The following is a 57353-nucleotide window of genomic DNA, read 5'->3' on the forward strand; positions in this document are numbered from 1 at the left end:
CACCGGGCAGGCGCCGAAACCGCGCAAACAGCCATAACAAGGCCAATGCCACGGCGCCGACCGCCGCTGCAGCCCAGTTCCATTGCGTCAGTTGTTCCAGTAATTGCGGCAGGAAGCCCACCAGGTTGGCCTCGGTCAAATGCACGCCGACCACACTGGCGACCTGTTTGAGAATGATGGTCAGCGCCAGGCCAAAAGCAAAACCGCGCAGCACCGGCTTGGCGATGAACGAGGTCACGCTGCCGAGCTTGAACAACCCCGCCAGCAAGAAAAACGCCCCGGTCACCAGCACCAGGCCGAAGGCCAGGGTCGAGCGAAGCCCGGGATCGCCATTGGCCAGGGTGGCGGTCGCGGCGGCCAGTACGGCGGCGGCGGATGAAGTGGCCGAGACAATCGCAAAGCGGCTGGTGCCGAACAAGCCATAACACAGCAATCCGGCGAACAAGGCGATCACCCCGGCCTGGGGCGCCAGGGCGGCGATGCTTGAATAGGCGACCGCTTCGGGCAGCAACAGGCCGGCAATCGACAAACCTGCCAACAGGTCCTGCCAGCGGTTGGGTTGCTCGGTGGGGTTAGCGTTTGGGGCGCTCGACAATCCAGTGTCTCCAGGCGAAAAAAAACCGCTGCACGTATCACGTGCAGCGGCCACTGTAGCTGTCAATCCGGCACTGCGCGAGCAGGCCGGTAGATCACGCGGTCAGCGAGTAGATCAACGCCGTGATCGCCACCAGGCCCACCGCCGTCACGAAGACGTTGGAGGCCTGACCGCGATAGCGTGCCATCGCCGGCACCTTGCGGATGGCGTACATCGGCATCAGGAACAGAATCGCCGCGATCACCGGGCCACCGAGGGTTTCGATCATGCCGAGGATGCTCGGGTTCAGCGTAGCGACGATCCAGCACACCACCAGCATGAAGGCGGCGGTCATGCGGTCCAGGGCCTTGGCGGACGGACGCTTGCCGCTCTTGACGATCAGGCCCTTGAGGCCTTCGCTGGCGCCGATGTAGTGCCCCAGGAACGACTTGGAAATGGCCACGAAGGCAATCAACGGCGCCGCGAAGGCGATGGTCGGATTGCTGAAGTGGTTGGCCAGGTACGACAGGATCGACAGGTTCTGCGCCTTGGCTTCAGCCAGTTGCGCTGGCGACAGGGTCAGCACGCAACTGAAGACGAAGAACAGCACCATCACCACCATCAGCAGGTGGGCGCGGGACAGGATCTGCGAGCTGCGCTCCTCGGCGTGCTCACCGTAGCGACGCTTCTGGTCCACGGCGAACGCCGAGATGATCGGCGAGTGGTTGAACGAGAACACCATCACCGGAATCGCCAGCCACAGGGTGTGCAGCAACGCCGACGGTGCCGGCACGCTGCTGGCGGTGGCGAGGATGCCGCCGTTCCAGTGGGGAACCAGGTAAACCGCCAGGAACAGCAGCGCGACGATGAACGGGTAGACCATCAGGCTCATGGCCTTGACGATCAATTGCTCACCGCAACGCACCACCGCCAGCAGGCCGAGGATCAGCACCAGCGACAAAACGGCGCGCGGTGGCGGCGTGATGTGCAGTTGATGCTCCATGAAGCTGCCGACCGTGTTGGTCAGGGCCACGCTGTAGATCAGCAGGATCGGAAAAATCGCAAAGAAGTACAGCAAGGTGATCAGCGCGCCGGCCTTGATGCCGAAATGCTCTTCCACCACTTCAGTGATGTCGGCGCCTTCACGACCGGACAGCACGAAACGGGTCAGCCCACGGTGTGCGTAGAACGTCATCGGGAACGCCAGCAGCGCCAGGACCAGCAACGGCCAGAAACCGCCCAGGCCTGCGTTGATCGGCAAAAACAGGGTTCCCGCACCAATCGCCGTGCCAAACAGGCCCAGCATCCAGGTGGTGTCCTGGCGATTCCAGCTCGAAAGCGTCGCGGGTGTCGCTTCTACATAGCGTTCGTTAACGCTATTGGCCTGATCATTCATCCGGTGGGATCTCCACATTCCGGTCACTTGCCACCCGGCCAGGACGCGTCGGAATACCCGACAGGCGGCGTCCGGCCGAAACAGGGGCGGCATTCTGGGGGATTAGTGAGCAGAAGCAAAGACTTAGGTGAGGAACGGTGGTACCAGTTCGCCGACAAAATCACCTGTAGGAGCTGGCTTGCCAGCGAAGGCGTCCGAAAAATCGGCGCATGGCTCAAGACCGCCTTCGCCGGCAAGCCGGCTCCTACAAGGGAATGCGGCGATGTCGGCACTTGCACTTGATCGCCTGAGTGCAATCCGCGCTTGATAAAGGTCTACCATCATGTATTTTTAATCGACCTGCATTCCTTCTGGAGTCTTCCCATGCCACTGGTTCGCGTCGACATCAAAAAACATCAGGACCCCACCCACGTCAAACGCATCGGCCAACTGATCTACGCCGCCATGCACAGCACCATCGGTGTGCCGCAGAACGATAATTTCCAGATACTCGCCGAACACGATGCGCAGCATTTCATCTTTGATTCCGGTTATCTGGGCATCAACCGTTCGGACCAGTTGGTGGTGATCCAGATCACCATGAGCGAAGGACGAACCGTCGAGCAGAAAAAACTCCTCTACAAAACCATCGCCGAAAGCCTTAATGCAGAGCTGGCGGTGCGCCTGGAGGACGTTTTCATTAATCTGGTGGAAGTGAAAAAAGAGAACTGGTCGTTCGGCAACGGGATTGCCCAATACGCCCTCTGATATTCAACCTGCAAACCGAGAATGACCCATGCCCCGAGTTTCCCGCAAACAAGCCGACCTCAACCGCGAGACCATCGTCGAAGCCGCCACCCGGCTGTTTCGCGAACGCGGCTTGCACGGGATCAGTGTGGTTGATGTGATGGCCGCCGCCGGCCTGACCCACGGCGGTTTCTACGGGCACTTCGAATCCAGGGAAGCCCTGGCGCAAGAGGCCAGCGGCCGGGCTTTCGAGCAGGCCGCACAACGCTGGCTAGGACGGGTGGCCGAGCATGACAGCAAGGACGCCGCCCGCCGCGCCGTGGTCGAAACCTACCTGTCCAACGAAAGCCGGGACAATCCAGGCGACAGCTGCCCGGTGGTGGCCTTTGCCGGGGACATGTGCCATGAGGCCGCCGAGAGCGGATTGCGCCAGACCTATCTGCTGGGCCTGAACAACCTGCTCGATTCCCTCGGCTCGCTGCTGGACGCAGAGGACGAAGCCGGCAAACGACAGCAGGCGCTGGTGCAGTATTCGCTGATGTTCGGGGCGTTGATGCTGTCCCGGGCCACCCGTGGCGACCCGCTGTCGGATGAAATTCTCGAAGCTGCCCGGGCCGCCCTCACGCCATCGAAATAAATCGCCCGCCCCCACGCAATAAAAAGATCGCAGGCTTTGCCAGCTCCTACACTCAGCGCAGTGCCCGCCATGGCGCAGGAGCTGCCACGGGCTGCGATCGCTGGTGGTTGCCAAGCCATCCTGAAATCAGCAATCTCAAGTGACGTTCGAGCCGATTTTTCGATGCCCACAGGGAGGCAAAAATGCCTGTAACCGTTCTGGTACTGGTTGAAACCATCAATGATTACCTGCCTATCCTTGAACATCAGGGTTTTCACCTGATCCTGGCCCCGACGCCCGCCGAGCGCGCCGAAGCCATCGCCCGCCACACCGGGCAGATCGACGCCGTCCTCACCCGTGGCCCGTTGGGGCTGTATGCCGATGAAATCGCCGCCCTGCCCAACCTCAAGATCATCTGCGTGATCGGCGCTGGCCATGAACACGTCGACCTGCAGGCCGCCGCGAACCGGGGCATCACCGTCACCAATGGTGCCGGGGTCAACGCCTCGTCCGTCGCCGACCATGCCATGGCGCTGCTGCTGTCGCTGGTGCGCGACATCCCCCGCTGTGATGCCGCCGTACGGCGGGGCGAGTGGCCAAAGATCATGCGCCCGTCCCTGGCCGGCAAACGCTTGGGCATCCTCGGCCTCGGCGCGGTCGGCATGGCCATCGCCAAACGCGCCAGCGCCGGTTTCGACATGGACATTTGCTACCACAGTCGCCAGCATCGTAGTGATGTGTCCTACACCTTCTGCTCGACCCCGGCCGAACTGGCGCGGGCCTCGGACTTCCTGATCGTTGCCACGCCCGGCGGCGTGGGCACCCGGCAACTGATCAATCGCCCGGTGCTCGACGCGTTGGGCCCCAACGGGTTTATCGTCAACATCGCCCGGGCCAGCGTGATTGCCACTGCCGACCTGATCAGCGCCCTGGAGCAGCGCCGGATCGCCGGTGCCGCGCTGGACGTGTTCGACGCCGAACCCAAGGTGCCGGATGCACTCAAGACCCTGAACAACGTGATCCTCACCCCCCATGTCGCCGGGTTGTCCCCGGAAGCCACCCAGGGCACCGTCGAACTGGTGGGCAAGAACCTCGTGGCGTTTTTCTCCGGTCAACCGGTGCTCACGCCGATTGCCTTGCCCGCGCCGATCACGCCCTACCCGGTCACCGATTAAAGGACGCCCAACAGCGTCCACAGGCGACGGGATTCGGCATCGGCCGAGATCAGTTCACCCAACAGTTCACTCAGCGGTTTGTTGCCCCACTCCACCCCCCTGCGAATCAAATAAGGGACGGGGCTGTGGGGTTCGGTGCGTGTCAGGTACTCGGCAATCAACAGTAATTGCCGGTAGGCCTCGTCGCGACTCGCCGGCTCGCGAAACACCTGAGGTGTGGATGGCGTCGGCGCCAGCCCGGCCGATTCTGACGCCGCCAGGGATGGCGGCTCGACCGGCGCCTCGGTCAACGGTCGTGGCTGCATGGCGATGAACTCCTGGACCAGTGTCAATAACGCTTCGATCACATCCTGCAAACCCCTGAAGCCCGGTGCCTGGGCGCCGAGGTAAGCATCACTCCAGGCTCGCAGCCGTTGCAGATGTTGCAGGCTCGCCAGCAGGTTGTCCTGGCGGCGTAGCCAGTGGGACGGAGGTGTGGACCGGATCAGCTCGGTGAGTTTTTGCTGTTCGCCCCTTGCTGTTTCCGCCGCTGTTTTTGCCGCTTTGCTGTCATTGACCAGTACCTGTTGCAACTGTAATCGCCGCCACGCGTCCAGACAGTAACCTTCGAATTCACCCTGATGCGGATCGATCAGCGCCACCCGTGTCAGCAACACTTCGCTGTAGCGCCGCACCAGCCACTCCAGGGGAATGACCCGCCATGACTGGTCACCGTCTTCGGCCCGGGGATGAAGCTGCTCGGGGTAGCGCTCGCATAAGCCCGCGACCAGCGCGAGACTGCCCGGCAAGCCGTCCAGGCCGTCCCGATGCAACCAGGCCTCACCGAGCCAGGCGCATACCATCAAATCCTTGCTGCGCTCGAGTAGCAACGTGGTCGTCAGCTTTTCCAGCTCTGGCCATTGCGCCCGTTTGATCGACGACTGCCAGACTCCCGTTGGCAGGCTGGTGTCGTCCTCCCGACGCAGTTCGCGGGCCAGGTCGAACTCACGCTCGTAACGCAAATCCTCGCCGCAGGGTGCCTGTTCGCTGATCGGTTCGAGCAGCCGGGCAATCAGTTCCGGCAACGGTGGTGAAATCAGGTTCACAAGCCCTCCTCCTCAGTCATGACCGTCGCAGACGCAGTCGCCCTGGTTTGCATGAACGGTGAACGCGGGGCCCGGGTGGGCAGCGGTGGAATGGACAGTGGCAATTTCGAGCCCTGGCTCATTAACGACACACGCACAAACATCAGCGTCTGCTCGGCGGTGCTGGTCTGTGCGGTGACCGGCAGGCGCAATGTCAGCGGAAAATCGGTGAAGTCCATGTTCGGCTGGCGCTGCACCGACTGGTGCGAACGCATCAAGCGCAGCAACGACCACGGGCCGCCGTACTCCCAACCGGCTTCGAAATCACGCACCATCAGATTGGGCTGCAACGGATCATTGGCCGGACGTTGCGAGCCGTTCCTGGCCCAGCGCAAGGTCAGCCGGACCGGTTGGCCGACCATCCAGCGCAGGTTCGGCTGTGGCTCGCCGGGGTAACTGATTTGCTGATTACCGGCATTCAAACCCCAGGCAATCACTTGATCGGCGCCACGCTCCTCCTCGCGATCGGTGCGCCAGCGCACGTCCATTTCAACGCCGAGGATGCCGCTCTTGTCCCGCACGAACAGCGGACCCAGCCAGGTGCTGGCCAGCTTCAAGCGGTTGAGGAAATCCTCGGCAGCCAGACGCTCCGGCGTCTGGCTCAGTTGCAACCCGGCCTGCGCCACGGGCAGTCGTTTGTCGATCAAGTCGAGGAAGTGCTGAACCCGGGCCGGGTCGGCGTCGGTGGCCTGCACGCCATTGGCGAACGGGAAGCGCTCGGCCAGGTATTGATTGAAATAGTTGGCCAGGTCGTTCCAGGCCGCCGCTGCTTGTTGCTGCTGCAAAAACTGACAGCGTTGCATCGCGCTCTGTTGCAGATCCAGGGCCCGCAGGGCCAAGGTCCCGCGCCCACCGGACAAGCTGGCCGTCTGCAGAATCCGGGCGCAGGACGTGGCGTCCATTTCAATGAAATCGCGGCTAACCAACTGCTCGATCTGGGCCGGCGAACTGGCGGGGTTCTGGTCCTTGTACTTGAGCAGTTCATCGTTGAGCGCGCTGAATTGCATGACACGCTCGTAATCCAGCGCCGAGAGATTCTGTTGCTGGGTCTTCAGCCACTCCAGCGCCGAGGTGCGCCGCTCGGTGATGCCGAGCATGGTGTTGAATTGCTGCTTGAGGCTCAGCTTCAAATCCTGCACATCAAGGGCGCCAAACAGTTGCAGCCCGAGGTTTTTCGAGCCGTCCCACTGACTGATCTCACTGCGCCCGCTGAACAACGGCTGCGCGGTTATCTCCTCCAGACCGCTGACCACCTGGGCCATGGCGCGACGGTTCAACGCGTTTTGCACACGCACGGCCAGATCGTTGCGATGGACCTCGGCGAAGGCTTTTTGCAAAGCCACAGCCTGTGGCGCCAGCACGTTGAATACATCGTCGCCACGGGGTCGGTCATTCTGGTCCTTGAGACTCAACCACATGGCCTTGGCCGCCGCCCCCTCTGCCGCCTGAAGCACCGCATCGCGATACGCCGGTGGAATGCGTGGCAGCTCTTCGGCGGCATAACTCTTGTAGCTGGCAAAATAGTTCAGCGCCGTACCGAGATCATCGCCATCGACGTTCTGCCCCTGAACGGCAGCGCTAGCCTGATCCGCGCGCAGGGCGATGGCCACGAAATCCCGTTTGAACAGGGCCTGAACTGCGTTGTTCAACTGGTTGACGTGCACTTGCAAGCTCAGTTGCCCGCTGCCTTGCTGAACCAGCAAGTTGCCCCGCGCCCCCGCCTGGGCGATCCACTGATCACGAAAGCTTTGCTGCAACCTGGAGGCTTGCTGGTCCAGCTGTTGCTCGACCTGCGGGCCGAGCAGGCTGCTCTGGCGCACCTTGTCCATCATCTCGCGATAACCCGGCACCAGGTCCTGGCCCTTGCCGCGACTCCAGGCCGAGTTGGTCAGCCCGATCAGCGCTTGCAGGTCGTCGATCAGCGCGCGCAAGTCTTCGAGCTCCGCCAGGGAATTGCCGCTGCCGGCCTCCAGCCGTTCAAGATGCAGCTTGAGATAACCGGCCTGACGGACGAAGTTGTCGGCCAGAAAGTACTGGTCAAGCCAACGCTCCATCAGCCCGGAAAAATTCTCCTCGATGAGCGCACGCTCCATGGCCAGGTCCAGGGGCTTCAAGTCACCGCCATTGGCATCGAGCAACACCCGGTTGTAAAAACCTGCACGGTGCAGCGTGCCGGCATTGAGGTTCAGGGACAGTGCGTTATTGCTCAGCAACGCCAGGTCTTCGAGCGGCGCCTTGGGGTTGTTCAGCGCTTGGTTGAACCATTGATTCTGTTGCTCAAGCCGTACCGCGCGCTCCACCAGATCCTTGGCCTTGACGTAATTTTGCCATTGGGCCGGGTCTTCGCTTTCGACGTTGCCACGTCGCTCGGTGTTGCGAATGGTCTTGAGTTGCACCAGTTCTGCCTTCAGCAAGTCGTGCAGCGGTTCCAGCATATGACTCTGGGCCGTCAGGCGCAGTTGATCCTCCAGTTGCCTGTCCAGCGACGAGAACCAGGAGGTGGGAAACACCACCGAGGTGAAGCTCCAGCGCGGAGCCTTTTCCAGGACCCGCCAGAACCCCTGGACGTTGCGCCGGGTCGACTCCAGCCGATGGGACTCATCGGTGACTGCAACGTAATTTTTCTGTGCGCCTTGCAGCAGGCGCGACAGTTCATGAGCATCCTTGACCGAGTCCTGCCAGACCCAAAGCATACTTGCGGCCCAGACCACGCCGACCGCCAGGGCCACCACTCCGGTGAGTCGCTGCCAGCGCTGACGCAGGCGCAGCAAGCGGGGCACCACCTGAGCCAGACCGCGTTCGGCAACCACCCGGCTTTGCCACAGTTGCCGGGCAAACGCACTCTGCTGCAACCCGTTGTCATAGGCCGAGAACCCGTCGGCAGCGTCTTGCGAAGGCTGGTTGGCGGTGAAGTACACCCCGCGAAAACGTGGCGCCTCGCCTTGGGCATTGCCTTGAAATACCGGTTCGAGCACGGTTTGCAGGTGGTGCCTCAAGGCCTCGAATTGTTCCGGCAATCCAAACAGCTCGCCTTTGAGATGGCCGGACAACGCACCGATTTCAATGATCGATTCCGACAGGGCCCGATTCACCTGGTCCAGCGCCTGATCGCTCCATTGCGTCTGCCAGACCGCCTCGGAGCCAAAGGGTGAAGACCAGCCCAATGTGCGTTCGCGGACTTCGTCGGGGAGCGCCGAGATCAGCTCCTGAAAACCCGGCAGCTCTTCCATGCCGGTAATCACCACGTACACCGGCAGGCTCAGGCCAAACCGCTGCAACAGATCGATGAAGCGCCGGCGCGCCGCCAGACCGAGGTTCGCGGCCTGCTCGGCATTGCCCAGGCGGCTGACCGGCACGGTCCAGATCACCCCGTCCAGTGGCCGTTTGCTGCGCAGGCGCAGGATCAACCCCAACAAGCGCCACCAGCCGCCGCGTTGAAGACTCATGCCTTCATCGGGCAAAAACAGCGCCTGAGGCACCACCAGCACCGCGCCTTCGGGGTCCGACCACCAGCGCCCGAACCAGGCCGGTTTATCCGTCGGTTGCAAGCGCCACTGGCTGCACAACTGGGTGCCCTGGGTTTCGTCGCCGAGCATCAGCAACCATGGAATCTGGTAACGGTCCTGAGCGCCCTGCTCCTGTTCCATATGGCGCACTGCGTTATAAAAACTGCGGATCGCCGCCCCGCTCTGGGTGCGCAACCACCATACCGCCACCGCGATGACCGCCAGCACCACCAACAGGACGAAGACCAGCCCCACGATCCCCAGCGTGCTCATGCGTCTTGCTCCGAGGTGGCCACCGGATCGGTGCTCTGCAACACCGGGTCGAGTTCCTGGCGAATGTCACGCCAGAAGAACTGCCCCAGCCCGGTCAGAATCATGACCATGGCGAGAATGACCAGGCCAAGGCGAAAGCCATCGGGCAACGACTGCCGCACCGGCAACTGCACCGCAGGCACCGTCGAAGGCTGCGCGAGCCGGGCGCTGACATCGGCATACTCCGCGTCGTGCTGCCAGGCAAACGTGAACAGCGCCAGGCGCAATTTTTCATGCTGGACCTGACTCTGCTCGCCGCGCAGCCGTCCTTCAAACCCCAACACCAGGCATTGCAAATAGACATTGGCCAAATCGCGGGTGGCGGGAATCTGCTCGTCCAGCAACGTCTTGATCGCCGCCGGCAGTTTTTCACCGGCCTGGCGGCTAGCGTACATCCGCGACTCCAAGGGTTTTTCTTGCCAGGCGGACTGGCCCGGCCACGGCGTGAACAACAGCGTTTCATCGATCAAGGCGACAAAGGCATAGACCAGCGCCTTGACCTGATCGGTCGCTGCCTCGCCAACCCGGGCGAAAGCCGTGCGCCACAGACGCTGGGAAATTTGCGTCGACAGGTCGACCACCGCCTCCACCAGCGCATCGTCATCGCTGTCCCTGGGCAGCTGACTCCACTCCCGGGACCATTGCAACCAGGCTTCGCGAAATGCGCTGCTCAACGGTGCTTCGCGCAAGCCCCGTGTACCCGCCCCGGCATGCCCCTCGAACATACGACGCCCCTTCCGTGATCAGGCACTTTCACCGGCCTGTGCCACAAACAACACCACTTGCCATGGGCTGCTCGCCGGCTTGGCGGCCGGCGCGACAATCAGCAACGGCAATTGCCCGTCGAACCATTGACCCTCGGCCGTCACCACAAACAACCGCGTGTCGTCGCCGACGCTGTAGGCCACTTGCTCGTTACGGCTCATCGCCTCATGGGGCAAACCGCTCATGCGCTGGCGACTGAGCAAGGGCACATGCGGCGCCGAGGCAATGATCGCGGCGCTCAGCCATTCACCGGCCGCCTGTTCGCTGCTGCCGTTGGGCATGCGCAAACCGATGACCAGGCGCTGGCTCGGTTGGTCGTCCGGCAGTTGAATCGAGAAGCTCTGTTCGCTGCGTTCGAACGGCAGGCTGCGATAGCCGGCGCGGATCAATTCGAGGGTTCTTTCGAGCCAGTCCAGGACCGGTTCATAGCCGCGCTGCAGCTCGAGAAAATCCAGGGGGGCGAACGGTGGAACCCCGGCCAAAGGGTCCAGCGCGGACCAGGCACCGGCCAGGCCGAGCAACAAACCGTGCAATGCTTGCGGGGTGGCCAATCGGCTGTTCAGCGTACCCTCGACCTCCGGCAGACGTGCCCAGAGCGCCGTCAGCTGTCGACGGATTTCCAGCGCATCGTCCTGATTGCCGGCCTGTTGTGCCTGGCGCAGGCGGCCGGCCAGGAACATGCATTTCTCCCGCGTCCTGGCACACAGCCCGGCCACCCGGCGACCCAACGGCGACTCGGGCAGCAGGCACGGCGTGGGCGGTGTGTAGGGCAGCGAAAGGAAACCACCGCCCTCCTTGCGGATTTTCAGCAGTGGCAAACAGATGGAGTCGGCCTTGTTCAGTTGCGTGCACAACCGCGGATTCGGACGCCACACCGTGATCGACTCGGGGTACTCACCGCTGGTCAAATCCGGCAGCGCATCGCCGATCACCGATTGCAGCCGGCCCTTGAGCGGCAGCAATTGCCCGGCACGCCATAACGGGCTGACGGCCAGGTACACCGTGACCGTGGCGTTTTCCGAAGCGTTGACCGCGTCGCTGACATCGAGCTCCAGCGCCGGCCCGACACCCACTTGCAGATTGATGGGCAAACCGTCCGGCAGCGTCGCTTGCAGATCGAGCAACCGCACCAGCCCGGCACTCAATGCGCCGGGGTCAAACTCGACCCGATTCACGCCCCAGAAACATGGATTGCAGGCCTGGGCAAAATGCGCCACCAACGCCTCGGCTCGCAGCCCTTGCAACTGAAAATGCTGGGGCAGCAATTGCATGCCCTCGTGCCAGCAAACCGCGTCAGGTAACAGGCTCATACGACTCCCTTCGACGTCAACGTCGCCGCGCAAACCAGCGGCCTGGCAATGTCTTCACTGCGGAGTATTGCTGACCAGCGTCATCTCGCGACTGTCGAACTTGAGCCAGGCATCGCTCTGGTCATCGAGCCGTAACCGGTGTGCTCCGGGAGTGTTATAGCTGGCGAAGACCAAAAGTCCAGTTGCCCGCTTGCCCCCCAGCGGGAAGGGTTGTTTGTCGATGAACTGGCCGGGCACCAGCTCCAGCCCCCAAACGGTCATCAGCTGCCGGTAGTCGCGCTGGTATTGATCGCGCTCGGCGAACCACTGTCGCGCCGTGATGCCCGACAACTGCTTGAGCAGATCCGGATCATTGACGGCGATAAAATCCACGGCAATCGGCGTGTCGTCGTTGGCCTTCGGCGCGACGTCCAGGGTCAGGTTATCGAGGTCCACCCGAGGCCCGAAAAACGAGCACCCGGCGAGGGTCAGGAACAGGGCGAACGCAAAAAAACGTGCACACAAAATGAATTTTCCTTTTCTCGAGTCGGTCCAAAATTGTTTTCGCTTGCATTTTTATAGACCTGTTCTAGCGTCTTGGATAGTTCGGCCCCCCATGCCGAATGTGCAAGGTTTGTCAAAGGAACGACAGGTCCATCTGCCACCCTTTCTAACCTACGGTCCAGCAAGGGAAAGCGATGAGCGGGCCTCCCGATGCATTGCGCCCGCTCATGCATCGGAGTCAGCCAACATGGCCGAAAGTACTCAGCACAAGCTCGACAGGGTCCGCCCACCCCGGGTGCAAATCACCTACGATGTCGAAATCGGCAACGCCATCGAGAAAAAAGAACTGCCGTTGGTCGTCGGCATTCTCGCCGACCTTTCCGGCAAGCCGCTCAACCCCCTTCCCAAGCTCAATGAACGACGCTTCACCGAGATCGACCGCGACAACTTCAACGAAGTGCTCGCCTCGATTGCCCCCCGCGCCACCTTGCAAGTCACCAACACCCTCACTGGCGACGACAGCAAGCTCAACATCGAACTCAACTTCAAGCACATCGACGACTTCGACCCGGTGAAGGTCGTCGAACAAGTGACCCCGCTGCGGCGCCTGTTCGAAGCGCGTCAGCGTCTGCGCGACCTGCTGACCAAGCTCGACGGTAACGATGACCTGGACAAACTGCTGCGCGACGTCATCGCCAACACCGAAGGCCTGCAAGAGATCAAGTCTGCCCGTCCGGACACCGCCGCCCCCGCAGGCGACAGCGAAGCACCGGCCGAACCGCAAGCCTGATCACTCATTCACTTAGGGAGACGTCGCCATGCCCGCTTCAGCCAGCGCCAACACCAGTGAAAGCACCACGCAAAACCTGTCCCTGCTTGACCGCATCATCGCCGAAGGCCGCATGGCCCATGACGATAGCCAGCAGGACTATGCCCGCGACATGCTCGCGGAGTTCGCCACCCAGGTCCTCGACGAAGGCATGGCCATCGACAAGGACACTGTGGCGATGATCAACGATCGCATCAGCCAGATCGACCAGTTGATCAGCGCACAACTCAACGAGGTGCTGCACCACCCCGAGCTACAGAAAATCGAAGCCTCCTGGCGCGGCCTGCACCTGTTGGTGCAAAACACCGAAACCAGTTCCCGGTTGAAATTGCGCCTGCTCAACGTCACCCAGAAAGAGTTGCAGAACGATCTGGAAAAAGCCGTCGAGTTCGACCAGAGCGCGCTGTTCAAAAAGATCTATGAAGAGGAATACGGCACCTTCGGTGGCCACCCGTTCAGCCTGCTCGTCGGCGACTACACCTTCGGCCGTCACCCGCAGGACATTGGCCTGCTGGAAAAACTGTCGAACGTCGCCGCCGCAGCCCACGCTCCATTCATTGCCGCCGCCAGCCCCCGGTTGTTCGACATGAACAGCTTCACCGAACTGGCCGTGCCCCGCGACCTGTCGAAAGTGTTCGAGAGCCAGGAGCTGATCAAGTGGCGCTCCTTCCGTGAAAGCGAAGACTCGCGCTACGTATCGCTGGTGCTCCCGCATTTCCTGCTGCGTTTGCCATACGGCCCGGACACCTCGCCGGTGGAAGGCATCAATTACGTCGAGGACGTCAACGGCAGCGACCACGGCAAATACCTGTGGGGCAACGCCGCCTGGGCCTTGTCGCAGCGCATCACCGAAGCCTTCGCCAAATACGGCTGGTGCGCGGCGATTCGCGGGGCTGAAGGCGGCGGCGCGGTCGAAGGCTTGCCGGCCCACACCTTCCGCACCACCTCCGGCGACCTGTCGCTCAAATGCCCGACCGAAGTGGCCATCACCGACCGCCGGGAAAAAGAGCTCAACGACCTGGGGTTCATCGCCCTGTGCCACAAGAAAAACAGCGACGTGGCAGTGTTCTTCGGCGGCCAGACCACCAACAAGTCCAAGCTCTACAACACCAACGAGGCCAACGCCAACGCGCGGATTTCGGCGATGTTGCCGTACGTGCTCGCGGCCTCGCGTTTCGCGCATTACCTGAAGGTGATCATGCGCGACAAGGTCGGCAGTTTCATGACCCGCGACAACGTGCAAACCTACCTCAACAACTGGATCGCCGACTACGTGCTGATCAACGACAACGCGCCGCAGGAGATCAAGGCGCAGTACCCGTTGCGTGAAGCGCGGGTCGATGTGACGGAAGTCGCGGGCAAGCCGGGGGCCTACAAGGCCACGGTATTCCTGCGGCCACACTTCCAGCTTGAAGAGCTGACCGCCTCGATCCGCCTGGTGGCCACCCTGCCGCCACCGGTCGCCGCCTGACCTGCCCCGCTCCCGTCGGCCGGCCCGACGGGAGTTCCCTGCTTATCTAGCGCGATAACCTTCAGGAGTTTCATGCGATGGATGCAATTATTCTCGACCTCGGCGGCGACATCAAAGGCGACAGTCTGCTCGAGGGCTACAAGGACAAGATCGAAGTCATGTCCTACAGCCACAACGTGGCCATGCAGGTGACCAACGACGTCAGCAACTCGGAACGGACCTCCGGCAAGCCGCACATTGGCGAGTTCACGCTGACCAAATTCGTCGACAGCTCCACACCCTCCCTCAACGAATACTGCTGTGCCGGCAAACCGATCCCGGAAGCCAAAGTCATCATCGGCCGCAACGCCGCTGAAGGCAGCGGTCAACTGATGCCGTTCATCATCTACACCCTGACCAACGTGGTGCTGTCCAACGTCAGCGTCAGCGGTGGTACAGGCGGCAAGCCCGTGGAAACCCTGTCGCTGAATTTCACCAAAATCAAATGGGAGCTGACCGCGCAGAAAGACGACGGCACCAAGGAAGGCACGGCCGCCTCGACCTGGGACATGGCCGCCAACAAGCTCGTCAAGTAAGCGGGCGCATCGGCCATGGCAGGCTCACTCCTCCCGCCGCTGTTCGAGCGACTGGCCGCAAGCGAGGTCGACACGCAACACGTGTTCGACCTCCAGGACCTGCTCGACTCTGTTCGCTCGGAATTGCTGCGCCTGTTCAACACCCGACGCGGCCCTCATGCCTTGACTTCGCCACCGAGCATTCTCGACTACGGCCTCGCTGACTGGACCGCCCTGCAACAGCAGCGTAGCGATGACCGACGGCAGTTGGTGCGAGAAGTGCGCGAGGCCATCAACCATTTCGAACCGCGCCTGAAACTGGGCGAGGTTCAGGTCAATCCAGTCCCCGACCATCCGCAGCAACTGAGCATCCGTCTGCTCGGCGAGTTGCGCAGCGGCCAGCAGCACTGGCCCGTGGCATTTGTCATCGAGAAGGCAAGCGATGGCCTTGAGGTGCGTCATGAGCGACTCGATTGACCCGCAACTGCTCGATTACTACCAGCGGGAACTGACCTGGCTGCGCCATGCCGGCGGCATTTTCGCCGAGCGTTACCCCAAGGTTGCCAGGCGGCTGGAGTTGTCCCCCGACGAATGCCCCGACCCCCACGTCGAACGGCTGCTTGAGGGATTCGCACTGCTAGCCGCCCGCCTGCAACGCCGGCTCGATGACGACTACGCCGAATTCAGCGATGCCCTGCTCGAACAACTCTATCCATTGGCGATGCGCCCGCTGCCGTCCTGCGCGATCGTGCAGTTCCAGCCGGACCCGAGCAAAGGCAATCTCGCTGGCGGCTACCCATTGCCACGGGACACGCCGCTGTTCGTCACCACCGGCAAAGGCGAAAGCATCCACTTTCGCACCAGTGCACCCGTGCGTCTGTGGCCGGTGGAAATCACCGAAGCATTGCTGCTGGGCAGCGATGAAGCCCAGGCCCTGACCGGTGTTGTCCAGGCGCGCTCGGCGTTGCGCCTGGGCTTGCGCTGCCTCGGTGACAGCCAGTGGTCAACGCTGGGCATCGAACAGTTGCGCGTCCACCTGTGTGCGTCCCCGGTGGTCAACGCCTGCCTCTACGATCTGCTCGGTGCCCATGCCGTGAAGGTCCTGGCCGGGCCCGTCGGCAGCGTGCCGAAAGCCCTTGCCGGGCTGCCGCAAATCGTCGGTTTTGCCGGCGATGAAGGTTTGCTGCCGGACGAGGACGGCGTGCACCCCGGCATGCGCCTGCTCGCCGAGTACTTTGCCTTCGCGGACAAATTCAACTTCTTCGACCTGCCCCTGGCCGGCGCCACCAGCGACAACCAGACGCTGTACCTGTACATCGTCTTCGACCGCGCCCCGACCAATCGCCTGCACCTTCAGGCCAGCGATCTTGCACTGGGCTGCACGCCGGTGATCAACCTGTTTCCGCGAACCTCGGAGCCGCTGCGCCCGGACGGGACCCGCAGCGAATACCGCCTGGTCGCCGACAGCCACCGGGAAAACAGCGTTGAGATCCATAGCATCCGGGCGATGCGTGCCACCTCCAGCCGTGGGGTTCAGCGAGTACCGGCCTATTACGGCAGCCAACATGGCGGCGCCGATAAACAGTGCTACTGGCATGCCCGCCGTGTCAGCGGCATGACCCCCAACCGCCTCGGCACCGACCTGTTGGTGAGCCTGGTGGACACCCGATTCGACCCGTTGTCCGAGGCCGTCGACTACAGCCTCACCGCGGAACTGCTCTGCACCAACCGGCACCTGGCGCAAAGCCTGCCGGCCGGCACACCGTTAGGCTTTGAACGTCCGGGCCCGGTGGCCTGGGCGCGCCTGCGCAACCCGCCCAGCCCGCAAAGTGTGCCGCGACTGGACGGTGAGTCGCGCTGGCGGCTGGTCTCGCAACTGACCCTCAATCATTTGTCGCTGGTCGAAGGGCCACAGGCGCTGGATGCACTCAAGGAAATCCTCCAGTTGCACAACCTGCGTGACGAGGCCAGCGCCTGGCGGCAAATCGAAGGCCTGCTCAGCCTCGATTGTGAACGCGTCATCGCCCATGTCGGCGAAGACGCCTGGCGTGGCTGGCGCAATGGGCTGGAGGTGCGCCTGCAACTCGACCCGCAGCATTTCGTCGGCAGCAGCGCGGTGTTGTTTTCAGCGGTGCTTGCGCAGTTCTTTTCACTCTATGCCACCGCTAACCGTTTCGTGCGCACGGTACTGGTTCAATCGGACAGGGAGGTGAAGACATGGCAACCCCAAGCCGGCATGCCACTGTCCCTCTGAGCCTGAGCCAACGACTGCGCCGGGATCCCCAGGGGTTCGAACTGTTGCAGGCGCTGTTGCTGCTCGAGCGCGAACATCCGCAAGCCGAATCCCTGGGCAGCGGCACCGCTCCGCAAGCGGAAGCACTGCGCTTGCGCGGCCCGTTGACGCCACTGTTTGCCGCCAGCGAAATCGAAAGCCTGACCCAGGAACCCGGCCAGCAACCGGTCCTCAGCACCCCGGTGTTCGGCCTCGGCGGTCCCGACGGCCCGCTGCCCTACGCCTATCAGGAATGGTTGCAGCAACGCGCGAGGGCCAAGGATTACGCGCCCGCTGAATTTCTCGACCTGTTTCAGCATCGGCTGCTGAGCCTGCTGTACAAAGTGATGCGCAAACACCGGATTGCCGTGGGGTTCACCGTCCCTGGTGCCTCGGCGGTTCAGGCCCAGTTGCGGGCCCTGACCGGCCTGCTGCCCAAAGCCTTGCAGGAGCGTCAGGCCGTACCCGATTGTGCCGTGCTGGCGTGCAGCGCGCTGTTCGCCGATGGGCGCCGCTCCCTCGCCGGTTTCGCCGCCATCGTGCGTGAGCAATTCGAACTGCCGGTTGAGCTCAGCGCCTATGAAGGTGCCTGGCGCGAGATCCCGCCCGCCAGTCGCAGCCGCATGATCCCCGGCGGCCGCAATCTGCAGCTGGGTCGCACGGCAGTGGCCGGCACCCGGGTCTGGGATGAACACGCCGGCATCCGCCTGACTCTTGGCCCGCTGACCTCTGCCCAGGCGGCGCGGTTCCTGCCCGATGGCGAGTCTCACCCGGTACTGGCCAGCCTCAGTGCACTGTATTTTGGCCCGGACCTGGATTGCACCCTGGTGCTGCTGGTGCGCGGTGCCGGCCCAATCAAACTCAGTCGCCAGGCGCCACCACTGCTCAGCTGGAACGGCGGCTTGCAACGCCAGACCAGTCTGGCGGTGCAACGCATCGAAACCCGTCTTCGTCAGCTGGAGATCACCTGAACATGGAACTGGCCAGCCTGATCGGACGCCTCAACCCGGACAACCGCCGCGCCCTGGAGCGGGCTGCGCAACGCTGTCTGCAGCGAGGCCACCACTACGTTGAAATCGAACACCTGCTGCTGGAGTTGCTGGACATCGAGGGCGGAGACTTCGCCTATCTGCTGCCGCGCTTCGGCCTGGAGCGCGACGCCTTGACGGCGGAAATCAACAAGGCGCTGGAGCTCTTCAAGTCCGGCAGCACGCGCACCCCGGCATTGTCGTCGCACACCACCGGGTTGCTCGAAGACGCGGTGGTGCAGGCCAGTGTGCTGGGACTGGAGAGCATTCGCTCAGGGTTGCTGCTACTTGCCTTGATCGACCGCGATGAGCGCCGCAGCCTGTTGCTCAACAGTGCTTCATCACTGTTGAAGATTCCTCGAGAGGCTTTGCGCAGCAACCTGCTGGAATGGACCGAAAATTCTCGCGAGCACGTCGGCGGTAAACGTGCGGTGACTGCCGGCAACCCGGCGCCGAAACAGGACTCGGTGCTGGACCAGTTCACCCAGGACCTGACCGCCGACGCCCACGCAGGGCGCATAGACCCCATCGTCGGCCGCGACGGCGAGATTCGCCAATGCATCGACATCCTGCTGCGCCGTCGGCAGAACAATCCGATCCTGGTCGGCGCGCCGGGCGTGGGCAAGACCGCCGTGGTCGAAGGCCTGGCCCTGCGCATCGCTGCCGGCGATGTGCCGCCGTCCTTGCAGGAAGTCAGTTTGCGTGTGCTCGATCTCGGCTTGTTGCAGGCCGGCGCCGGGGTCAAGGGCGAGTTCGAACAACGCCTCAAAGGGGTGATCGACGCGGTGCGTAGCGCGGAAAAACCGATCATTTTGTTCATCGACGAAGCCCACACCCTGATCGGTGCCGGTGGCGCGGAAGGCGGCAGCGACGCGGCCAACCTGCTCAAACCGGCCCTGGCCCGTGGCGAGTTGCGCACCCTGGCGGCCACCACGTGGCTGGAATACAAAAAATACTTCGAGAAAGACCCTGCTTTGGCGAGGCGTTTTCAGTTGGTGCAAGTCGAGGAGCCGGACGAAACCACCGCAGTGGAAATGCTCCGCGGGGTTGCCGCCAAACTCGAACAGCACCACGGCGTGCAAGTACTCGACGCGGCCATCCACGAAGCGGTGAAACTGTCCCACCGCTACATCTCCGGGCGCCAGTTACCGGACAAAGCCATCAGCGTGCTCGACACCGCCTGCGCCCGGGTCGCCCTCGGCCAGCACGACGTGCCGCCACCGCTGGAAAGCCTGCGTCACCGGCAGAACAGCCTCAAGGATGAAGTCGAACGCCTGCGCCGCGAACAAGCCACCGGGCTCGATCACCGCGAGCGCATCACCCTGCTTGAAACCGAATCCGTGGCGAATGTGCAAGCGATCCGCGAGCTGGAAGTGCGCTGGAATGAAGAACGGGTTGCGGTGCGCGAACTGCTGGAAACCCGCAGCGAATTGCTGACCTTGAGCGAACGCGCCGACAGCGACAAGCCGGACGAAGCCATCGACAGCCGCATCGATCATCTGGCCGCCGAACTGGTGCGCCTGGAAGCCGGGCTCGACGCCATTCGCCAGGACGATCCGCTGGTGCCGGAACAGGTCGATGCAAAAACCGTCGCAGCCGTGATCGCCGGCTGGACCGGCATCCCGGTCGGCAAAATGCTCGCCGACGAAGCGCACGCCGTGCGCACCCTTGGCCAGCGCATGGGGTTGCGCGTCATGGGCCAAAGCATCGCGCTGGGCACCATCGCCCAGCGCCTGCAGGCTTACCGCGCCGGCCTCACCGACCCGCAAAAACCTGTTGGTGTGTTCCTGCTGGTCGGCCCTACGGGCGTCGGTAAAACCGAAACCGCTTACGCCTTGGCCGACGCGCTGTACGGCGGCGAGCGCAACCTGATCAGCATCAACCTCTCGGAGTACCAGGAAGCCCACACCGTCAGCCAACTCAAAGGCGCCCCGCCCGGTTACGTCGGTTATGGCAGCGGCGGCGTGCTGACTGAAGCGGTACGGCGCAAACCCTATTCGGTGGTATTGCTCGATGAAATCGAAAAGGCCCATCCGGATGTACTCGAAGCCTTCTACAACGTGTTCGATAAAGGCGTGATGGAAGACGGCACCGGGTTGGTGGTGGACTTCAAGAACACTGTGATGCTCGCCACCAGTAACGTGGGCGCCGAACTGTTGCTCGACACACCGGTGGCACAACTTGGAACCGATACCTTTAACGAAGCCTTGCACAAGGTGCTGCTGCAAGCCTTTCGACCGGCGTTTCTCGCGCGGATGACGGTGGTGGCATATCGGCCGCTGGATGAAGCGACGCTGGAAGGGATTGTGTTGGCGAAGCTGGAGAAATTGCGTGGTCGGTACAAAGCCGCGACCGGGAAGCAGTTTGAGTTCGATGCAGGGATTGTCCAGGCGGTGTTGGCCAAGTGCAGTGCTGCCGGGGCTCGGGATGTTGAAAATGTGTTGATGACGCAGGTGACGGGGAAGTTGGCGGAGTGGGTGCTGGAATAAATGTCCTCATCCGGTTGTCCGGTGATGATAAAGCGGGTCATTTGAATGCTTTTTCTTTTACAGGAGTGACGAAAATCATGGCTTATGCGCAATCCACACTCACGGCGGCAAATATTTCCACACATGATCCCTGGACGCCCATGGTGAACTCGATCATCAACACCGGAAAAATCTACGGTGAGGACGTGGAGGTGATCGGCGCAGTTGGCGGTACCGGGCTGGTGACTAGTACCCGCTCCGGAATGCTAGTACTTAACGGTCTCAAGATCGGTCAGAACAACGCTCATATATCAATTGTCCCCAATGACTCAGGGATGTGGACTTATTTCCATATCACGTTGGTCGGAGGAAAAAACAATGGCTCGATCTATTACCAACTTGAAGTTGACGAAGACGACGAGCTTGATGTTAAAACATCGTCAAAAAGCCTGATGAAAGAAGAAGGCAAAAAAGCAAAAATATCCGCCGCCACCCATACAATCACCTCACAACCGGGGAACTTGCTGAAGGAGGTAAAGATATTGATGCAAAAATTGATCAAGACAAAATTTTCAGTAGGTGAAGCGACTTAGTCAAGCCATCCAGATGGGCGAAAGGGGTTATTACATGCTTACTTGTGTGACATGGAATACGCAAGGCAGTAACGCTGTTGAAATGCATGTGGAAAAACTGCTCACCGACGGCGCCGACATTATTTTTTTACAAGAGTCGGCCGAGTCGGGGGATGTTCAAGGATATACCTATGACTTTCAGGGACGCACAGGAACTTCCAGCCGGCCCGGGATTTTGTATAGCGGTACACGATCGCGCTGGCATGGCGGCTACCAGGGTGCTACCAGTGTACTTACTCGCCAGGGATTGGGTGCAACGGCATCGAATATCATCGTTCACCCGGACGGAGTGAGTCGAGGAGTCCTGTATACAACCATTGCCCGTGGGGGAGCGACGCTTTATTTATGTACCATTCATGCATGGTCGCCGACAGGAAATGACTGGGACTTGATAGCAGGAAACCTTATGGGTCGAATTATCGCGCTGGTAGGTGCCAATCCCGTCATTGTGGGAGGAGACTTCAATCAAGCAGCGGGAAGATCTGCTATTGGGGCATGGGCCATACCGGGTAGTTCGCACTTCGGCGGGGGCGCTCTGGATGGATTCTGGCTATATAACTTTCCCGCAGGAGCCGTTAATTCTTGTGGATTATATGCCTCAAGCAAAGGCGACCATTATCCCGCCTGGGCTCAAATAAACATATGACCAGATTCTAATGCCGCGCGCCATCGATACAACTACCAGCCTTTCCCTGACCGCCTCATCGTTAGCGGCACTTTATCCTGAGTCCATTTCCGGTGAGGAACCCCTCAACGGCCTCGGCAAGCAGACTTTGAATGGCCTCAATGACGGCACCTCATTAACCCTGACCACCGCCGTTGCCACCCACGTCACGACCACCCTGCACAACGACGCCCAAACCCGCCCTCTCGATGCATTGGTCGCCGAAATCCGCCAACTCCCGGCCGACGCCACCGCCGAACGCTATCAACTCGTGCTACGCCCGTGGCTCTGGTGGCTGACCCTGGCCAGCAACAACCGAGTGTTCCAGAACCTCTCCACTTCAGACATCGTCACCACGATTTTCAAGGCCCACGGCTTTACCGATTTCACCCTGAAACTTACCGGCAGCTACACCCCGCGCGAGTACTGCGTGCAATACGGCGAAACCGACTTCGCGTTCGTTTCGCGCCTGTTGGAGGAGGAAGGGATTTTCTGGTTTTTTACCCACGAAGACGGCAAGCACACGTTGGTGCTGGGGGACAGTAACGATGCCTTCCCACAAATCCCGAACGGGCCGAAGGTAAACTATCTCGGCCAGCAGATGGGCGAGCGCGAACTGCATGGCATTCGCTCCGGGCAGGTCTGCGTGCAGGCGGTGGCCGGGGTGTATCAGGCGACGGATTACGAATTCACCACGCCGACCACTTCGCTCTACAGCCAGGCCGAAGCAGTCGCCGGACCGCGGTCGATGTACGAGCATCCGGGCAGCTACAACGCCAAGGCCCGCGGCGATGCACTGACCAAGCAGCGCGTCGATGGTTTGCGCAGTCAGGAGAAGCGTTTTGTCGGCGAAAGCGACTGCCGCTGGCTGGTGCCGGGGCATTGGTTCACGCTGGCCGGTCACGATGACACAACCCTGAATATCGATTGGGTGGTGACGGCGGTGACTCACGAAGCCAGCCACGATCATTACCGCAACCGCTTCGAAGCGATCCCCAAAGCCACGCCATTTCGCCCTGCGCGAACAACGCCAAAACCACGCATGCACACCCAGACCGCCATCGTCGTGGGCAAGTCCGGCGAAGAGATCTGGACCGACGAATACGGCCGCATCAAATTGCAGTTTCCCTGGGACCGCGACGGCAAAAACGATGAAACCAGCTCCTGCTGGGTGCGAGTGGTGCTGCCCTGGAGCGGCAAGGGTTTCGGCATGCAGTTCGTCCCGCGCATCGGCCAGGAAGTGATCGTGACCTTTATCGACGGCGACCCCGATCGGCCACTGGTGACCGGTTGCGTCTACAACGGTGACAACGCCCTGCCCTATGCGCTGCCGGCCAATCAGACCCAGTCCGGGATCAAGACCCAGTCGTCCAAGGGCGGCGGCGGTTTCAACGAGTTGCGCTTTGAAGACAAGAAGGACGCCGAAGAGGTGTTCCTGCAGGCGCAGAAGGATCTGAAGATCAACGTGCTCAACGACACCGCTGCCACCGTTGGCCACGACGAAACCCTGACGGTGCAGAACGCCCGCACGCGCACGGTGAAGGAAGGCGACGAGACCGTGACCCTGGAGAAAGGCAAACGCAGCGTGACCATCCAGACCGGCAGCGACAGCCTTGACGTGAAGGACAGCCGCACGGTGAAAGTCGGCGCCGACCAGACCCACAGCACCGGCGGCAACTACGACCACACGGTCACCGGCAACTACAGCCTGACCGTGGACGGCAACCTGACCATCAAGGTGACCGGCACCCTGACCCTGCAAAGCGGCGGCAGTTTTGCGATCAAGAGCGGCGCGGACCTCGCCGCCGAGGCCAGCACGTCGATCAGCCAGAAAGCCGGCACTTCCTTGAGCAACCAGGCCGGCACCGCGCTGGAAAACAAGGCGGGCACGACGCTGACCAACGATGCCGGGATCAGCCTGCTGAACAAGGCCGCCGCCGAGCAAACCGTCGACGGCGGCGGCATGCTGACCATCAAGGGCGGGCTGGTGAAGGTCAACTGAGGAGGGTTACGCAATGACATCGAGCAAACTTGATCTGGAGCGTGGCGACAGCCACCTCGACGGGCGCTTGCTTGAAGGCCGGCTGGAAGGCCCGCTGCGCATCAAGGACGCCGGTCGACCTCAGGCGAACCTGAGCTACAGTCAGGGCGAGCTACAGGGCACGAGCCTGCTGTATTACCCCAATGGCAACGTCTCGGCGCAACTGCCCTATGTGCACGACAAGTTGCACGGCGTGGCCAGTTTCTTTGCGCCCGAGGGCGGGTTGCAACGCAAGGCGACTTATCGCCAGGGCCTGCTTCACGGTGAAGCGAACAACTACTTCCCTGACGGGCTACTGGCCGAGACGCAGTTTTACCGAGATGGCGTGCGCGAGGGGCGGTATCAGCGCTTTCACCCCAACGGTAAAACCGCCGTCGAGGCGCGGTATCTCAACGGTCAGTTGCTGGAACCGGAACAGGGTTTCGCCGCCGATGGGCGACCGCTGGACGCCGAGGGCAAGCCGATCTCGAGGGTACGCTGGTGGTTCAGGCGCTGGAGTGATCCTGCCGAGGCGTGAAGCCTTGTGGGAGTCAGGGAATGAGCATCTGCATCTGCCCGGGCATGACAATCTTGATCACCCCGGCCCAGTTGCACATCAAGGTGCTGTTGGCGTCGATGGCCGGCATGCCGCCCAGCAGCAGGGTCGGCGCCCCACCCGGTATCCACGGCGTGGCGGTCGCCGGGATGCAGGGCATCGGTGTCAGCACACCCAGCGCCGCAGCGGTGGCGGCCGCGACCGTCGGGTTGGCCAGGCTCGTGCACACACCGAAAGGCATGATGTTGACCAGCGGGATGTGATCCATGATGTTCGCCGCCGGCAGGCCAGCGGTCAGTGTGCGATTGACCGGCAGCACGTTGAGCACGGCCGGCGCCGCGCCAAAGCTGCATTGCAGGGTGGCACTGGCACAGACTTGCGGACAGCCCATTTCAAATCTCCTTCCTGACAGCACCGTGCCCCTGAACCATAGTCCGCCGGGCGTGTTCTCGCACATCAGGAACGCTGATTATCCTGCAACACGCTAACCTATAAGACCGTGCCACGCTTGTGGCACTCCTGCCTCAGCATTAGATTAGCCAATAGTTTAAGGCCTCCAGAATAAGCAGAAGGGATAAGCATGGCGCTTAACGACCAGTCCACCCGTATCCGCACCGGCGAAGAGCTCGATGCCAGCTTGATCGATCCGTACCTCAAGGCCCATATTCCGGGGCTCAGCGGCTTGCCACGGATCAGCCAGTTTCCGGGCGGCGCTTCAAACCTCACCTACTTGCTGGAATACCCCGAACAGGAATTCGTCCTGCGTCGCCCGCCCTTCGGCCACAAGGCCAAGTCGGCCCACGACATGGGCCGTGAATTCCGCATCCTCAATCAACTGCGCGACGGTTTTCCGTACTGCCCGAAAGCCTACGTGCACTGCACCGACGAATCGGTGATCGGTGCCGAGTTCTATGTCATGGAACGGGTCAACGGCATCATCCTGCGCTCGGACCTGCCGCCGGAGCTGGGCCTGGATTCGGCGAAAACCGAAGCCCTGTGCAAGAGCTTCATCGACAAGTTCGTGGAGCTGCACCGCGTCGACTACAACGCCTACGGCCTGGGTGACCTTGGCAAGCCCGAAGGCTACGTTGCGCGGCAAATCAAAGGCTGGAGCGATCGCTACGAAAAGGCCCTGACCCCCGATGCGCCGCAATGGGAAACGGTGAAAGCCTGGCTCAACGACAAGATGCCGGCCGACCACCCGACTTCCAGCATCGTGCACAACGACTACCGCTTCGACAACGTGATCCTCGACCCGAACAACCCGATGCAGATCATCGGCGTGCTCGACTGGGAACTGACCACCCTGGGCGATCCGCTGATGGACCTGGGCAACACCCTCGCCTACTGGATCGAAGCCGATGATCCGGCACCGGTGCAGATGATGCGCCGCCAGCCGAGCCACGCGCCGGGCATGCTGACCCGCCGCGAGTTCGTCGATTACTACGCCGAACGCTCGGGCATCCGCATCGACAATTTCGACTTCTACTACACCTACGGCCTGTTCCGCCTGGCCGGCATCGTGCAGCAGATCTACTACCGCTTCTACCATGGCCAGACCCGGGACAAACGCTTCGCGCAGTTCATTCACATGAACAAGCTGCTGGAGCAGATGAGCTTGCAGGTCATTTCGAAATCCAGCCTCTGATCGGCTTCATAACAAGGCTTCATAACAAGGGAATCCCATGTCCAAGACTCAGTTGTTCGACCTCGACGGCAAGATCGCTTTCGTCTCCGGCGCCAGCCGTGGCATCGGTGAAGCCATCGCCAAACTGCTGGCCCAGCAAGGCGCCCACGTGATCGTGTCGAGCCGCAAGCTTGAAGGCTGCCAGCACGTCGCCGACGCGATCATCGCCGCCGGCGGCAAGGCCACCGCTGTTGCCTGCCATATCGGCGAAATGGAACAGATCAGCCAGGTCTTCGCCGGCATCAAGGAACAGTTCGGCCGTCTCGACATCCTGGTCAACAACGCCGCGACCAACCCACAGTTCTGCAACGTGCTGGACACCGACCTCAGCGCCTTCCAGAAAACCGTCGACGTGAACATCCGCGGCTACTTCTTCATGTCGGTCGAAGCCGGCAAGCTGATGCGCGAAAACGGCGGCGGCAGCATCATCAACGTGGCATCGATCAACGGTGTTTCGCCGGGCATCTTCCAGGGCATCTACTCGGTGACCAAGGCAGCGGTAATCAACATGACCAAGGTGTTCGCCAAGGAATGCGCGCAGTTCGGGATTCGCTGCAATGCCTTGCTGCCGGGCCTGACCGACACCAAGTTCGCCTCGGCACTGGTGAAAAACGAAGCCATCCTCAACACCGCGCTGCAACAGATCCCGCTCAAGCGCGTAGCTGACCCAAGCGAAATGGCCGGCGCAGTGTTGTACCTGGCCAGCGATGCTTCCAGCTACACCACCGGCGTTTCGCTGAATGTGGATGGCGGTTTCCTGTCCTGATCGTCTGAACAGCACAAATCCCTGTGGGAGTGAGCCTGCTCCCACAGAGATGTACCCCGAGCAAGTCGGGGTTGTTGTGCAGCGCAACGCCAGGATTTACTGCGTGACGCAACGCGTCGTGGTGGTGACTCGGGTCACCTGCCCGTCTTCAGCCCGTACATCGCCCAGGACATCGGTTTTATCCATGGCCTGACAGGTGCGTTCAGGAGGCGGTGGAGTGACCACTGGCGGGGGTGGCGGACTGGCACAGCCGCCGAGGATCGCCACGCACAATGCCAGCGACAAGGGTGAGATAACGCGTTTCCCAAGAGTTTTCATAGGTTGACCCGCGATAAGTGATAGACACATTTTTTGTGACAACAAAACCGGCGCGCAAAGTCCATGCACCTGTCAAAAAAATAAATATCTGCGAATCACTCATAGCTCAGCCCGTGGCCAACACCCGGAAAAGCTGACAGTTCTTACATCACCGAATCAGGCCATTTCAGGGAGTTGCTGTCCAGTTCGTAACGCAGCTCTTCGATCAATGCGGTGACCGATAGTGCGTTTGTACCTTAACCCTGCCCCTTCGACCGGGATTCACCAAAGAACAGTCCCCGCTCCCGCGCCCAGACAATCGCCTCGCTGCGACTATGCACATCGAGCTTGGAATACACCATCGCCGCATGGTTGCGTACCGTGTTCGGCGCGACTTTCAGGCGCGCGGCGATTTCCTTGTCGGCCAGACCTTCGCAGATCAGGCCCAGCACATCACGCTCACGGGCGGTCAGTTGCCCGGCGCTGGCCCAGTTGGTGACATCCTCCATGATCAGCACCAGCGATTCCGGCTCGCCATGGCTGTCGGCCAAAACCAGACTGCGCACGCGATGGACCCAGGTACGCACTTCGTCCGCCGTCGACGTCACTTCCACTAGCACATCGCTGAACGTCTCGCCGCGCGCCACCCGGTTGATCGGGTAGCTGTCGACTGGCACCACATGATTGTTGCGATAGCGCAATGCGAAGCGTTTGGCATACGCCATGGTGTTGCTACCCAGGTCGCTGATCTGCGAGACGCCGTGCATGGCCAGCGCCGCCTCGTTGGCCCACAGGATGCTCTGGTCAGGATCGAGCAGGATCACGCCGTAGGACAAGCCGGCGATGATTTGCTGCAACTGGAGGCGATTGGTTTCGGTGGTCAGAACGTCCTGGCTCATTTCGACCCCACAAGTATGGTGACCCTGTGAAGAATACGACCGCCGGGATTCTGGTTAGTGCAACGAACCCTGTGGGATCTCCATCATTTTCGGTCTGTGAAAAGCTTGAAGGGCCGGTGGTCGTTTGACTGACTATTGCAGGTTCAACGATGCCTCCAGCTTCGCCAGTTTCTCGGGATTACGCATGATGAAGATCCGGCTCACCCGCCCCGACTCATCGAAGCCAAAGGTCATCGATGCCGTAAGGCTTCGGTCCACGCCAGCGCGGCGCGCTCCGCAGGGCTGAAATCACTGACGTGGCGCCAAACGATCAGGCGATCCAGGCGCTCGTTGGTTTCATTGGCTTCCCGGGCTTCGCGGGTGTGCATCTTCACGCAGAAACCGCACTGGTTGATCTGCGAGGCGCGCAGGTGGATCAAGTGCTTGAGGGCGGGATCGAGATCATGCTGATCGAGTGCGACATGGACCTGGGTCAGGCTTTCGAAAACCTGTGGGATCGATTGCAGCAGGTTGACCGCTTGGGTGTTGGACGACATCGTGTTGCTCCACTGATTGAGGGATTCAACAGGATGACGATTGAGGATTGCGCGTTGTGACGTGCGCTGAAAATTTCAGCGCACGTCACTCGGCTCAGGCCGCCAGCTCGCCCTTCGCCACCGCCGCCGAAGCCGCCAGCATTGCCCGCAACAGCACCGCACACCCGGCCGCCAGGTCTTCCGGCGCGGCGTTTTCGATTTCGTTGTGGCTGATGCCGCCTTCGCAGGGCACGAAGATCATCCCGGCCGGGCCGAGTTCGGCAAGGAAGATCGCGTCGTGCCCTGCCCCGCTGACGATGTCCATGTGCGACAGGCCCAGGCTTTGGGCGGCGCCGCGCACGGCTTCGACACAGCCTTTGTCGAAGTACAGCGGCGGGAAGTCGGCCGTTGGCGTTAGTTCGAAGGTCAGGCCGTGTTCGTCGCAGGTGGTTTCGATGACTTCGCGCACTTCGGCGATCATCGAGTCCAGGCGCTCCGGTTCCAGATGGCGGAAGTCCAGGGTCATGCGCACTTCGCCGGGGATGACGTTGCGCGAGCCGGGATAGGCTTGCAGGCAACCGACGGTGCCGCAGGCATGGGGTTGATGGCTGAGGGCGGCGCGGTTGAGCGCACCGACGATCACCGCGGCGCCGACCAGGGCGTCCTTGCGCAGGTGCATCGGGGTCGGGCCGGCGTGGGCTTCGACGCCGCGCAGTTTCAGGTCGAACCATTTCTGCCCCAAGGCGCCCATCACCACGCCGATGGTCTTGCGTTCGTCTTCGAGGATCGGGCCTTGTTCGATGTGGGCTTCAAAGTAGGCACCGACTTTGTGGCCGCTGACTTTGCGCGGGCCGGCGTAGCCAATGGCATTGAGTGCTTCACCGACCGTCACGCCCTCGGCATCAACCTTGGCCAGGGTTTCCTCGAGGGTGAATTTTTCCGCGAACACGCCGGACCCCATCATGCACGGGGCGAAACGCGAACCTTCTTCGTTGGTCCAGACCACCACTTCCAGCGGCGCTTCGGTTTCGATGTTCAGGTCATTGAGGGTGCGCAGCACTTCGACGCCCGCCAGTACACCGAAGCAGCCGTCGAACTTGCCGCCGGTAGGCTGGGTGTCGATGTGGCTGCCGGTCATCACCGGTGGCAGGTCGGGATTGCGCCCGGGGCGACGGGCGAAGATGTTGCCGACGGCGTCGATGCTGACGGTGCAGCCGGCATCGATACACCATTTGACGAAGATGTCCCGGGCCTGGCGGTCGAGATCGGTCAGGGCCAGGCGACACACGCCGCCCTTGACCGTGGCACCGAGCCTGGCCAGTTCCATGAGCGACTGCCACAGGCGGTCGCGGTTGATGTGCTGATGGCTGGACTGCAGAACGTCTACGGCCGCGTTCATGATGATCTCCTCAGGCTGTTCTTGTGTGTTTCTTCAGGTGTTTCGTTGGTGTTTGTGCCACCGCTTTCGCGAGCAGGCTCGCTCCTACAGGGGAATGCATTCCAAATGTAGGAGCGAGCCTGCTCGCGATGGGGCCATCCTTCACACCGGAGATTTCGCTACGGACGGATCGACTCGCATCACACTCAACCCATAATAAATAACCCCACCCAGCGCCGAGCCTGTAAACCAGCCATAGCTGTAGAACCAGCTGAACACGTCGCTGCCCAGGGACAACAACGTCAGCACCACCGGCACACCAAACGCGATGAACCCGCTCCAGTTCCAAGCCGGATACACGTCATCGCGGTACAGGCCGGCAAGGTCCAGTTGCTGTTTCTTGATCAGGAAATAGTCCACCACCATGATCCCGGCGATCGGCCCCAGCAGGCTCGAATAACCGAGCAACCAGTTGGAATAGACGGTTTCGAGACTGACGTCCGAGACAATCAGGCCCAGTTTTTTCAGCAGCTCATGGGCCATCAATGCCAACCCGACAAATCCGGTGAGCAATACTGCCTTGGTGCGGTTGATCGCCTTGGGCGCGATGTTCTGGAAGTCATTGGTCGGCGACACGATGTTGGCTGCGGTATTGGTCGACAGCGTGGCGATGATGATCAGCGCCATCGCCAATGCGACCCAAACCGGGCTCTGGATATGACCGATCAAGGTCACCGGATCGGACACCGTCACCCCCACCAGTTTCACCGACGCGGCGGTCATCACCACGCCGAGGGAAGCAAACAGGAACATGGTCAGCGGCAGGCCGATGATCTGCCCGACAATCTGGTCCTTCTGGCTTTTCGCGTACCGGCTGAAGTCCGGAATGTTCAGTGACAGCGTGGCCCAAAAGCCGACCATCGCCGTCAGCCCGGCGGCGAAGTAGCTGGCCACGCCGGCGCCTTCGGGACGCTTGGCCGGAATTGCCAGCAATTCGGTCATCGACACGTTGGGCATGGCCCAGACCAGCAGGCCTGCGCCCACCAGTACCAGCAGCGGGGCCGACAGGGTTTCCAGCCATTTGATCGACTCGGCGCCGCGAATCACCACCCACAGGTTCAGCGCCCAGAACACCATGAAGCCGATGACTTCGCCCGTGCCGCCCAGGGATTTCCAGCCCTCGAACACCGAGCCGAGGAACAGGTGAATCGCCAGCCCGCCGAACATGGTCTGGATGCCGAACCAGCCGCACGCCACCAGGGCGCGGATCAGGCACGGAATGTTGGAGCCGAGCACGCCGAAGGACGAGCGCAGCAACACCGGAAAGGGAATGCCGTACTTGGTGCCGGGAAAGGCGTTAAGCGTCAGGGGAATCAGCACGATGATGTTGGCAAACAGAATCGCCAGCAGCGCTTCACCGACGCTCAGGCCGAAGTACGCGGTCAGCACGCCGCCGAGGGTGTAGGTCGGCACGCAAATCGCCATGCCCACCCACAGCGCGGTGATGTGCCATTTGTTCCAGGTGCGTTCGCGCACCTTGGTCGGTGCAATGTCGTGGTTGTAACGGGGACTGTCGAGGACATCGCTGCCGGCTTCGAGCTCGAACAAGCCGTCGCGCTCGGTCACTTGCGATCTGATCTGTTGCATGGCCGCTCCACTGTTCTTTTGATTATTGTTGCTCATCAGGGGCTGGCGCCGATCAGCGCGAGCCGGACGATGGCCGGAGAAACTGACAACCTGCATGGCCGGCCAAGGTGTCAGCGGCGGCATCAATAAACGTGCCGGGTTCCCCGCTGGCGTCACTGGCAGAACCTTTTCAATCTTGTAACTTGCTGATGTTCAATCAGTTTATTTATTCAACCGATGAGTCTTCGGTACTTTTCATGTCACTCAGGCTGAATGCCAGGCAAGTTGTCCGGACAGTCAGGACTCAATCTGGTGCGTTAATCTTTTTTCAATGGCTGCGCATCAACCATAGACCATACTCAAACAGCTGATTTCACATAGGAAATCTTGACTATTTTTCGATCCTGTCAAGTGCGTCAAAATGGTGAGCGGCCTCACCATTTTGGTGATTCTTGAACTTAGTCGTTAAATATCAGTTAGTTAATAACAGAATAAGCTTATAAAAAATATTCTTGCCGATTCGGATAACTGCAGCTAGCGTTTAATCCTGACAGCGCTGACAGGAATCAATCTGGCCGGGCTGTTTTTATATAGAACATCTAGAACCGGCATAAGCCGGTCATTGCCTGCGAGGAACTCGGAATGTCTCTGTTGATCCGTGGCGCCACCGTTATTACCCATGATGAAAGTTATCGCGCCGATGTGTATTGCGCAGACGGCGTGATCAAGGCCATCGGCGAAAATCTCGATGTACCTGCAGGCGCCGAAGTGCTCGACGGCAGCGGCCAATACCTGATGCCCGGCGGCATCGACCCGCACACCCACATGCAACTGCCCTTCATGGGCACCGTGGCCAGCGAAGACTTCTACAGCGGTACGGCGGCGGGACTGGCCGGCGGCACCACCTCGATCATCGACTTCGTGATTCCCAACCCACAGCAATCCTTGCTCGAAGCCTTCCATCAGTGGCGCGGCTGGGCCGAGAAGTCGGCGTCGGACTACGGCTTTCATGTCGCCATCACCTGGTGGAGCGAACAGGTCCGCGAGGAAATGGCCGAGCTGGTCAGCCAGCACGGCGTCAACAGCTTCAAGCATTTCATGGCCTACAAGAACGCGATCATGGCCGCCGATGACACCCTGGTGGCGAGTTTCGAACGCTGCCTGGAACTGGGCGCGGTGCCGACCGTTCACGCGGAAAACGGCGAACTGGTGTATCACCTGCAACGCAAGCTGATGGCCCAGGGCATCACCGGGCCGGAAGCGCATCCCTTGTCGCGCCCTTCACAGGTTGAAGGCGAAGCCGCGAGCCGGGCGATACGCATCGCCGAAACCCTGGGCACGCCGCTGTACCTGGTTCACGTCTCGACCAAGGAAGCCCTCGACGAAATCACCTACGCACGGGGCAAAGGCCAGCCGGTCTACGGTGAAGTGCTGGCTGGGCACCTGCTGCTGGACGACAGCGTCTACCGCGATCCGGACTGGCAGACCGCCGCCGGTTACGTGATGAGCCCACCGTTCCGTCCTCGCGGCCATCAAGAGGCGCTCTGGCATGGCCTGCAATCGGGCAACCTGCACACCACCGCCACCGACCACTGCTGTTTCTGCGCCGAGCAAAAAGCCGCTGGCCGTGACGACTTCAGCAAGATCCCCAATGGCACTGCCGGCATCGAAGACCGCATGGCAGTGCTGTGGGATGAAGGGGTGAACAGCGGACGCTTTTCGATGCAGCAATTCGTCGCACTGACGTCCACCAACACAGCGAAGATCTTCAACCTCTACCCACGCAAAGGCGCGATTCGTGTGGGTGCCGATGCCGATCTGGTGCTGTGGGACCCGCAAGGCACGCGGACCATTTCCGCCAAGACCCACCATCAGCAGGTGGACTTCAACATCTTCGAAGGCAAGACCGTGCGCGGCGTGCCCAGCCACACCATCAGCCAGGGCCGCGTGGTCTGGGCCGACGGCGACCTGCGGGCCGAACGCGGGGCCGGGCGGTATATCGAGCGGCCGGCGTATCCGGCGGTGTTTGATTTGCTGAGCAAGCGGGCTGAGTTGCACAAGCCGGTTGCTGTTAAACGCTGACCCGATTCTCTGTGGCGAGGGAGCTTGCTCCCGCTGGACTGCGAAGCAGGCCCAGAACCAAACGACCCGGTGTATCAGAACAAACCGGTTGAGCGGATTTGGGGCGGCTTCGCCACCCAACGGGACCAAGCTCCCTCGCCACAGGGTGAAGCAAAAAACAATGCCCATTCAGAGGCAGCACCTCAAATAACCGTGAGGCCAAAACCGTGATCAAGACCCTGGACCACCTCCCGCATCCCCAAGAGAATGCGGCCGCCCTCGCCGGCCACTTCACCGACCTGGCGCCGCCGCTCAACGAGCGCCAGGCGCAACTGGAAGCCTCGCGCTGCCTGTATTGCTACGACGCGCCCTGCGTCAATGCCTGTCCGAGCGAGATCGACATTCCCTCGTTCATCCGCAACATTGCGCAGGACAACGTGCAAGGCGCGGCGCAGAAAATCCTCTCGGCCAACATCCTCGGCGGCAGTTGCGCCCGGGTGTGTCCGACGGAAATTCTTTGCCAGCAAGCCTGCGTGCGCAACAACGCTCACGAATGCGCGCCGGTCATGATCGGTCTGTTGCAACGCTACGCCGTGGACAACGCCCACTTCAGCACGCACCCCTTCCAGCGCGCTGCCACCACCGGCAAACGCATCGCCGTGGTCGGCGCCGGTCCGGCCGGTTTGTCCTGTGCCCACCGCAGCGCCATGCACGGGCATGACGTGGTGATTTTCGAGGCGCGGCCAAAGGCTGGCGGCCTCAACGAATACGGGATCGCCAAATACAAACTGGTGGATGACTACGCGCAAAAGGAGCTCGACTTCCTGCTGGAAATCGGCGGGATCGAAATCCGCCACGGGCAGAAACTCGGAGAGAACCTGACCCTCAGCGAACTGCATCAACAGTTCGATGCGGTGTTCCTCGGACTCGGGCTCAATGCCAGCAAACAGCTGGGCTTGGCCCACGAAGACGCGCCCGGCCTGCTCGCCGCCACCGACTACATCCGCGAATTGCGCCAGGCCGATGACCTGAGCCAATTGCCCCTGGCCGACCACTGCATTGTCCTCGGCGCAGGCAACACTGCCATCGACATGGCGGTGCAAATGGCCCGCCTCGGTGCCCACGACGTGAATCTGGTGTACCGCCGTGGCATCGAGGACATGGGTGCCACCCATCACGAACAGGACATTGCCAAGGCCAATCAGGTGCGGCTGATGACCTGGGCACAACCGGAAGAAGTGCTGCTCGATGACCAAGGCCGCGTGCGCGGCATGCGTTTCGCCCGCACCCATCTGGTGAAAGGTCGCCTGCAAACCACCGGTGAAACCTTCGAACTGGCCGCCGATGCGATCTTCAAAGCCATCGGCCAGGCCTTCGACGGCAGCGCCCTCAGCGATCCGCTGGCCCGCGAGCTCAAGCGCCAGGGCGAACGCATCGAAGTCGATGAAAACCTGCGCACCAGCATCCCCGGCGTGTATGCCGGCGGCGACTGCACCAGCCTCGATCAAGACCTCACCGTGCAAGCCGTGCAGCATGGCAAGCGCGCCGCCGAGGCAATCAACGCTCAACTGATGCTCAACGTGGAGGCTGCGTAAATGGCCGATCTGTCGATTGTCTTCGCCGGCATCAAATCACCCAATCCATTCTGGCTGGCCTCCGCGCCGCCGACCGACAAGGCCTACAACGTGGTCCGCGCCTTCGAGGCCGGCTGGGGCGGCGTGGTCTGGAAAACCCTGGGTGAAGACCCGGCGGCGGTGAACGTGTCGTCGCGCTACTCGGCGCACTTCGGGGTTAACCGGGAGGTACTGGGCTTCAACAACATCGAACTGATCACCGACCGCTCGCTGGAGATCAACCTGCGGGAAATCACCCAGGTCAAAAAGGACTGGCCGGACCGCGCGCTGATCGTGTCCTTGATGGTGCCCTGCGTCGAAGAATCCTGGAAAAACATCCTGCCGCTGGTGGAGGCCACCGGTGCCGACGGCATCGAGCTGAACTTCGGTTGCCCCCACGGCATGCCGGAACGCGGCATGGGCGCGGCGGTCGGCCAGGTGCCGGAATATGTGGAACAGGTCACCCGCTGGTGCAAGACGTATTGCTCGTTGCCGGTGATCGTCAAGCTCACGCCGAACATCACCGACATCCGTGTCGCCGCCCGCGCCGCACACCGAGGCGGTGCCGATGCGGTGTCGTTGATCAACACCATCAACTCGATCACCAGCGTCAACCTCGAACGCATGGTCGCCAACCCCATGGTCGGCAGCCAAAGCACCCACGGCGGTTACTGCGGCTCGGCCGTCAAGCCGATTGCCTTGAACATGGTCGCCGAAATCGCTCGCGACCCGCAGACCCAGGGGCTGCCGATCAGCGGCATCGGCGGCATCGGCAACTGGCGCGACGCCGCGGAATTCATCGCCCTGGGCAGCGGCTCGGTGCAGGTGTGCACGGCGGCGATGTTGCATGGCTTCCGGATTGTCGAGGAGATGAAGGACGGCTTGTCACGCTGGATGGACAGTCAGGGCTATGCCAGCATTTCGGAGTTTTCCGGCCGCGCGGTGGGCAACACCACGGACTGGAAGTACCTGGACATCAACTACCAGGTGATCGCGAAAATCGATCAGGAGGCTTGTATCGGTTGCGGTCGTTGCCATATCGCGTGTGAAGACACTTCGCACCAGGCCGTGGCTAGCCTCAAGCAGGCGGACGGTACTCACAAGTATCAAGTGATCGATGAGGAGTGCGTGGGCTGCAACCTGTGCCAGATCACCTGCCCGGTGCAGGACTGCATCGAGATGGTGCCGGTGGACACCGGCAAGCCGTTCCTGGACTGGAATCATGATCCGAGGAATCCGTATCACGTCAGCCCTTGAGGTCAGCGGCGTCTGAACCGACGCCTTCGCGGGCAAGCCCGCTCCCACAGGTTTCTCTGTGTACACAGGATTTGTGTACGACATAAAACACTGTGGGAGCGGGCTTGCCCGCGAAGAGGCCAGCAGCAACACCACCCAACCTCAAGGCTCCAACCCAATCCCCCGCAAAATCACACTGGTCACCGTCTGCACCGCTCTCTCGAACTGCATGTCCGACAACGGCTGATGGTCGTTGAGAATGTTCACCTGGTGATCGAAGTCGGCATAGTGCTGGGTCGAGGCCCAGATCATGTACAGCAGGCTCGAGGGCTCAACCGGCAGGATGCGTTTGTCGTCCACCCACTGGCGGATTTTCGCTTCCTTCATTTTGGCCCAGTCGTACAGGCTCGCATCCAGCGCTGCGCCGAGGGTCGGCGCGCCATGGATGATTTCGTTGGCCCAGACTTTCGAACCGTAAGGCCGGCTGCGGGAATGGTTCATCTTGGCGCGGATGTAGCTGCTGAGCACCACGCGCGGGTCATCGAACATCTCGAAGCACAGCGCGTCCTGCTTCCAGACTTCCAGCAAGTCGAACAGCACGGCGCTGTACAACTCGGTCTTGGTGCTGAAGTAGTAGTGCAGGTTGGAGCGCGGCAGTTGCACTTCAGCGGCGATGTCGGCCATGGCGGTGCTGCCGAAGCCCTTTTCAGCGAAGACTTTTTCCGCCCCCAGCAGGATTTTTTCGACGTTACTGCGACGAATCTCGATCTTGTGATTGCCCATGCGGATCCCCGACAACAACGTTGAGCAAGACTAGCATCCGCTCTGGACCGCGGCGACAGGGGAAAACGAAACTTCGTACTGGCGCTGTCGTAAAGCTAAACTCTGCGCACTTGGAAACTGCCTGAGATCCCCACGATGCTGCTCAAGAAAACCCTGACCGTCGCTGTCCTGCTCGGCTCGCTGCTCGCCGCTTCTTCGGTGTTTGCCCACGCCCACCTGAAAAGCCAGACACCGGCCGCCAACAGCACCGTGGCTGCGCCGGCGCAATTGCGCCTGGAGTTCTCCGAGGGTATCGAGGCCAGTTTCACCAAAGTCACGCTGACCCGGGATGGCGCTCCGGTGGAGGTCAAAGCGCTGACCACCGAAGGCAGCGACAAAAAGACCCTGATCGTCACCCCGGCCGCACCGTTGACCGCTGGCGCCTACAAAGTCGAATGGCACGCCGTGTCCGTCGACACTCACAAAAGCGAAGGTGCCTACGCCTTCAAGGTTGGCCAGTAATTCATGGCGAGCGCGCTGGTGCTGTGCCGCTTCCTGCATTTCATCGTGGTGCTGATGCTGTTCGGGGGCTGGTTGTTCAGGCCCTTGCTGGCAAATGGCGAAACGACACTGGATCAGCGGCTGGCTCGGACCTGCCGTTGGCTGGTCGTGGTGGCGCTGGCCAGCGGGGTCTGCTGGTTGCTGCTGATTACCGCGAGCATGGCCGGGGTCTGGGACGCGGCCTTCGATCCGTCGACCCTGGGCCTGGTGCTGGGCAATACCTTTTTCGGTCAGGTCTGGCGCTGGCATTTACTGATCAACCTGCTGTTGCTGGCGTTGCTGCTGACACCACTGCGCGCCAGCCTTGCGTTGCGACTGATCCTCAGCGGCCTGCTGCTGGCCACCCTGGCCCCGGTCGGCCACGGCGCCATGCTCGATGGCAGCGCAGGCCGGTTGCTGATCCTCAATCAACTCATTCACCTGATGTGCGTGGGTGCCTGGCTCGGCGGCCTGATGCTGCTGGTGATGATCTTGCGTCAACCCGATGGGCATTCGATCCGCCTGATGTTGCAGCGCTTCAGCGGCGTCGGTTACGGCCTGGTCGCCGGGTTGCTGATCACCGGGCTGATCAATGTGCGGGTGCTCACCGGGGCATTCTGGCCGACACCGTTGTTCAGCGGGTTCGCCTTGATCCTGTTGATCAAGGCTACGTTGGTGGCGACGATGCTGGGCCTGGCGTTGTTCAATCGCTTGCGGATCAATGATTGTGAGCAGCGTCTGCAAGCATTGCGTAGCAGCGTGATGCTGGAGTGGATGCTGGGGCTTGGCGCAGTGGCGGCAGTCTCATTGCTGGGCACCCTACCCCCCATGATTTCCAACTAATAACCCCGTCCCCTGTGGGAGCGAGCTTTTGTGGCGAAGGGGCAAGCCCCCTCGCCACAAAAGCTCGCTCCCCACAAAATGTAATCCATCTCTCCACAAGTCATCGTATAACTTCCGATTGACAACCCACGAAAATCCCGCAAATATCGCCCCCAATGTTGTACGACGACGTATGACAACAATAAAAACAAGAAACAAGGGAGCGTCACAGTGAACAAGCTCGTCCGCAATTCCTCCGCCCGTTCTTCGCGTACAGACTTTGCCCGTCGTCATACCCTGAGCCTGATCGGCTGCAGCGGCCTGGCCCTCGTCCTGCCCATCACCTGCCAGGCAGAAGGTTTCACCGACGACGCCAAGGCCACGCTGAACCTGCGCAACGCCTACATCAACCGCAACTACACCAACCCGGCCTACCCCCAGGGCAAGGCTGAAGAGTGGACGCAAAACTTCATTCTCGATGCCCGCTCCGGTTTCACTCAGGGTCCTGTGGGCTTCGGTGTCGATGTACTGGGCCTGTACTCGCAGAAGCTCGATGGTGGCAAAGGCACCGGCGGCACGCAGTTGTTACCGATCCACGATGACGGCCGCCCCGCCGACAATTTCGGCCGGCTCGGTGTGGCGCTCAAAGGCAAGATCTCGAAAACCGAATTGAAGGTCGGCGAATGGATGCCGGTGCTGCCGATCCTGCGTTCCGACGATGGCCGCTCGCTGCCGCAGACCTTCCAGGGCGCTCAGGTGACCTCCACCGAAATCAGCGGCCTGACGCTCTATGGCGGTCAATTCCAGAAAAACAGCCCGCGTAACGACGCGAGCATGGAAGACATGTTCATGAACGGTAAAGCGGCGTTCACCTCGGACCGTTTCAACTTCGGCGGCGGTGAATATGCGTTCAATGAAAAGCGCACGCAGGTCGGCGCCTGGTACTCGGAACTCAGTGACATCTACCAGCAGCAATACTTCAACCTGACCCACAGCCAGCCCCTCGGCGACTGGACCCTGGGCGCCAACCTGGGCTACTTCATCGGCAAGGAAGACGGCAGCGCGCTGGCCGGTGATCTCGACAACAAGACCGCGTTCGCCCTGCTCTCGGCCAAGTACGGCGGCAACACCTTCTACGTCGGCCTGCAAAAACTCACCGGTGACGACGTCTGGATGCGGGTCAACGGCACCAGCGGCGGCACCCTGGCCAACGACAGTTACAACTCCAGCTATGACAACGCCCGGGAAAAGTCGTGGCAGGTGCGTCACGACTACAACTTCGCCGCCCTCGGCGTTCCGGGCCTGACCCTGATGAACCGCTACATCAGCGGTGACAACGTGCACACCGGGAAAATTACCGACGGCGAGGAATGGGGTCGCGAATCGGAACTGGCCTACACCGTGCAGAGCGGTGCGCTGAAAAACCTCAACGTGAAATGGCGTAACGCTACTATTCGCAAGAGCTTCAGCACCAACGAATTCGATGAGAACCGGATTTTCATCAGCTATCCGATTTCGTTGTTGTAACGCTGAAGTCTTGGCCGACGACATAAACCTTGTGGCGAGGGGGCTTGCCCCCGCTGGGTTGCGAAGCAGCCCCAAAAAATGAGCCCCGATTTTGGCAGGATTATCGAGTTCACCGGGTTTACGACTGCTTCGCAGTCGAACGGGGCGGTGCGGCGTTCCGACAAGCCCCCTCGCCACAGGTACAGCGTTCGCAACGGAGAGACGACCCTCCGTCAATTTCCACCAATGTCGCGTTGACAAGAGCCAGAAAGCCTAACGATACTCAACAAAGTCGTACGACAACCTACAACGAATCAATAACAACAACTGTTTGTCCAGGATTCCCATGACGACCACTGCAACCGCCCGCACCCCTTTCAATCGCCTGCTGCTGACCGGCGCCGCCGGTGGCCTCGGGAAAATCCTGCGCGAAAGCCTGCGCCCCTACGCCAATGTGATTCGCCTGTCGGACATCGCCGACATCGCGCCGGCCATCGATGATCGCGAAGAAGTCGTGCCCTGCGATCTGGCCGACAAGCAGGCGGTGCATCAACTGGTCGAAGGCGTGGACGCGATCCTGCACTTCGGCGGCGTGTCGACCGAGCGCTCTTTCGAAGAGATCCTCGGCGCCAACATCTGCGGCGTGTTTCACATCTACGAAGCCGCGCGCCGCCATGGCGTGAAGCGGGTGATCTTCGCCAGTTCCAACCATGTGATCGGCTTCTACAAACAAGACGAGGTGATCGACGCCCACTCCCCTCGCCGCCCGGACAGTTACTACGGCTTGTCCAAGTCCTACGGCGAAGACATGGCCACGTTCTACTTCGACCGCTATGGCATCGAGACCGTCAGCGTGCGCATCGGCTCGTCGTTCCCGGAGCCCCACAACCGCCGGATGATGAGCACCTGGCTGAGCTTCGGCGATCTGACCCAACTGCTCGATCGCGCCCTATACACGCCGAATGTCGGCCACACCGTGGTCTATGGCATGTCCGACAACAAGGACATCTGGTGGGACAACCGTTATGCCACGGCCCTGGGTTTTGTCCCCCAGGACAGCTCCGAAGTGTTCCGCGAAAAAATCGAAGCCCAGCCGATGCCCGCCGCCGATGATCCGGCGCGGCTCTATCAGGGCGGCGCCTTCTGCGCGGCTGGCCCGTTCGGTGACTGAGCCTTCGCGTGTTGCTTGATCCCCACAACAAAAACCAAGGGAATGAGTTGCCATGCAAGCTGAATTGATTGTCGACGCCCGCAACGCGGTCGGTGAAAGCCCAGTCTGGGTACCTGAGGAAAACGCCCTGTACTGGGTCGATATTCCCGCCGGCGGTTTACAGCGCTGGAGTGCCGACACCGGGCAGATGGATGCCTGGAAAACCCCGGAGATGCTGGCTTGCATCGCACGTCATCATGACGGCGGTTGGGTCGCCGGCATGGAGAGCGGGTTCTTCCGCCTGCATCCGCGCACCGATGGCAGCCTCGACAGTGAACAGTTGGCCCATGTCGAGCATGCCCGCACCGACATGCGTTTGAACGACGGCCGCTGCGATCGTCAGGGACGTTTCTGGGCAGGCAGCATGGTGCTGAACATGGGCGCCAACGTCGCCGAGGGTGCGTTGTATCGCTACAGCGCCGGTCAGAGCGGGCCGCTCGAGGCCCGACTGAGCGGTTTAATCGTGCCCAACGGCCTGGGCTTCAGCCCGGACGGGCGCACCCTGTACCTGTCCGACTCTCACCCTCAGGTCCAGCAGATCTGGGCCTTCGACTACGACATCGAAACCGGTACGCCGTCGAACCGACGCGTGTTCGTGGACATGAACCAGTACGAAGGTCGCCCCGACGGTGCGGCGGTCGACGCCGATGGCTGCTACTGGATTTGCGCCAACGACGCCGGCTTGATCCACCGTTTTACCCCCGACGGCCGACTTGACCGCTCCCTCGCCGTACCGGTGAAAAAACCCACCATGTGCGCCTTCGGTGGCCCTCGACTGGACACGCTGTTCGTGACCTCGATCCGCCCCGGCGACGACCATGATCCCCAATCACTGGCCGGTGGCGTGTTCGCCCTCGATCCCGGCGTCAAAGGTTTACCCGAACCCCGCTTCAACGACTGAGCACCCCCAACAGAAAAGCGCTCCTGCTGCATCGCTGTGCCTTGAATAAAAAAACAATAAAACTGGAGACACCCCCCATGGACTTCAAACGCACCTTGCTCGCCGCTGCACTTCCATTAGCCTTCTCCCTCAGCGGTGCCGCCCAGGCACTGGAAATCAAATTCGCCGACATCCACCCCGCCGGTTACCCGACCGTGGTGGCTGAAGAACAACTGGGCAAAACCCTGGTGGCCGACAGCAATGGCGCGCTGACCTTCAAGATGTTCGCCGGTGGCGTGCTCGGCTCGGAAAAAGAAGTGGTCGAACAGGCCCAGGTCGGCGCCGTGCAGATGGCCCGGGTCAGCCTCGGCATCGTCGGGCCGGTGGTGCCGGACGTGAACGTGTTCAACATGCCGTTCGTGTTCCGTGACCAGGCCCATATGCGCAAGGTCATCGACGGTGCGGTCGGCGACGAAATCCTCGACAAGATCACCAACTCCGAATTCAACCTGGTCGCCCTGGCCTGGATGGACGGCGGCACGCGCAACCTCTACACCAAGAAACCGGTGCGCAGCCTGGAAGACCTCAAGGGCATGAAGATCCGCGTGCAAGGCAACCCGATGTTCATCGAAACCATCAACGCCATGGGCGGCAACGGCATCGCGATGGACACCGGCGAAATCTTCAGCGCCCTGCAGACCGGCGTGATCGACGGTGCAGAAAACAACCCGCCGACCCTGCTCGAACACAACCACTACCAGAACGCCAAGTACTACAGCCTGACCGGCCACCTGATCCTGCCCGAGCCAATCGTGATGTCGAAAATCACCTGGGACAAACTCACCCCCGAGCAGCAAGCCCTGGTGAAGAAAACCGCCAAGGCGGCCCAGGCTCAGGAACGCACCCTGTGGGATGCGAAATCGGCCAGCAGCGAAGAAAAACTCAAGGCCGCCGGCGTCGAGTTCATCACCGTCGACAAGAAACCTTTCTACGAGGCCACTGCCTCGATCCGCGAGAAATACGGCGCCCCCTACGCCGATCTGATCAAGCGCATCGAAGCCGTTCAGTAACCCTCCCTGCATTCAAGAAAGGCCCGGCGCCGCTGACGTTGGTGTACGTCAGTGCGCGCCCGGTTACGGTGGAACCCGATGAAGAATCTGCTGCTGCGTATCAACGACAGGATTTACATGACCTGCATCTGGGTTGCCGGCCTGTCGGTCCTGGCCATTTCCCTGATGATCCCCTGGGGCGTTTTTGCCCGTTACGTGCTCGGTACCGGCTCCAGTTGGCCGGAGCCTACCGCCATTCTGCTGATGATGGTCTTCACCTTCATCGGCGCCGCCGCCAGCTATCGATCCGGTTCGCACATGGCGGTGGCGATGCTCACCGACCGCATGCCGCCGCACCTGCGCAAGGCCGCGGCCATTGTCGCGCAAATGCTGATGGCGACCATCTGCCTGTTCATGGCCATCTGGGGCAGCAAGCTGTGCATGTCCACCTGGAACCAGTTCATGAGCGCCCTGCCGACCCTGCGGGTGGGCATCACGTACATGCCGATTCCGGTAGGCGGCGTGCTGACGCTGGTGTTTGTCCTGGAAAAACTCTTGCTCGGCGACCAGAGCAACCGTCGGGTCGTGCGTTTCGACCTCGTTGAAGAAAACGAAGGGGCTGCCTGAATGGACGCTTTTATTCTGTTGGGCAGTTTTATCGCGTTGATCCTGATCGGCATGCCAGTCGCCTACGCCCTGGGGTTTGCCGCACTGATCGGCGCCTGGTGGATCGACATCCCGTTCCAGGCACTGATGATTCAGGTGGCCGGGGGCGTGAACAAGTTCTCCCTGCTGGCGATTCCGTTCTTCGTCCTGGCGGGCGCGATCATGGCCGAGGGCGGCATGTCCCGGCGCCTGGTGGCGTTCGCCGGGGTGCTGGTGGGCTTCGTGCGTGGTGGCTTGTCGCTGGTCAACATCATGGCCTCGACCTTCTTCGGCGCGATCTCCGGCTCCTCGGTGGCGGACACCGCCTCGGTCGGTTCGGTGCTGATTCCGGAAATGGAACGCCGTGGCTATCCCCGGGAATTCGCGACGGCGGTGACCGTCAGCGGTTCGGTGCAAGCGCTGCTGACACCGCCCAGCCACAACTCGGTGCTCTACTCACTGGCCGCCGGCGGCACGGTGTCGATTGCCTCGCTGTTCATGGCCGGCGTAGTGCCGGGCCTGTTGATGAGCGCGTGCCTGATGGTGCTGTGCCTGATCTTCGCCAAGAAGCGCGACTACCCCAAGGGTGAAGTCATTCCGATGCGCGAGGCGCTGAAGATCTGCGGCGAGGCGCTGTGGGGCCTGATGGCGATGGTGATCATCCTCGGCGGCATCCTGTCGGGTATTTTCACCGCCACCGAGTCGGCGGCGATTGCCGTTCTGTGGTCGTTCTTCGTGACCATGTTCATCTACCGCGACTACAAATGGAGCGAACTGCCAAAACTGATGCACCGCACCGTGCGCACGATTTCGATCGTGATGATCCTGATCGGCTTCGCCGCCAGCTTCGGCTACATCATGACCCTGATGCAGATTCCGGCGAAGATCACCACGCTGTTCCTGACTCTCTCGGACAACCGCTATGTGATCCTGATGTGCATCAACGTCATGCTGCTGTTGCTGGGCACCGTGATGGACATGGCACCGCTGATCCTGATCCTCACGCCGATTCTGATGCCGGTGATCCTCGGCATTGGCGTGGACCCGGTGCAGTTCGGCATGATCATGCTGGTGAACCTGGGCATCGGCTTGATCACGCCGCCCGTGGGTGCGGTACTGTTCGTGGGGTCGGCGGTGGGCAAGGTCAGCATCGAATCCACCGTGAAAGCCCTGCTGCCGTTCTATGGCGTGCTGTTCCTGGTGCTGATGGCCGTGACCTACATTCCGGCACTGTCGCTGTGGTTGCCGCATTTGGTGTTGTAAGCATTCAGACACGCAAGCCCCCTCGCCACAGGGAACGGTGCAAGCCTCAAAAAATCACATGGCAGGTCAACATGTCGTTAACTCTGATCGAACTTGAAGACGAACTCACCCACCTCACCCTCGCCCCGGAACTAGGGGCGAGCATCGTCAACTGGACCGTGCGCAGCACTGGCCAGCCCTTGCTGCGCCACGCCGATGAGCACGCCTTGAACACCGGCCTGCCCGGCAAGCTCGGCGGCTTTCCCTTGATCCCCTGGTCCAATCGCATCGCCGATGGAGGTTTCGACTGCCCCGATGGCTGGCTGGCATTGACGCCCAACAGCCTCACCGATCCCCTGCCGATTCACGGCAGCGCCTGGCAGCAGCCGTGGGAGGTGGTTTCCCGGTCGCAAAATGAAGTGGTCCTGCAACTCGACAGCACAACCCCCTTCGCTTATCGCGCGCGGCAACGTTTCCATTTGAGCGCGGGCAAGCTGAGCATCGAACTGCACGTCACGCACCTGGCTGAACACGCTGCGTGGCATGGCCTGGGATTGCATCCGTATCTGCCTCGGACACCGAACACCCGACTACAGGCACCCGCCCGGCATGTGTGGATGTGCGACGGGGCAAAACTGCCGACGGAACTCAGCGCATTGCCGGTCGAGTGGGATTTCCAGCAACTGAAGTCGTTGCCCGAATCGCTGGTGGACAACGGTTTCTGCGAATGGAACGGACACTGCCTGATCGAACAAATGGATCTTGGTTACGCACTCGACTGCCAGGCCACCGGCAGCGATTACTACCTGCTCTATTGCCCCGTGGGCCTGGGGTTTTTCTGCATCGAACCGGTGAGCCACCCGGTCAACGCGCACCACCTGCCCGGTCGACCAGGATTACGCTTGCTGGAACAGGGTCAATCCACCGAACTGGGCTTCACCCTGCAGTACCGACCGCTTCAGGCAGTCACCCCCAACAGTTGACTCAACACCGCTCGCAACTTGCCGGGCTTCACCGGTTTGTTCAACAAGGGTGCGTTGAGCCGCTGCAACGCACGCCGACAATGGTCGGTGCGGTCGGCGGTAATGATCACCGCGGGAATGTCCTGGTGGAAATGCTCGCGCAAATGTCGCACCACATCACAGCCGACCACCCCGTGATCGAGGTGATAGTCGGCGAGAATCAGTTCCGGTGCCTGCCCGCGTAGCGCCGCCAGCGCAGCCTCTTCATCGGTGGCGACCAGAACCTCGCAGCCCCACTGCCCGAGCAATGCGCTCATGCTTTCGAGAATGCTCACTTCGTTGTCGATCACCAGTAAACGGCGGCCCGGCAGCGGGTTGCCGGTGCCCGGTTGTGGCACCGCCTGGCTCACGGGCAGCGGAACCTCATCGGATATCGGCACTTCAATGCTGAACATCGAACCCCGCCCCGGCATCGAGTACACGCCGATCCTGTAGCCAAGGATCTTGGCGATGCGCTCGACAATCGCCAGCCCCAGGCCCACACCCTTGCGGTCGGCGGCGCGGCCGACGTCCAGCTGGTTGAACTCGAGGAAGATCGAATCGAGCCGGTCGGCGGCGATGCCACGCCCGGTGTCCCAGACCTCCAGGCGCAACATCTCACCCCGACGCCTTGCCGCCAGCAGGATGCTGCCTTCATCGGTGTAGCGGCAGGCATTGCTGAGGAAGTTGCGCAGGATCCGCGTCATCAGGCGCAAGTCGGTGCTGATGGCGTAATCGGCCATGCGCACCCGCAGGTTCAAGCCGGCTGCCTGGGCGACAGACTGGAACTCCGACACCAGCGGCCCGAGCAGTTCGTCGAGGCGGTACGACGCAACGTCCGGCTTGACCGCGGCCTGATCGAGCCGGGAAATGTCGAGCAGATCCGTCAGCAGGTCTTCAGCCCCTTCCAGCGCCTGGTGAGTGCGCTCCACCAGCACCTGCTCGGCTTCCGGCAGTTTGCGTTCGCGCAGGGTCGAAATCAGCAACCGCGCGGCGTTCAGCGGTTGCAGCAGGTCGTGGCTGGCGGCGGCGAGGTATTTGTCCTTGCTGTGATTGGCGGCCTCGGCGGCATCGCGGGCATCGCGCAAGGCCCGGGCGATCTGTTTACGCTGGGTGATCTGCTGCTGAAGGTTACGGTTGGCTTCGAGCAATTCATCGGTGCGCGCGACGACGCGCTGCTCCAGTTCGTCATTGAGTTGCTGCAGGCGTCGCTGGGCCAGCTTGCGCTCGGTGATATCGGAGACGAACCCTTCTACCAGCCCTTCCTGACCGGGCTTGAGCAGCAGGTTCATCAACACATCGAGGTGACTGCCGTCCTTGCGCCGCAAGCGGGTTTCATAGCCGTGCAGGCTGCGCTGGTGCCTGAGGATTTCGCCAATGGTTTCCAGCTCCTGCGCGCCGTCGACGAACAGGGTGCTGCCCAGATCGGTCAGGGAGAACAGCACCTCCTGCGGGTCCTGGTAGCCGAGCATGCGTGCCAGCGCCGGGTTGGCGGCGCGCATGCCGTCGTGCAGGCTGGCCTGGAAGATCCCGTGCACCGCGTTTTCGAACAGCCACTTGTAGCGGTTACGCTCGGCTTCCAGCTCATCCAGGCGCGCGGCCAGCTCCGGGTAATGACTCTTGCGCGCCGAGTGGCTGCCCAGCCCCAGCAGCCCCGTCAGGGCCCGTTGTTGCTCGTCAGAGGGCTTCGCCATAGACGACCTCGACATCACGCTGGCTGGATTCGCGCGGGTTGGTCAGGATGCACGGATCGTGCATCGCATGCTGCGACAGGAACGGAATGTCCGAGGTCCTGACGCCATGCAAACCGAGAGTTTCGTGAAAGCCGATGGCGTGTTTCAAAGCGATCAGATGTTCGACCAGGCGCCCGCAGATCTGCCGGTGATTCAGGCCTCGGCAGTCGATGCCCAATGTCTCGGCGATCACCTTGAAGCGATCTGGCGCCGAGTTGTAGTTGAAGGCCACCACGTGCTCGACGAGTACCGCGTTGCACAGACCGTGGGGTAGATCGAGAAAGCCGCCCAGGCTGTGGGACATGGCATGCACAGCACCCAGGATCGCGTTGGAAAACGCCAGCCCGGCCTGCATGCTGCCGAGCATGATTTTTTCGCGCAACGCGATGTCGGTCGGGTTGGCGATCATTTGCACCAGGTTGCCATTGATCAGGCGCATCGCCTCAAGCGCATGGGGGTCGGTCAGCGGCCCGTGGCCGGTGGACACAAAGGCTTCGATGGCATGCACCAAGGCGTCGATGCCGGTACAGGCCGACAGGAACGGGTCCATGCTCAGGGTGGTTTCCGGGTCGATCAGCGAAACGTCCGGCACCACGGCCTTGCTGACGATGGAGAACTTCATGCGTTCCTGCTGATTGGAAATGATCACGAATTGCGAGACGTCGGCCGAGGTGCCGGCGGTGGTCGGAATCAGGATCAGCGGCGGGCTGGGCACGCGGATGGTGTCCACGCCCTCGAAATCGAGAATGCTGCGGCCATGGGCGACGACGATGCCGATGCCTTTGCCGCAGTCCATCGGGCTGCCGCCACCGACGGCGACGATCACGTCGCAGTGGTTTTCCCGGTACATCTCGGCGCCGAGCATCACCTCTTCGACCCGCGGGTTGGGCGAGACATCGGAGTACAGGCAATACTGGATGCCCAGCGCTTGCAGGCTGGCCTCGACATCGGCGACCCAGCCGGCGGCAATCACACCGGGGTCACTGACCACCAGGACCTTGCGCGCGCCAAAGGTCTTGGCGTAATTGCCGACACTGTGCCGGCTACCGGCACCGAAGATGATTTCAGGGGAAACGAACTTGCGCAGCTGGTTGAGACTCTGGCTCATTGGAAAGCCTGTTTTTATTGTTTTGGAAGGTAGAAACCACACTAAACCATCCAGCTGTGAATGCAATCAGACCAAGGTCATTGACCCAGACAGTGATTTGTATCGCCAGGCTAGCCGCGATAGATCAACTGCGAAGCCTTCGTGTTACGCAACGTCAGGTGTTCGATCCCCAACCCCGGGGCCTCCGCTTCCTCCCGGGCCTTGAGGATCACCCCGTGGTGCGGGGACTTGCTGCACACCGGGTCGGCATTGCTGGCATCGCCGGTCAGCATGAAGGCCTGGCAGCGGCACCCGCCCAGGTCCTTGTGTTTTTCATCGCAGGAGCGGCACGGCTCCTTCATCCAGTCATCGCCGCGAAAACGATTGAAGCCGAACGAGTCGTTCCAGATGTGCGAGAGGCTGTGCTCGCGCACGTTGGGAAACGCTACCGGCAACTGCCGGGCGCTGTGGCAAGGCAAGGCCGTGCCGTCGGGGGTGATGTCGAGAAACAGGTTGGCCCAGCCGTTCATGCAGGTCTTGGGACGCTCCTCGTAGTAGTCCGGGGTGACGAAGATCAGCTTGCACGGGTGGCCCTTGGCTTCAAGGCGTTCGCGGTATTCATTGGTGATGCGCTCGGCACGCTGCAATTGCTCGCGGGTGGGCAACAGGCCAACGCGGTTGAGTTCGGCCCAGCCATAGAACTGGCAGGTGGCCAATTCGACGAAATCCGCTTCCAGCTCCAGACACAGCTCGATGATCTGCGCGATCCGGTCGATGTTGTGCCGATGGGTGACGAAGTTCAGCACCATCGGATAGCCCTGGGCTTTCACCGCCCGGGCCATGGCGAGTTTCTGGGCAAAGGCCTTGTGCGAGCCGGCGAGCATGTTGTTCACCGCCTCGTCGGCGGCCTGGAAGCTGATCTGGATATGGTCCAGCCCGGCCACCTTGAAATCGCGCACCTTCTGCTCGGTCAGGCCGATGCCGGAGGTGATCAGGTTGGTGTAATAGCCCATGTCCCGGGCGGCCTTGATCAGTTCGGCGAGGTCCTGGCGCACCAATGGCTCGCCACCGGAAAAGCCCAATTGCGCGGCGCCCATGTCCCGCGCTTCGCGGAATACGCGAATCCATTCTTCCGTGCTCAGTTCCTCGCCGTGCCGGGCAAAATCCAGCGGATTGGAGCAATACGGGCACTGCAGCGGGCAGCGGTAGGTCAGCTCGGCGAGCAGCCACAACGGCGGCCCCGGCAGCGTCTCACTCGATCCAGAATTGCGCATGGGCCACCTCCAGAAACGCCAGCACGTCTTCGTCGATCCCGGGTACCCCGGGGAAACTGGCGCTCAATCGATCAATGATCGCCGCCACGCTGCGCTGGCCATCCACCAGGTCGAGAATCTGTCCGGCACTGGCGTTGAGCTTGATCATGCCTTCGGGGTATAGCAGCACATGACAGTCCTGACGGGGCTCCCACTGCAGGCGAAAACCGCGGCGCAAGGCCGGTGACTGCTGGCGATTGATCAGGCTCACAGGGCGATCCCCCGGTGCCAGACGTTGTCGCCGGTGACCGTGTGATACGGCGGGCGCGCAAGCTCGTAGGCCATGCTCATGGCATCGAGCATGCTCCACAGCACGTCGAGCTTGAATTGCAGGATCTGCAGCATGCGTTGTTGCCCCTCGGCCGTCACGTAGTGCGCCAGGGTGATGCGCAACCCGTGCTCGACATCGCGCCGCGCCTGGCTCAGGCGCGTGCGGAAATAATCGTAGCCGGCGACGTCGATCCACGGGTAATGAGTCGGCCAGGCGTCGAGTCGCGACTGATGGATCTGTGGTGCAAAGAGTTCGGTCAGCGAGCTGCTGGCCGCTTCCTGCCAGCAGGCGCGACGGGCGAAATTGACGTAGGCGTCTACGGCAAAACGTACCCCGGGCAACACCAGTTCCTGGGACAGAATCTGCTCGCGATCCAGACCCACGGCTTCGCCCAGGCGCAGCCAGGCTTCGATACCGCCCTCGCTGCCGGGGACGCCGTCGTGGTCGAGAATCCGTTGCAGCCATTCGCGGCGCACGTCGCGGTCCGGGCAGTTGGCGAGAATCGCGGCGTCCTTCAGGGGGATGTTGACCTGATAGTAGAAGCGGTTGGCGACCCAGCCCTGGATCTGCTCGCGGCTGGCGCGGCCGGCGTACATGGCTTGGTGGAAGGGATGATGGATGTGGTAGTAGGCGCCCTTGGCGCGCAGGGCGGCTTCGAATTCTGTGGGGGACATGGGGGTGTCAGTCATTTTGTTCTCCGGGAATTTTTGCGGTGCCTGCTCGCGAAGAGGCCTTCGGCTACAGCTCAATACTCATGCCGTCATAAGCCACTTCAATACCCCGCCGCTCCAGCAAAGCCCGCTCGGCCGAGTCTTCATCGAGGATCGGATTGGTGTTGTTGATGTGGATCAGCACCTTGCGCTGGCGGTTGAAACCCTCCAGCACTTCAAGCATCCCGCCGGGGCCGCTTTGTGGGAGGTGCCCCATTTCGCTGCCCAGGCTCTGGCCGACTTCGCAGATACGCATCTCGTCGTCGCGCCACAGGGTGCCATCCAGCAACAGGCAATCGGCACGCTGCATCCAGCCCAGCACTTCATCGTCGATTCGGCCAAGGCCCGGGGCATAGAACAGCGAGGCGCCGTTGCGCAGGTCTTCAATGAACAGGCCAATGGTGTCGCCCGGTTGCGGGTTGCCGCGATTGGGCGAATACGGCGGCGCGTTGCTCACCAGGGGAATCGCGCGAAATTGCAAATGCCCGCAGGCCGGGATGTTGAACGGTTGACGCTCAAGACCGACCGGTTGCCATTGCAACCCGCCATTCCAGTGTCCGAGCATGTTGAACAGCGGGAAACCGCTGCTCAGGTCCTGGTGCACACGCTCGGTGCACCACACGTCATGCGGGCAACCTTCACGCAGGCTGAGCAAACCGGTGCAATGGTCGATCTGGCTGTCCAGCAGCACGATGCCGGCGATGGCGCTGTCACGCAGGCGCCGCGCCGGTTGCAATGGCGCAAAACTCTCGAATTGCGCGCGAATGTCCGGTGAAGCATTGCACAGCACCCACTCCACGCCGTCGTCACTCAGGGCAATCGACGACTGCGTACGGCGCTGTGCCCGCAGGCTGCCATTGCGCACGCCGGCGCACTGGCGGCAGTTGCAGTTCCACTGAGGGAAACCACCGCCAGCGGCGGAACCGAGAACACGGATGTGCATGGCGGATGCTCCAGAAGGCAGGCCCGGCCAACGCAAACGCTGGCCGGGTGATCAATCAACGGTTGGCGAAATACATCGTCACTTCGAAGCCAATGCGCAGATCGGTAAACGCGGGTTTAGTCCACATGGGTCATTCCTCTTCTTGTGCCCGGGTGATTCCGGTAGAGCCATTAATGCACGGGGCGATGAGCGCCCGAATGCTACTTTCGAAGGAGTTGGCGGGGTGATTTGGTAGAGGGTGTTACGCAGATGTTTTGCACGCCACAAAACAGTGTAGGAGTGAGCCTGCTCGCGATAGCGGTCCGACAGTCAACATTAATGTTGAATGTGCTGACCTCATCGCGAGCAGGCTCGCTCCTACAGGTTTTTCAGTGTTCTAGCTAAGTCAGAAGAACCCCAGCGGATTGATGTCGTAGCTCACCAGCAGGTTTTTGGTCTGTTGATAGTGATCGAGCATCATCTTGTGGTTTTCCCGACCAACGCCGGACTTCTTGTAGCCACCGAACGCGGCGTGCGCCGGGTACAGGTGGTAGCAGTTGGTCCACACGCGCCCGGCCTTGATCGCCCGGCCCATGCGGTAGGCGCGGTTGATGTCGCGCGTCCACAGGCCGGCACCGAGGCCGAACTCGCTGTCGTTGGCAATCGCCAGGGCTTCGGCTTCGTCCTTGAAGGTGGTGATACCCACCACCGGGCCGAAGATTTCTTCCTGGAACACACGCATCTTGTTGTGGCCCTTGAGCAGGGTCGGCTGGATGTAGTAACCGCTGGACAGGTCGCCCTCCAGACGCTCGGCTGCGCCGCCGGTGAGCAGCTCAGCGCCCTCCTCCTGGGCAATGGTCAGGTACGAGAGGATCTTGTCGTATTGCTGTTCGGACGCCTGGGCGCCGACCATGGTCTCGGTGTCCAGCGGGTTGCCGCGCTTGATCTTGACGATCTTCTTCATCACCTCGGCCATGAACGGCTCGTAGATCGACTCCTGCACCAGCGCCCGGGACGGACAGGTGCAGACTTCACCCTGGTTGAAGAACGCCAGCACCAGCCCTTCGGCGGCTTTTTCGATAAACGCGGGTTCAGCGTTCATGATGTCTTCGAAGAAGATGTTCGGCGACTTGCCGCCCAGCTCGACGGTGCTCGGGATGATGTTCTCGGCGGCGCAATGCATGATGTGCGCGCCCACCGGGGTCGAGCCGGTGAAGGCGATCTTGGCGATACGCTTGCTGGTGGCCAGGGCCTCGCCGGCTTCGCGACCGAAGCCCTGGACGATGTTCAGCACGCCCGCCGGCAGCAAGTCGGCGATCAGTTCAGCAAAGACCATGATCGACAGCGGCGTTTGCTCGGCAGGCTTGAGCACGATGCAGTTGCCGGCGGCCAGGGCCGGGGCGAGTTTCCAGGCAGCCATCAACAGCGGGAAGTTCCACGGAATGATCTGCCCGACCACACCCAGGGGCTCATGGAAGTGATAGGCCGTGGTCAGCTCGTTGATCTCGGCGGCGCCGCCTTCCTGGGCGCGGATGCAGCCGGCGAAGTAACGGAAGTGGTCGGCCGCCAGCGGCACGTCGGCGTTCAGGGTTTCGCGCACGGCCTTGCCGTTGTCCCAGGTTTCGGTGACGGCCAGCACCTCAAGGTTCTGCTCGATGCGATCGGCGATTTTCAGCAGCACCAGGGAGCGGTCCTGGGCCGAGGTCTTGCCCCAGGCATCCGCTGCGGCATGCGCGGCGTCGAGGGCCTTGTCGATGTCGGCGGCGCTGGAGCGCGGGAATTCGGCGATCACTTCACCGTTGACCGGCGAGGTGTTGGTGAAGTACTCGCCATTGATCGGAGCGACAAACTCGCCACCGATGAAGTTGCCGTAGCGTGGTTTGAAGGTAATGACGGCGCCTGGGGTTCCGGGTTGTGCGTAGATCATGGTGGGCCTCTGTCTGGGTCGATGCCTGTCGTACTGACAGGCGATGAGCCGATACTAGAGAGCCCCGCGTGCCAGACGAATGCATCGTTGGCAGGAGGGGCTCTCGTTATTTGGTCGTAGATTTCACACAGATCACTGTAGGAGCGAGCCTGCTCGCGATGAACCCGAGAACGCCACGGGGTATCAGGTTTCCAGCGTTATCGTTGAAGACCATCGCGAGCAGGCTCGCTCCTACAGGGGTTATGCGGTGGAATCGGGATCAGTGCTTGGCCACGAGATCCTTGGGCAGCTTGAAGGTCCAGAGCATGCCGCCCTGGTTGAAGTCCTTGATGCGCTTGGCCACTTCGCCGCCCCACAGCGGTACCGCACCGCCCCAGCCGGAGAGCACCGAGACGTACTGTTCGCCGTCCATTTCCCAGGTGATGGGCGAGCCGAGCACGCCGGAACCGGTCTGGAATTCCCAGACCTTTTCGCCGGTCTTGGCGTTGAAAGCCTGCAGGAAGCCTTCAGGCGTGCCGGTGAACACCAGGTTGCCCTTGGTGGTCAGCACCCCGCCCCACAGCGGCGCGTAGTTCTTGTGGCGCCACACTTCCTTGCCGGTTTTCGGATCGATGGCCCGCAGCACGCCGATGTAGTCTTCATTCAACGGTTTGATGGTGAAGCCGGCGCCGAGGAACGCCGCGCCCTTCTTGTAGGCGATGCCTTCGTTCCAGATGTCCATGCCCCATTCGTTGGACGGCACATAGAACAGCCCGGTGTCTTTGTTGTAAGCCATCGGCATCCAGTTTTTCGCACCGAGGAACGCCGGTGCTACGAACACCGAACTGCCCTTGACTTCCGAGCCTGGGGCGCCGGGACGGCTGGCCTCGTTGTAGATCGGCCGGCCGTTCTTGTCCAGGCCGGTGGCCCAGGTGATCTTGTCCACGAACGGGAAGCCACGGATGAATTTGCCGTTAGTACGATCCAGTACGTAGAAGAAACCGTTACGGTCAGCCGTGGCCGCCGCCTTGATCTCTTTGCCGCCTTCGCTGTAGTTGAACGACACCAGCTCGTTCACGCCGTCGTAGTCCCAACCGTCGTGAGGCGTGCTCTGGAAGTGCCACTTGATGGTGCCGTCATCCGGGTTGAGCGCCAGGCGCGATGAGGAGTAGAGGTTGTCGCCAGGGCGCAAGTGCGAGTTCCACGGCGCCGGGTTGCCGGTACCGAACAGCAGCAGGTTGGTTTCCGGGTCGTAATAGCCGCCAAGCCAAGGGGCCGCGCCGCCGGTTTTCCAGAGATCGCCCGGCCAGGTCTTGCCCGCCTCGCCGCCGGAGATGCCGTTCTCCACCGCTTTGCCGTCCTTGTAGACGTAGCCCATATGGCCTTCGACCGTTGGCCGGGTCCACAGCAGATCACCGTTGTTAGGGTCGTAGGCCTCGATCTTGCCCACCACGCCGAACTCGCCACCGGCCACGCCGGTAATCAGCTTGCCGTTGATCACCAGTGGCGCGGCGCTGATCGAGTAGCCTTCCTTGTGGTCGGCGACTTTCTTGCTCCACACCACCTTGCCGGTGTCCTTGTTCAGCGCCACGAGCTTGGCGTCGAGGGTGCCGAAAATCACCAGGTCGCCATACAGCGCGACGCCACGGTTGATCACGTCGCAGCAAGGGCGGATGTCATCGGGCAGGCGTGCATCGTATTGCCAGAGCTTCTTGCCGGTGCGTGCATCCACGGCGAACACCCGGGAGTAGGAGCCGGTCATGTACATCACGCCGTCCTTGACCATTGGCTGCGCTTGCTGGCCACGCTGTTTTTCACCGCCGAAGGAAAACGCCCACGCCGGGCGCAGCTCCTTGACGTTGTCGACGTTGAGAATATCCAGCGGGCTGTAGCGCTGCCCTTGAACGCCGAGGCCGTTGGTCACGACCTGTTCCGGGTTCTTCGGGTCCTGGAGAATGTCCTGGTCGGAAACCCCGGCCAATGCCTGGCCGGACAACAGCATGGCACTGAGCAGCAGGCTCAAGACGAAGGGCTGGCGACGTGCGGGTTGGGTCATGACGGCTTCCTCTGCGGATTTTTGTTATGTCCGGGAAATTCTCCCGGTCTGGTGCAGATTCTTGAGCGCCGTCGCCCTGGCAACAATTGCCCGCAATGAGGAGATTGCTAGTTCCTTGGTAGCGGGTCGGATGAGATGGGCACGAGATTATGTGAACGGCACCGGCCCCTGTAGGAGCGAGCCTGCTCGCGAAAAACGTCAGACCACCGCGTTCATCCAGGCAGCTTGCGTTATCGTTAACGTCCATCGCGAGCAGGCTCGCTCCTACAGGGGATTCAGGTCGACTATTTGCTGGCAGAATCCACCCGCGTCATCCGCTCGCGCTCGTAGCGCGGGTACAGATGGCTGACGCTGCGGATCAGTTCGTAACGACTCAGGTTGATCCCGGCGAAACGTTCGGGGATGGGGCTGCGGATCATCTCGGCCATGTCGCTGCCATTGGCGGCGCCGTCGCGCATCAGCTGATCGAGCCAGGTCAGGTAATCGCGCATCTGCTCGAAGGGTTGCGGATCGCTCGCCACCGGCCCATGGCCGGGCACAACCTGCGTCCAGGGCAAGCCTTGCAGGGTCGCGATGTCCGCCAGCCACACCGACAGCCCTGGACTGTTGGGCGTGGTCAGCGCCCGCTGATAAAACACCAGGTCGCCGGCAAACAGCACGCCGGTTTGCTGGTCGAGAATAGCCAGATCTGCGCCCGTATGCCCACCCAGGCTCAGCAGACGCAGATCGTGATTCCCAAAACTTTTCACGCCGGGTGTCAGCGTCTGGGTCGGCAACACCACTTCGGTGCCACGCATCCAGTCGCCGACCATGCGGTACATATTCTCGGCCATGGCATCGCCTTGCTGATGCAACAGCTCGGTAGTGCCCGCCAAGGCGCCGATCGGCACGTCGCTGAAGGCTTGATTGCCCAGCACATGGTCCGGGTGGTGATGGGTCAGCAAGACCTCGATCACCGGTTTGTCGGTGGTGGCGGTAATGGCCTTGCGCATCGCTTCGCCGTAACGCCGGGACGGCCCGGTGTCGATCACCACCACACCGCGTTCGGTGACGATGAACGCGGTGTTGACGATGTTGCCGCCATTGGCCTTGGCGAAATTATCGGTGCTGCCTTCCAGCAGCCAGGTGTCCTGGGCGAT

General features: G+C 61.5%; 51 protein-coding genes and 2 pseudogenes (2 of these 53 only partly in view). 28 read left to right on the forward strand and 25 right to left on the reverse strand.

Annotated features, from left to right (window positions below; all coding sequences use genetic code 11):
- Positions 1 to 595, reverse strand: partial view of a SulP family inorganic anion transporter gene (locus KGB07_RS27910; protein ID WP_223467268.1) — the start only. The gene continues 1058 nt to the left of window position 1, outside the view; the window shows 595 of its 1653 coding nt (coding positions 1-595); it begins with the start codon at positions 593 to 595; the stop codon falls past the left edge of the window.
- 94 nt (positions 596 to 689) lie between these two features.
- On the reverse strand, positions 690 to 1970 hold the full coding sequence (locus KGB07_RS27915) for a serine/threonine transporter (protein ID WP_046037242.1): 1281 nt from the start codon (positions 1968 to 1970) through the stop codon (positions 690 to 692).
- A gap of 363 nt (positions 1971 to 2333) precedes the next feature.
- Between KGB07_RS27915 and KGB07_RS27920 the strand changes: the two genes are divergently transcribed.
- The 3 genes from KGB07_RS27920 (at position 2334) to KGB07_RS27930 (ending at position 4487) form a co-directional block, all read left to right on the forward strand.
- A complete protein-coding gene (locus tag KGB07_RS27920; protein ID WP_046037243.1) occupies positions 2334 to 2717 on the forward strand; it encodes a tautomerase family protein in 384 nt (127 codons plus the stop codon).
- 28 nt (positions 2718 to 2745) lie between these two features.
- Positions 2746 to 3333, forward strand: a complete 588-nt coding sequence (locus tag KGB07_RS27925; protein WP_046037244.1) for a TetR/AcrR family transcriptional regulator — start codon at positions 2746 to 2748, stop codon at positions 3331 to 3333.
- A gap of 182 nt (positions 3334 to 3515) precedes the next feature.
- Positions 3516 to 4487: a 2-hydroxyacid dehydrogenase gene (locus tag KGB07_RS27930; protein ID WP_046037245.1), complete on the forward strand. Its 972-nt coding sequence runs from the start codon at positions 3516 to 3518 to the stop codon at positions 4485 to 4487.
- Here KGB07_RS27930 and tssA read toward each other — a convergent pair.
- Genes tssA through KGB07_RS27955 form a run of 5 tightly spaced genes read right to left on the reverse strand, consistent with a single transcriptional unit; the run spans position 4484 to position 12008 of the window.
- Positions 4484 to 5572, reverse strand: coding sequence for a type VI secretion system protein TssA (gene tssA, locus KGB07_RS27935; RefSeq protein ID WP_046037246.1), 1089 nt, complete (start codon positions 5570 to 5572; stop codon positions 4484 to 4486). The two genes, KGB07_RS27930 and tssA, sit on opposite strands and share 4 nt — an antisense overlap.
- Complete coding sequence (locus KGB07_RS27940; protein WP_046037247.1) at positions 5569 to 9390, reverse strand: type VI secretion system protein; 3822 nt, start codon at positions 9388 to 9390, stop codon at positions 5569 to 5571. Before KGB07_RS27940 ends, tssA begins: the two co-directional genes overlap by 4 nt.
- Positions 9387 to 10154: a DotU family type IV/VI secretion system protein gene (locus KGB07_RS27945; RefSeq protein ID WP_223467270.1), complete on the reverse strand. Its 768-nt coding sequence runs from the start codon at positions 10152 to 10154 to the stop codon at positions 9387 to 9389. Before KGB07_RS27945 ends, KGB07_RS27940 begins: the two co-directional genes overlap by 4 nt.
- Positions 10155 to 10172: 18 nt before the next feature.
- Positions 10173 to 11504, reverse strand: coding sequence for a type VI secretion system baseplate subunit TssK (gene tssK, locus KGB07_RS27950; protein WP_223467272.1), 1332 nt, complete (start codon positions 11502 to 11504; stop codon positions 10173 to 10175).
- A 54-nt stretch (positions 11505 to 11558) separates the two neighbouring features.
- Complete coding sequence (locus KGB07_RS27955; protein ID WP_008046672.1) at positions 11559 to 12008, reverse strand: hypothetical protein; 450 nt, start codon at positions 12006 to 12008, stop codon at positions 11559 to 11561.
- A 226-nt stretch (positions 12009 to 12234) separates the two neighbouring features.
- On the opposite strand from KGB07_RS27955, the gene tssB reads away from it, so the two are divergent.
- From tssB to KGB07_RS28010, 11 genes are all read left to right on the forward strand, one after another.
- Positions 12235 to 12777 (forward strand): type VI secretion system contractile sheath small subunit, encoded by a 543-nt coding sequence (gene tssB, locus KGB07_RS27960; protein ID WP_046037250.1) that lies wholly within the window; start codon positions 12235 to 12237, stop codon positions 12775 to 12777.
- Between the two features lie 28 nt (positions 12778 to 12805).
- Entirely contained in the window at positions 12806 to 14287 is a 1482-nt protein-coding gene (gene tssC / locus KGB07_RS27965; RefSeq protein WP_223467275.1) for a type VI secretion system contractile sheath large subunit, read from the forward strand.
- Positions 14288 to 14364: 77 nt separating this feature from the next.
- A complete protein-coding gene (locus KGB07_RS27970) occupies positions 14365 to 14862 on the forward strand; it encodes an Hcp family type VI secretion system effector (protein ID WP_008046674.1) in 498 nt (165 codons plus the stop codon).
- A 15-nt stretch (positions 14863 to 14877) separates the two neighbouring features.
- Positions 14878 to 15318, forward strand: a complete 441-nt coding sequence (gene tssE / locus KGB07_RS27975) for a type VI secretion system baseplate subunit TssE (RefSeq protein ID WP_046037252.1) — start codon at positions 14878 to 14880, stop codon at positions 15316 to 15318.
- Positions 15302 to 17095 (forward strand): type VI secretion system baseplate subunit TssF, encoded by a 1794-nt coding sequence (gene tssF, locus KGB07_RS27980; RefSeq protein WP_223467277.1) that lies wholly within the window; start codon positions 15302 to 15304, stop codon positions 17093 to 17095. The genes tssE and tssF overlap by 17 nt, the downstream gene beginning before the upstream one ends.
- Positions 17059 to 18084 carry a type VI secretion system baseplate subunit TssG gene (gene tssG, locus KGB07_RS27985; RefSeq protein WP_046037255.1) on the forward strand — a complete coding sequence of 342 codons (1026 nt, stop codon included), beginning with the start codon at positions 17059 to 17061 and terminating at the stop codon, positions 18082 to 18084. Before tssF ends, tssG begins: the two co-directional genes overlap by 37 nt.
- A 2-nt stretch (positions 18085 to 18086) precedes the next feature.
- Complete coding sequence (gene tssH, locus KGB07_RS27990) at positions 18087 to 20630, forward strand: type VI secretion system ATPase TssH (RefSeq protein WP_046037256.1); 2544 nt, start codon at positions 18087 to 18089, stop codon at positions 20628 to 20630.
- The gene (locus KGB07_RS27995) at positions 20615 to 21202 is read left to right on the forward strand and encodes a hypothetical protein (protein WP_185754724.1); all 588 of its coding nucleotides are present in this window, start codon (positions 20615 to 20617) and stop codon (positions 21200 to 21202) included. Before tssH ends, KGB07_RS27995 begins: the two co-directional genes overlap by 16 nt.
- A 34-nt stretch (positions 21203 to 21236) precedes the next feature.
- Positions 21237 to 21887, forward strand: a complete 651-nt coding sequence (locus KGB07_RS28000; protein WP_080925234.1) for an endonuclease/exonuclease/phosphatase family protein — start codon at positions 21237 to 21239, stop codon at positions 21885 to 21887.
- 10 nt (positions 21888 to 21897) lie between these two features.
- Positions 21898 to 23907, forward strand: coding sequence for a type VI secretion system tip protein VgrG (tssI, locus tag KGB07_RS28005; protein WP_223467279.1), 2010 nt, complete (start codon positions 21898 to 21900; stop codon positions 23905 to 23907).
- A gap of 13 nt (positions 23908 to 23920) precedes the next feature.
- Positions 23921 to 24463, forward strand: coding sequence for a toxin-antitoxin system YwqK family antitoxin (locus KGB07_RS28010; RefSeq protein ID WP_046037260.1), 543 nt, complete (start codon positions 23921 to 23923; stop codon positions 24461 to 24463).
- Positions 24464 to 24476: 13 nt separating this feature from the next.
- On the opposite strand, the gene KGB07_RS28015 is transcribed toward KGB07_RS28010, so the two are convergent.
- A complete protein-coding gene (locus tag KGB07_RS28015) occupies positions 24477 to 24872 on the reverse strand; it encodes a DUF4280 domain-containing protein (protein WP_046037262.1) in 396 nt (131 codons plus the stop codon).
- Between the two features lie 189 nt (positions 24873 to 25061).
- On the opposite strand from KGB07_RS28015, the gene KGB07_RS28020 reads away from it, so the two are divergent.
- On the forward strand, positions 25062 to 26129 hold the full coding sequence (locus KGB07_RS28020; RefSeq protein WP_223467281.1) for a phosphotransferase family protein: 1068 nt from the start codon (positions 25062 to 25064) through the stop codon (positions 26127 to 26129).
- A 37-nt stretch (positions 26130 to 26166) separates the two neighbouring features.
- Entirely contained in the window at positions 26167 to 26934 is a 768-nt protein-coding gene (locus KGB07_RS28025; RefSeq protein WP_008046696.1) for an SDR family oxidoreductase, read from the forward strand.
- 96 nt (positions 26935 to 27030) lie between these two features.
- Here KGB07_RS28025 and KGB07_RS28030 read toward each other — a convergent pair whose 3' ends face one another.
- The 6 genes and pseudogenes from KGB07_RS28030 to KGB07_RS28055 all read right to left on the reverse strand — a co-directional run bounded on the left by KGB07_RS28030 (position 27031) and on the right by KGB07_RS28055 (position 31670).
- The gene (locus tag KGB07_RS28030) at positions 27031 to 27252 is read right to left on the reverse strand and encodes a hypothetical protein (RefSeq protein ID WP_185754725.1); all 222 of its coding nucleotides are present in this window, start codon (positions 27250 to 27252) and stop codon (positions 27031 to 27033) included.
- 236 nt (positions 27253 to 27488) lie between these two features.
- On the reverse strand, positions 27489 to 28130 hold the full coding sequence (locus KGB07_RS28035) for a LuxR C-terminal-related transcriptional regulator (RefSeq protein WP_046037266.1): 642 nt from the start codon (positions 28128 to 28130) through the stop codon (positions 27489 to 27491).
- Between the two features lie 132 nt (positions 28131 to 28262).
- Positions 28263 to 28385: pseudogene (locus KGB07_RS28040) on the reverse strand (RNA polymerase subunit sigma-24); the annotation flags it as partial.
- Positions 28373 to 28666 (reverse strand): annotated as a pseudogene (locus KGB07_RS28045) (carboxymuconolactone decarboxylase family protein); the annotation flags it as partial. The pseudogenes KGB07_RS28040 and KGB07_RS28045, both read right to left, overlap by 13 nt.
- 94 nt (positions 28667 to 28760) lie before the next feature.
- Positions 28761 to 30044, reverse strand: a complete 1284-nt coding sequence (locus KGB07_RS28050; RefSeq protein ID WP_046037267.1) for a Zn-dependent hydrolase — start codon at positions 30042 to 30044, stop codon at positions 28761 to 28763.
- A gap of 141 nt (positions 30045 to 30185) precedes the next feature.
- Positions 30186 to 31670: an NCS1 family nucleobase:cation symporter-1 gene (locus KGB07_RS28055; protein WP_046037433.1), complete on the reverse strand. Its 1485-nt coding sequence runs from the start codon at positions 31668 to 31670 to the stop codon at positions 30186 to 30188.
- Between the two features lie 621 nt (positions 31671 to 32291).
- On the opposite strand from KGB07_RS28055, the gene hydA reads away from it, so the two are divergent.
- From hydA to preA, 3 genes are all read left to right on the forward strand, one after another.
- Positions 32292 to 33731 (forward strand): dihydropyrimidinase, encoded by a 1440-nt coding sequence (gene hydA / locus KGB07_RS28060; protein WP_223467283.1) that lies wholly within the window; start codon positions 32292 to 32294, stop codon positions 33729 to 33731.
- A 206-nt stretch (positions 33732 to 33937) separates the two neighbouring features.
- Positions 33938 to 35305, forward strand: coding sequence for an NAD(P)-dependent oxidoreductase (locus tag KGB07_RS28065; protein ID WP_223467285.1), 1368 nt, complete (start codon positions 33938 to 33940; stop codon positions 35303 to 35305).
- A complete protein-coding gene (preA, locus tag KGB07_RS28070) occupies positions 35306 to 36580 on the forward strand; it encodes an NAD-dependent dihydropyrimidine dehydrogenase subunit PreA (protein WP_223467287.1) in 1275 nt (424 codons plus the stop codon).
- 141 nt (positions 36581 to 36721) lie between these two features.
- Here preA and KGB07_RS28075 read toward each other — a convergent pair whose 3' ends face one another.
- Entirely contained in the window at positions 36722 to 37342 is a 621-nt protein-coding gene (locus KGB07_RS28075) for a TetR/AcrR family transcriptional regulator (RefSeq protein ID WP_007988213.1), read from the reverse strand.
- Positions 37343 to 37477: 135 nt separating this feature from the next.
- Between KGB07_RS28075 and copC the strand changes: the two genes are divergently transcribed.
- The 9 genes from copC to KGB07_RS28120 all read left to right on the forward strand — a co-directional run bounded on the left by copC (position 37478) and on the right by KGB07_RS28120 (position 46198).
- Positions 37478 to 37843 carry a copper homeostasis periplasmic binding protein CopC gene (gene copC, locus KGB07_RS28080; protein ID WP_223467289.1) on the forward strand — a complete coding sequence of 122 codons (366 nt, stop codon included), beginning with the start codon at positions 37478 to 37480 and terminating at the stop codon, positions 37841 to 37843.
- A gap of 3 nt (positions 37844 to 37846) precedes the next feature.
- Positions 37847 to 38704, forward strand: coding sequence for a copper homeostasis membrane protein CopD (copD, locus tag KGB07_RS28085; RefSeq protein WP_223467291.1), 858 nt, complete (start codon positions 37847 to 37849; stop codon positions 38702 to 38704).
- A 210-nt stretch (positions 38705 to 38914) separates the two neighbouring features.
- Entirely contained in the window at positions 38915 to 40210 is a 1296-nt protein-coding gene (locus KGB07_RS28090; protein ID WP_223467293.1) for an OprD family porin, read from the forward strand.
- Between the two features lie 325 nt (positions 40211 to 40535).
- Positions 40536 to 41360 (forward strand): NAD-dependent epimerase/dehydratase family protein, encoded by an 825-nt coding sequence (locus KGB07_RS28095; protein WP_046037276.1) that lies wholly within the window; start codon positions 40536 to 40538, stop codon positions 41358 to 41360.
- 52 nt (positions 41361 to 41412) lie between these two features.
- Positions 41413 to 42300, forward strand: a complete 888-nt coding sequence (locus KGB07_RS28100) for an SMP-30/gluconolactonase/LRE family protein (protein WP_046037277.1) — start codon at positions 41413 to 41415, stop codon at positions 42298 to 42300.
- Positions 42301 to 42377: 77 nt separating this feature from the next.
- Entirely contained in the window at positions 42378 to 43349 is a 972-nt protein-coding gene (locus tag KGB07_RS28105) for a TRAP transporter substrate-binding protein (RefSeq protein ID WP_046037278.1), read from the forward strand.
- Positions 43350 to 43427: 78 nt separating this feature from the next.
- Complete coding sequence (locus tag KGB07_RS28110) at positions 43428 to 43955, forward strand: TRAP transporter small permease (RefSeq protein WP_223467294.1); 528 nt, start codon at positions 43428 to 43430, stop codon at positions 43953 to 43955.
- Entirely contained in the window at positions 43956 to 45236 is a 1281-nt protein-coding gene (locus KGB07_RS28115) for a TRAP transporter large permease (RefSeq protein WP_223467296.1), read from the forward strand.
- A 71-nt stretch (positions 45237 to 45307) separates the two neighbouring features.
- The gene (locus tag KGB07_RS28120; protein WP_223467298.1) at positions 45308 to 46198 is read left to right on the forward strand and encodes an aldose 1-epimerase; all 891 of its coding nucleotides are present in this window, start codon (positions 45308 to 45310) and stop codon (positions 46196 to 46198) included.
- Here KGB07_RS28120 and KGB07_RS28125 read toward each other — a convergent pair.
- From KGB07_RS28125 to KGB07_RS28170, 10 genes are all read right to left on the reverse strand, one after another.
- On the reverse strand, positions 46174 to 47910 hold the full coding sequence (locus tag KGB07_RS28125; RefSeq protein WP_223467300.1) for a NahK/ErcS family hybrid sensor histidine kinase/response regulator: 1737 nt from the start codon (positions 47908 to 47910) through the stop codon (positions 46174 to 46176). The genes KGB07_RS28120 and KGB07_RS28125 overlap by 25 nt on opposite strands.
- Positions 47894 to 49057: an alcohol dehydrogenase-like regulatory protein ErcA gene (gene ercA / locus KGB07_RS28130; RefSeq protein ID WP_046037285.1), complete on the reverse strand. Its 1164-nt coding sequence runs from the start codon at positions 49055 to 49057 to the stop codon at positions 47894 to 47896. The genes KGB07_RS28125 and ercA overlap by 17 nt, the downstream gene beginning before the upstream one ends.
- Positions 49058 to 49167: 110 nt before the next feature.
- Positions 49168 to 50310, reverse strand: a complete 1143-nt coding sequence (pqqE, locus tag KGB07_RS28135) for a pyrroloquinoline quinone biosynthesis protein PqqE (RefSeq protein WP_223467302.1) — start codon at positions 50308 to 50310, stop codon at positions 49168 to 49170.
- The gene (gene pqqD, locus KGB07_RS28140) at positions 50288 to 50560 is read right to left on the reverse strand and encodes a pyrroloquinoline quinone biosynthesis peptide chaperone PqqD (RefSeq protein ID WP_046037287.1); all 273 of its coding nucleotides are present in this window, start codon (positions 50558 to 50560) and stop codon (positions 50288 to 50290) included. Before pqqD ends, pqqE begins: the two co-directional genes overlap by 23 nt.
- Positions 50557 to 51309, reverse strand: a complete 753-nt coding sequence (gene pqqC / locus KGB07_RS28145) for a pyrroloquinoline-quinone synthase PqqC (RefSeq protein WP_223467304.1) — start codon at positions 51307 to 51309, stop codon at positions 50557 to 50559. Before pqqC ends, pqqD begins: the two co-directional genes overlap by 4 nt.
- Before the next feature lie 49 nt (positions 51310 to 51358).
- Positions 51359 to 52273: a pyrroloquinoline quinone biosynthesis protein PqqB gene (gene pqqB, locus KGB07_RS28150; protein ID WP_223467305.1), complete on the reverse strand. Its 915-nt coding sequence runs from the start codon at positions 52271 to 52273 to the stop codon at positions 51359 to 51361.
- A 55-nt stretch (positions 52274 to 52328) separates the two neighbouring features.
- The gene (gene pqqA, locus KGB07_RS28155; protein ID WP_003253598.1) at positions 52329 to 52400 is read right to left on the reverse strand and encodes a pyrroloquinoline quinone precursor peptide PqqA; all 72 of its coding nucleotides are present in this window, start codon (positions 52398 to 52400) and stop codon (positions 52329 to 52331) included.
- Positions 52401 to 52658: 258 nt separating this feature from the next.
- Positions 52659 to 54179 (reverse strand): aldehyde dehydrogenase family protein, encoded by a 1521-nt coding sequence (locus tag KGB07_RS28160; RefSeq protein WP_046037291.1) that lies wholly within the window; start codon positions 54177 to 54179, stop codon positions 52659 to 52661.
- A gap of 259 nt (positions 54180 to 54438) precedes the next feature.
- On the reverse strand, positions 54439 to 56214 hold the full coding sequence (locus tag KGB07_RS28165) for a PQQ-dependent methanol/ethanol family dehydrogenase (protein WP_223467307.1): 1776 nt from the start codon (positions 56212 to 56214) through the stop codon (positions 54439 to 54441).
- 284 nt (positions 56215 to 56498) lie between these two features.
- On the reverse strand, positions 56499 to 57353 hold the 3' portion of the coding sequence (locus KGB07_RS28170) for a quinoprotein relay system zinc metallohydrolase 1 (protein ID WP_223467376.1). The gene runs 81 nt beyond the window's last position; the window shows 855 of its 936 coding nt (coding positions 82-936); the start codon falls outside the window, past its right edge; the stop codon is at positions 56499 to 56501.

Source organism: Pseudomonas sp. GL-RE-26 (genome assembly GCF_019956275.1).
Taxonomy (GTDB): domain Bacteria; phylum Pseudomonadota; class Gammaproteobacteria; order Pseudomonadales; family Pseudomonadaceae; genus Aquipseudomonas; species Aquipseudomonas grandcourensis.

What these genes read in the sequence shown, in the direction of transcription:
- KGB07_RS28160 (WP_046037291.1), bottom strand. Translation starts at nt 54,179, where the DNA reads ATGATCTACGCACAACCCGGAACCCCAGGCGCCGTCATTACCTTCAAA.
- KGB07_RS28110 (WP_223467294.1), top strand. Translation starts at nt 43,428, where the DNA reads ATGAAGAATCTGCTGCTGCGTATCAACGACAGGATTTACATGACCTGC.
- KGB07_RS27945 (WP_223467270.1), bottom strand. Translation starts at nt 10,154, where the DNA reads ATGTTCGAGGGGCATGCCGGGGCGGGTACACGGGGCTTGCGCGAAGCA.
- KGB07_RS28055 (WP_046037433.1), bottom strand. Translation starts at nt 31,670, where the DNA reads ATGCAACAGATCAGATCGCAAGTGACCGAGCGCGACGGCTTGTTCGAG.
- KGB07_RS28015 (WP_046037262.1), bottom strand. Translation starts at nt 24,872, where the DNA reads ATGGGCTGTCCGCAAGTCTGTGCCAGTGCCACCCTGCAATGCAGCTTT.
- KGB07_RS28075 (WP_007988213.1), bottom strand. Translation starts at nt 37,342, where the DNA reads ATGGGCAATCACAAGATCGAGATTCGTCGCAGTAACGTCGAAAAAATC.
- KGB07_RS28095 (WP_046037276.1), top strand. Translation starts at nt 40,536, where the DNA reads ATGACGACCACTGCAACCGCCCGCACCCCTTTCAATCGCCTGCTGCTG.
- tssB (WP_046037250.1), top strand. Translation starts at nt 12,235, where the DNA reads ATGGCCGAAAGTACTCAGCACAAGCTCGACAGGGTCCGCCCACCCCGG.
- KGB07_RS28020 (WP_223467281.1), top strand. Translation starts at nt 25,062, where the DNA reads ATGGCGCTTAACGACCAGTCCACCCGTATCCGCACCGGCGAAGAGCTC.
- KGB07_RS28030 (WP_185754725.1), bottom strand. Translation starts at nt 27,252, where the DNA reads ATGAAAACTCTTGGGAAACGCGTTATCTCACCCTTGTCGCTGGCATTG.
- KGB07_RS27915 (WP_046037242.1), bottom strand. Translation starts at nt 1,970, where the DNA reads ATGAATGATCAGGCCAATAGCGTTAACGAACGCTATGTAGAAGCGACA.
- hydA (WP_223467283.1), top strand. Translation starts at nt 32,292, where the DNA reads ATGTCTCTGTTGATCCGTGGCGCCACCGTTATTACCCATGATGAAAGT.
- tssF (WP_223467277.1), top strand. Translation starts at nt 15,302, where the DNA reads ATGAGCGACTCGATTGACCCGCAACTGCTCGATTACTACCAGCGGGAA.
- ercA (WP_046037285.1), bottom strand. Translation starts at nt 49,057, where the DNA reads ATGAGCCAGAGTCTCAACCAGCTGCGCAAGTTCGTTTCCCCTGAAATC.
- tssE (WP_046037252.1), top strand. Translation starts at nt 14,878, where the DNA reads ATGGCAGGCTCACTCCTCCCGCCGCTGTTCGAGCGACTGGCCGCAAGC.
- KGB07_RS28165 (WP_223467307.1), bottom strand. Translation starts at nt 56,214, where the DNA reads ATGACCCAACCCGCACGTCGCCAGCCCTTCGTCTTGAGCCTGCTGCTC.
- KGB07_RS28115 (WP_223467296.1), top strand. Translation starts at nt 43,956, where the DNA reads ATGGACGCTTTTATTCTGTTGGGCAGTTTTATCGCGTTGATCCTGATC.
- pqqC (WP_223467304.1), bottom strand. Translation starts at nt 51,309, where the DNA reads ATGACTGACACCCCCATGTCCCCCACAGAATTCGAAGCCGCCCTGCGC.
- preA (WP_223467287.1), top strand. Translation starts at nt 35,306, where the DNA reads ATGGCCGATCTGTCGATTGTCTTCGCCGGCATCAAATCACCCAATCCA.
- KGB07_RS28120 (WP_223467298.1), top strand. Translation starts at nt 45,308, where the DNA reads ATGTCGTTAACTCTGATCGAACTTGAAGACGAACTCACCCACCTCACC.
- KGB07_RS28000 (WP_080925234.1), top strand. Translation starts at nt 21,237, where the DNA reads ATGCTTACTTGTGTGACATGGAATACGCAAGGCAGTAACGCTGTTGAA.
- KGB07_RS28035 (WP_046037266.1), bottom strand. Translation starts at nt 28,130, where the DNA reads ATGAGCCAGGACGTTCTGACCACCGAAACCAATCGCCTCCAGTTGCAG.
- tssC (WP_223467275.1), top strand. Translation starts at nt 12,806, where the DNA reads ATGCCCGCTTCAGCCAGCGCCAACACCAGTGAAAGCACCACGCAAAAC.
- KGB07_RS28010 (WP_046037260.1), top strand. Translation starts at nt 23,921, where the DNA reads ATGACATCGAGCAAACTTGATCTGGAGCGTGGCGACAGCCACCTCGAC.
- copC (WP_223467289.1), top strand. Translation starts at nt 37,478, where the DNA reads ATGCTGCTCAAGAAAACCCTGACCGTCGCTGTCCTGCTCGGCTCGCTG.
- KGB07_RS28050 (WP_046037267.1), bottom strand. Translation starts at nt 30,044, where the DNA reads ATGAACGCGGCCGTAGACGTTCTGCAGTCCAGCCATCAGCACATCAAC.
- pqqB (WP_223467305.1), bottom strand. Translation starts at nt 52,273, where the DNA reads ATGCACATCCGTGTTCTCGGTTCCGCCGCTGGCGGTGGTTTCCCTCAG.
- KGB07_RS27930 (WP_046037245.1), top strand. Translation starts at nt 3,516, where the DNA reads ATGCCTGTAACCGTTCTGGTACTGGTTGAAACCATCAATGATTACCTG.
- KGB07_RS28105 (WP_046037278.1), top strand. Translation starts at nt 42,378, where the DNA reads ATGGACTTCAAACGCACCTTGCTCGCCGCTGCACTTCCATTAGCCTTC.
- KGB07_RS28100 (WP_046037277.1), top strand. Translation starts at nt 41,413, where the DNA reads ATGCAAGCTGAATTGATTGTCGACGCCCGCAACGCGGTCGGTGAAAGC.
- KGB07_RS28025 (WP_008046696.1), top strand. Translation starts at nt 26,167, where the DNA reads ATGTCCAAGACTCAGTTGTTCGACCTCGACGGCAAGATCGCTTTCGTC.
- KGB07_RS27970 (WP_008046674.1), top strand. Translation starts at nt 14,365, where the DNA reads ATGGATGCAATTATTCTCGACCTCGGCGGCGACATCAAAGGCGACAGT.
- tssK (WP_223467272.1), bottom strand. Translation starts at nt 11,504, where the DNA reads ATGAGCCTGTTACCTGACGCGGTTTGCTGGCACGAGGGCATGCAATTG.
- KGB07_RS27920 (WP_046037243.1), top strand. Translation starts at nt 2,334, where the DNA reads ATGCCACTGGTTCGCGTCGACATCAAAAAACATCAGGACCCCACCCAC.
- pqqE (WP_223467302.1), bottom strand. Translation starts at nt 50,310, where the DNA reads ATGCGCAATTCTGGATCGAGTGAGACGCTGCCGGGGCCGCCGTTGTGG.
- tssI (WP_223467279.1), top strand. Translation starts at nt 21,898, where the DNA reads ATGCCGCGCGCCATCGATACAACTACCAGCCTTTCCCTGACCGCCTCA.
- tssG (WP_046037255.1), top strand. Translation starts at nt 17,059, where the DNA reads ATGGCAACCCCAAGCCGGCATGCCACTGTCCCTCTGAGCCTGAGCCAA.
- KGB07_RS28125 (WP_223467300.1), bottom strand. Translation starts at nt 47,910, where the DNA reads ATGGCGAAGCCCTCTGACGAGCAACAACGGGCCCTGACGGGGCTGCTG.
- copD (WP_223467291.1), top strand. Translation starts at nt 37,847, where the DNA reads ATGGCGAGCGCGCTGGTGCTGTGCCGCTTCCTGCATTTCATCGTGGTG.
- KGB07_RS27940 (WP_046037247.1), bottom strand. Translation starts at nt 9,390, where the DNA reads ATGAGCACGCTGGGGATCGTGGGGCTGGTCTTCGTCCTGTTGGTGGTG.
- tssH (WP_046037256.1), top strand. Translation starts at nt 18,087, where the DNA reads ATGGAACTGGCCAGCCTGATCGGACGCCTCAACCCGGACAACCGCCGC.
- KGB07_RS27925 (WP_046037244.1), top strand. Translation starts at nt 2,746, where the DNA reads ATGCCCCGAGTTTCCCGCAAACAAGCCGACCTCAACCGCGAGACCATC.